Source organism: Nocardia brevicatena NBRC 12119, assembly GCF_000308495.1.
GTDB lineage: Bacteria > Actinomycetota > Actinomycetes > Mycobacteriales > Mycobacteriaceae > Nocardia > Nocardia brevicatena.
The window spans coordinates 1-57671 of the sequence record NZ_BAFU01000091.1 but is presented as its reverse complement, the minus strand read 5'-3'; the positions used below and the strand labels follow the sequence as shown (position 1 = coordinate 57671).

The following is a 57671-nucleotide window of genomic DNA, read 5'->3' as shown; positions in this document are numbered from 1 at the left end:
CAGGCCGGCGCGGGATTGGGGGCTGTTGACGGTGGGGGTTTTGCCGTCGGAGCCGACGAAGGTGCCGCCGAAGGCGTTGATCACCTCGGCGGTATTCACCGTCAGCCCTTCGTAGGGCGCGAACTGGCCCGCGTAACAGCCGATACCGCTGCGCTGGGCGAGCGGACAGTGCGACAGCATCTCGCCCCAGGTGCGCGGGGCGTTCGGGACCAGATCCTTGCGGTAGAACAGCAGGCCGCCGTTGGTGTTGCGCGGTGCCGCGTAGAGAGTGTTGTTGTAGGTGGCGCTGGCGACCGTCGGTGACAGCAGCGGAGAGGTGTCGATGGCGAAATCGCCCTCGAGCGGCTGGATCCATCCCTTCGCCGCGAATTCGGCGGTCCACGGTACATCCAGGGCGACCACGTCGTAGTCGGCGGATTTCGAACGCATGTGCTCGACCAGATCGTCGTACTGGGCGGACGCGTCGTTGGACTGTTCCTTGTAGGTCACCTGCTCGTTCGGGTGGGTGGCGTTCCAGCGTTCGATGAGCTGTTTCACCGCGCCCGTCTTGGTGGTGTCCTTGCCCTCGACGTAGGTGATGGGGCCGCGGCCGGTCAGGTTCTCACCGGTCGGCTCGGTGCTGGTGTTCGTGCCGCATGCGCCGACGAAGGTGGCGGTCAGCAGCGCGGCCGCAACCGGTGCGAGCGCGGCGCGGAGAGACGGCACCTTCTTCAAAACCATCGCGGAACTCCATGGTCGACACGTGAGCGGCGGCACACCGGGGTCGGTGCACAAGGCAAGATACCTGCTGTCCATCCGCCGTGCCGGGCGGATGCGGGGACGGGCCGGCTACGCTGGCCGGTGATGACGTCTGCACATGCGGTAACCAACCGGTTGCTCACCCGGATCGGCGGTCTGTTGCGCAAGGCCGAGTCCACCGACAACGAGCACGAGGCGGAGGCGTTTCTGGCGGCCGCGCAGCGGCTGGCCACCCGGTCCTCGATCGACCTGGCGGTGGCGCGTGCCCATGTGAGCGGGCGGGAACGTCCCGCGACACCGATCCAGCGGGTCATTCCCATCGGGGAACCCGGACGTAAGGGACTGCGCACCTATGTCCAGTTGTTCGTGGCGATCGCCGACGCCAATGATGTACGCTGCGATGTCGCTCGCACCTCGACCCAGGTGTACGCCTACGGATTCGCCGCCGACATCGCGACCTGCGAGGCGCTGTACACGAGTGTGCTGGTGCAGATGGTGCGGGCGTCGGACCACTACATCAAATCGGGTGCGTATCGCAGCGCGACGATGGAGAAGGTGGTCACCGAGGTGCGCGGCGGACGTCGGATGCGGCGGCGCGTGGTGGTCCCCGTCGCGGCGGTGACGGCCCGGCTGAACTTCCAGATGGCGTTCGCGGCGCGGATCGGAGCGCGACTGGCCGAGGAGAAGGCGGAGGTCGAGCGGGCGGCGACGGCGCCGACCGGCGATTCGGCGGCGCGGGCGGCGGCAGCCGGTACCGCGTTGGCGCTGCGCGGCAAGGAGCTGGAGCTGGCCGATTTCTACACTCGGACCTCCGAGGCGCGCGGCACCTGGCGGGGACCGCAGGCGTCCACGGGTTACGCCCCCGACGCCCGGCGCGCCGGTGATCGGGCGGGCCGAGCCGCCCGGTTGGGCACCGCCGCCGAGCTCGCTGCCCCTCGGGGCCGACTGACATCCGGCGGGCGGGAGTAGCCGGACGAAATTCCTGTCCTCAGGTGGTGATACGTCAAGTGACAGTGAGAGATACGCAGCGGGCCAAGGTATATGACGCCGAACAACTGGTTCGCGGTATGTTCGACCGAGCCGACGAATTCGGACACCGAACCGTCGAGATGCACGGTTCCCGGCTGACCCTTCCGGTCGAGCGCAAATTCGCCTCGGTGGAATCGGTGCAACGCTACTGCGATCGGGTCCTGGCGCTCGGTTGGGTCCGCACGAACTGGCCGCGGGCGTCGGTTCCGATCCGGGTGCGCGCCCGCGCCGGAACAACCGCCGCGCATTACGAGACGGAGGGCGCGGTACTGGCCGTGCCACTGCATTTCCGGGGAGCCGCCTGGGCACTCAGGGAATTGGTCGTACTACACGAACTGGCCCACCATCTGGCCCCACGGTCGTGCGACCTCGCGCCCCACGGCCCGGAGTTCTGCACCCGATACCTGGAGCTCGTCGAGGGGGTCGTCGGTCCGGAGGCCGCGTTCGTGCTGCGTATCGGCATGCTCGGCTGTGGTGTTCGCCCGGGCTGAGCGGAAGCGCGCCTTGGCGGTTCGCTCGCGCGGCAAAGGTGGTAACCGGCCACAGCCTCCCGGGACATCACACCTGGAGGCGGTCGAGTACGCGGTGGAAGCGTTCGAGCCACCAGGCCGTCCGTTCGGGGTCGGGGTGACGGTATCGCTCGAGCAGATGCGGCTCGGGGGCCGGCGCGGTCGTCAGGACGGGCAGATAGCCGTCGCGCGGCCGTAGGGGTTCGGCCACCACATCGCCCTCGAACAGGGCCATTGTGCCGAGCCCGCAGGCGAAATCGAGCTCGGGCAGCGTGGCGGCCAAGGCCAGCTGCGCGGCCAGCCCGACGCTGGTCTCCAACGCGGAGGACACCACACACGGCAGACCGGCCTGCTCGGCCACCCGCAGCGCGCGGCGAACCCCGCCCAGCGGAGTGCATTTGAGCACCGCGATATCGGCGGCGCCCGCCACCGCGACACGCAGCGGATCCTCGGCCCGGCGGATGGATTCGTCCGCGGCGATCCGGACATTCACCCGGCGCCGTACCGCGGCCAGTTCCTCGACGGTGCGGCACGGTTGTTCCACATATTCCAGCCCACCCGCGACGCGGTCGATTTCGCGGATATGCCGGACCGCGGTATCCACATCCCAGACGGCGTTGGCGTCCACCCGCACCGCGCCGGCCGGTCCCAGGGCCGAACGTACCGCCTCCACCCGGGCGAGGTCTTCCGGCAGCGCGTCGGGGTGGTCGGCCACCTTTACTTTCGCGGTCCGACAACCGGACGCGGCGACGATCTCGTACGCGCGTTCCGGTTCGACCGCGGGAACCGTGCAGTTGACCGGTATTCGGTCCCGCACCGGAGCCGGCCATCCCGCACACGCCTGTTCGACGGTGGTCGCCAGCCAGTTCGCCGCCTCCCGGTCGTCGTACTCGGCGAACGGGCAGAACTCGGCCCACCCCACCGGACCGCGCACCAGCACACCCTCGCGTACCGTGATGCCGCGGAACCTGGACCGCAAGGGAATCGCATAGACGTGGACGGAGTCGATGGCCGGTAGGTCGCTCACCGGCACTACAGTATGCGCCGATCGCGCGTCGGTGGTCCGCCTCCCGCGAATCCGGTGATCGGCTGGAGCGCCTATCCGTCCGAGCCCGCGCGTAAGACCGCCGTGACCGGCGGGTTCAGTTCAGTCGGCGACCATTGTCCACGGCGAAGAAGTAGATGTGCTCGGGGTCGGGGGTCAGGTGCACCCGGCTGCCCTTGGGGGGCGGGTTCCGCCAGTCGGCCCGGGCGACGACGGCCTCCGCACCGGGTTTGTCGTCGGTGACGGCACGGCCGTGGATGTAGGCGTCGGAGCCGAGTTCCTCGACCACATCCACCTCCATTTCGATGCCCGAGCTCCCGAGTTCGAGGTGTTCCGGACGGAGACCGAACGTCACCGACGTGCACGCCACATCCGCCACATCCCGGGGCAACGGTACGGTGTGCCCGCCGAGTCGCACCGCACCGTCGATGACCGGCAGGGTGAACAGATTCATCGCCGGCGAGCCCATGAATCCGGCGACGAACACATTCGCCGGATCACGGTACAGGTCGCGCGGGGAAGCGCACTGCTGCAGCAGCCCGTCCTTCAATACCGCCACCCGGTCGCCCATGGTCATGGCCTCGACCTGGTCGTGGGTGACATACACCGTGGTGGTGCCCAGCCTGCGCTGAAGCTGGGCGATCTGGGTGCGGGTCTGTACCCGGAGTTTGGCATCCAGATTGGACAGCGGCTCGTCCATGAGGAATACCTGCGGGTTCCGCACGATGGCCCGTCCCATGGCCACCCGCTGCCGCTGGCCGCCGGACAGTGCCTTCGGCAGTCGGTCCAGGAAGGGTTCCAGACCCAGCAGTTCGGCCGCCTCCAGCACTCGCCGCTGTTTCTCCGCCTTGGCGACCTTGGCCATCTTGAGCGCGAAACCCATGTTCTCGGCGACCGTCATATGCGGGTACAGCGCATAGTTCTGGAACACCATCGCGATATCGCGGTCCTTGGGTTCGGCGTGGGTGACATCTCGATCACCGATCAGGATTCGGCCACCGTTGACTTCTTCCAGACCCGCGAGCATGCGCAGCGAGGTGGATTTCCCACATCCGGACGGCCCTACCAGAACGAGGAATTCCCCGTCGGCGATATCGAGTTGCAACTGGTCGACGGCGGGAGTGCTCACTCCCGGAAACCGTCGGGTGGCGTGATCGAAGGTCACCGTGGCCACGGCTGTTCACTTCCCTTCACCGGCAGGAACGTGCCGGACGATCCGAGTAGGGTTGCCGGGATACTACGTGGCTCGGTGGCGGTTCATCCGGGTGGCCGCCTGTTTCCGTTACGGGCGCGGGGACCGCGTTCTGTCGGCGGGGCCCGAGGAACGCGGTCCGCCATCACGGCCCTCAGCGCTCGAGGAATTCCAGCAGGTCGGTGTTGAATCGTTCCTTGTCCCCGGGGACGAGCGCGATACCGTGCGATCCGCCTTCGTACACCTTCAATATCGCATCCCGCACGACCTGGGCGGACTTGCGGCCGGTGGCGTCGAGGGGAACCACCTGGTCGTCGTCGCCGTGCACGATCAGGGTGGGGATGTCGAACTTCCTCAGGTCTTCGGTGAAGTCGGTGTGGGCGAAGGCGTCGACGCATTTCACGCCGGCCTCGATGCTTTCGTGCATGGCCATGAACCAGAAGGCGTCGCGGTTTCCCTGGGTGGCCTTGGTCTCCGGTCGGTTCGCGCTGAAGAACCCCTCGGACGTGTCACGCCAGAATTGCGAACGTTCGGTGAGGATTCCGTTCTTGATCTGGTCGAAGACCTTTTCCGGGACCCCTTCGGGATTGTTCTCGTTCTTGCCCATCAGGGGCGTGATCGCCGAGAGCAGCACCACCGAGCGCACTCGTTCGGCTCCGTGCCTGCCGATGTAGCGGGCGAGCTCGCCGCCGCCCATACTGTGCGCCACGAGCGTCGCGTCGCGGATATCGAGCGTCGTGAGCAGGTCGTTCAGGTCGTCGGCGAAGGTATCGAAGTCGTATCCGTCCCATGGCTGGGTGGAGCGTCCGTGTCCGCGCCGATCATGGGCGATCCCTCGGTACCCGCGGTCGGCGACGCATTTCATCTGGTCGTCCCACGCGTCGGCGTTCAACGGCCAGCCGTGGATGAACACGACGGGGCGTCCGCGGCCCCAGTCCTTATAGTAGATGTCGACATTGTCGCGAGTCGTGCACACAGGCATGGACGAACCCCTCCTTCTGTGCGTGATCGCCGGCCCTCCGAAAGGCCGGGACAACGAGACGCAGCCGCCACGCTACCCGCGGAAGCATCCGGCGGAAGTTGTGTGTTCACCTGTTACCCAATCCCTATTCAACGGTGTGTGCGGAGAGATTTCGCCGCTACCGCGGGAACGCGGCGGCCGGTTCCGCCGCACCCGCGCGGCCACGGGCCGTTGCCGTGCCCGGGCCGGCGGCCGCCGGTAGCCTCGGACCGGGAGATCACCCGACACAGCGGTCGAGCGTCGGCGCCGGAGGAGGTAGCGGAGCGTGACCACGCAGGCGCAGCTCGGCCGCTCATCGAACACAGAGGAGCCATGCTGATGAGCCGACCGGTTCGTATAGGTGTCCAACTGCAACCACAGCACGCCCCCGACTATGGACTCATCCGCGATGCGGTGTTGCGGTGTGAGGACGCGGGGGTGGACATCGTGTTCAACTGGGATCATTTCTATCCGCTGTACGGTGATCCGGACGGCGCGCATTTCGAATGCTGGACCATGCTGGGCGCGTTCGCCGAGCAGACCGAACGGGTCGAGATCGGCGCCCTGGTCACCGGCGGTGGCTACCGCAATCCGGATCTGTTGGCCGATATGGCCCGCACCGTCGACCACATCAGTGGGGGCCGGCTCATTCTCGGTATCGGCTCGGGTTGGTTCCAGCGCGATTACGACGAGTACGGCTACGAGTTCGGTACCGCGGGCGGCCGGCTGGACCTGCTGAAGGAGTACCTGCCCCGGATCACCGCCCGGCTGGAGAAGCTGAACCCGGCACCGACCCGTCATATCCCCATCCTGATCGGCGGCGGGGGAGAGAAGAAGACACTGCGGCTGGTGGCCGAATACGCCGATATCTGGCACAGCTTCGGCGAGCTCGATGTGTTCACCCACAAGAGCAATGTGCTCGCCGAACACTGCGCCGCGGTGGGTACACCGGCGGACAAGATCGAGCGTTCGGTGGCCTGGCCGGGTGCCGAGGTCGCGCCCGGTTATCTCGCAGCCGGCGCCACCCTGTTCACGGTGGGTATCAACGGCCCGGACTACGATCTGACCGAGGTGCGTGCGGCGCTCGCCTGGCGCGATGAAGTCAACCCGGAACCGGTCAGCGGTATCGCCTGACGCCCACATCCGCATGCCGGTCCGGCGCACGACCACAGCGAACGCGGTGGTACGCGCGGGGCCACGGCGGCGACGGGCCGGACCTATCGGTGCATTGATGCGCAATTGGTAATGTGATCTGTGTGTGATTCCACCTGACCGATCCGAGGAAAGAAGGAACGCCATGACGTCGGCACACGCTCAACACACCGATCACGATCATGTGCACGGTCCGGACTGCGGGCATGTGGCCGTGCCGCACGGCGATCACGTGGACTATGTCCACGAGGGGCACTTGCATCGTGCTCACGAAGGCCATTTCGACGAGTGCGAGCCCGCCGGGCACACCGAACACAGCGGAACGCACGAGCACGTCCACGGTGAGGGCTGCGGTCATGTCGCGGTCCCGCACGGTGATCATGTCGACTACATCCACGACGGTCACCGGCACGCTCCCCACGACGGACACTACGACGAGCACTGACCGGACTCGGGTGTCGGTCCGATGCGACAGCGGCCGAGCGTCGGCGCCGGAGGAGGTAGCGGAGCGTGACCACGCAGGCGCAGCTCGGCCGCTCGAACAGCACAGCGGCCGAGCGTCGGCGCCGGAGGAGGTAGCGGAGCGTGACCACGCAGGCGCAGCCCGGCCGCTCGGACCGTCCAGAGCTATCGGGCCGGGACCCGGCGGGCCGATGTTGGCCGGCAATTCAACTATGTGACTCCTCGGTATCTCCTGGCTGGGCTACCGTGCGGTGTTCAGCCCGGAACAGGAGTCGTCGTGAACTCGAAACCTCTCCCTCTCTTCGTGAAACACGAAACCGGTACCTCCCGTGCCGGTATAACGTGTGCCTACAAATGCGGTAATGCCTGCTTCCACGAGGTGTCCAACACCTCGTCGGGCGCCTACTTCGGCGATATCGTCGCCTCGTTGACGAGGCGGCGGGTGCTGAAGGGCGGCGCTGCCGCGGTACTCGCGATCGGTGCTGCAAGCGCACTGGCCGCCTGCGGCGACGGCGCCGATGGCGGTTCGGCGTCTTCGGCCCCTGTACCCGGTACCGATTTCACCCCGGTGGCCCCCAACACCGAGGACGCCGTCGTCGTACCGGACGGCTACGAACAGGGTGTCGTGATCCGCTGGGGAGACCCGCTGTTCGAGGGCGTCCCGGAGTTCGACTTCTACCGACAGACCCCGGCGGCGCAGGCGCGGCAGTTCGGCTACAACTGCGATTTCGCCGCCCTGCTCCCCATCGAGGGGAAGGTCAATCGGTATCTGCTGGTAGTGAACCACGAGTACACCACCGAACCGCTCATGTTCCCGGGCTTCCGCCCGGAGACCATGAGCCGCGAACAGTTCGAGATCGCCGTCGCCGCACACGGGCTGTCCGTGGTCGAGGTCGAGGGTCATGCCGGTTCCGGCGGACTCACCCCGGTATTCGGCAAGTACAACCGACGTATCACCGCGTCGAGCGAATTCCGTCTCACCGGTCCCGCGGCCGGCAGCGATGCGGTGAAGACCTCCGCCGACCCGACCGGAACCACGGTGCTGGGCACCATGGCCAACTGCTCCGGCGGTGTGACGCCGTGGGGGACCGTGCTCTCCGGCGAGGAGAACTTCCACACCTACTTCACGGGTGAGGCGGCCGACCCGGTCGTGGCGCAGCGGTTGGACCGTTACGGTGTCGGCGAGGCCGATGCCCCGCACCTCTGGGGGCGTTTCGACAAGCGGTTCGACCTCGCCGCCGAGCCCAACGAGGCCAACCGTTTCGGCTGGATTGTCGAGGTCGATCCATGGGATCCGGAATCCGTCCCGGTCAAACACACCGCGATGGGCCGTTTCAAACACGAATCGGCCAATATCCATATCACCGACGACGGGACCGTGGTCGCCTACAGCGGCGACGACGAGCGGTTCGAGTACCTGTACAAGTTCGTTTCGTCGCGCAAGGTCCAGCCCGGTACGGGCGCCGCCGGTCGCCGGCACAACCTGACCATCCTGGACGCGGGCACCCTCTATGTCGCGAAACTGACCGGCGATCACCCCGACCGGATCGACGGCTCCGGTGCCGTGCCCTCCGACCAGGGATTCACCGGTAAGGGCGAGTGGATTCCGATCCTGCGCACCGGCGAAGACGGTAGGGCCGAATCGCTGGTGGAGGGGATGAGTGCCGTGGAGGTCGCCGCCCTCACCCGCCTGGCCGGCGACAAGGTGGGCGCCACCAAGATGGACCGGCCCGAGGACTTCGAGGCCAACCCGAAGACCGGCAAGGTGTATGTGGCGCTGACCAACAACACCAAGCGCGGCACCGAGGGCAAGGCCGCTGTCGACGAGGCCAACCCACGCAACGAGAACAAGAACGGCCAGGTCCTCGAACTGGTCGACGACCACGCCGGCACCGAATTCACCTGGTCGCTGCTGCTGGTGTGCGGCGATCCGGCCGCGGCCGACACCTACTACGGCGGATTCGACAAGGCGAAGGTCAGCCCCATCTCCTGCCCGGACAACCTGGCGTTCGACCCCTACGGCAACCTGTGGATCAGCACCGACGGCAATGCGCTGGACTCCAATGACGGCCTCTTCGCGGTGATCCTCGACGGCGACCGGCGCGGGGAGACCAAACAGTTCCTGACGGTTCCGGCGGGCGGCGAAACCTGCGGTCCGGTGATCACCGAGGACCGGGTGCTGGTCTGTGTACAGCACCCGGGCGAAACCGACGGGGCCACCGTCGACGAACCCGCCTCGCACTGGCCCGACGGGGGCACCGCCCAGCCTCGGCCGTCGGTGGTGGCGGTGTGGAAGAGCGGTAGCGGCCGGATCGGCGTATAGATCCGTCCGTGGACTGCCCTGATGCCGGTACCGTCACGTGTCGGTACCGGCATCGCGCTATCCGCTTCCGGTGACTCCCGACATCTGGGCGAACCGGTTGAAATCGCCCTGCGCCCCGCTGTAGACGTTCAGATCGACGGGTCCGTGGACACCGGGGATGGTGCCCGAGTCCGTGGTCTGCCAGAACGTCCACGTCGGCCAGCCGCCGGGGACCTCGGGGGCGGGATTGCCGCGATAGTCGGCGATCCACAGCGGATAGCGGTGGAACTGGTTGCTGTCGGCCATGGCGGTGCGCCAGAAGGTCGGATAGGTGTAGATGATCGGCACCCGACCGGTCAGTTTCTCGACCGTGCGTAGATAGCGTTGGGTCCAATCGATCAGCGCCGCGGGCGACAGCCCGCCCGAATGCTCCAGGTCGAGGACCGGTGGCAGATCGAGCGGCCCGTTCTGGCCGAGCACCACCGTCGCGTACAGCGCGGCCTGTGGTTCGGGCGGCAGCTGCGGACGCGCGTAGTGATAGGTGCCGCGGGCGACACCGGCGGCCCGGATCAGCAGACTGTCCGGAACGAAGTACGGGTTGATGTAGTCGAGGCCCTCGGTGGCCTTCACCATGGCGAAGCGGTGACCGGCGGCCCGCACCGCGAACCAGTCGATCAGCCGGCCGTCGATATGCTGCCAGGACGAGACATCGGGGCCGGCCGGCTGGGCGGCCGCCGGTACGGGGAAGGCGAGTAGCGCGCCGGCCAATGCCAGTGCCGACACCATCGTCGATCTCGATCTCCAACGGGCGGTATTCATGGCCATCGACGATAGCCATTTGTAATGATTTGACCCGGAAAGACACAGCGGAGAAATATCAGGTTTCGCCCGGGCCGTTTCTGCGACGGTGTCCGATCCCTCCGCGGCGGACGATATCGGCTCAGCCCAGCCAATCCAATACCGCGGCCGCCGTCCAGGATTGCTGCATACTGCCCAGCGGTTCCCCGGTGAACGGCTCGTAGTACTCGGCGAAACTGCCATCGCCGGCCTGTCGCAGCGCCTCCGCCCGCAGCAGAAACGACCGCTCGGCCCAGCCGCGGTGTGCGAAAACCCAGGAGAACAGCCAGCTCATCACCGGCCATATCGGACCGCGCCAGTATTCCCGCGGCCGGAAATCCTTCGACACCGGCGAGGTCGACGGCGGTAGCGCGTAGCGCAGATCGGGATGACCGCAGAAACGCGGCCCCTCGAACAGCCGCAGCAGATTGCGTTCGACGCCACGGCTCAACCCGCCGCACAGCAGCGGCGCGAACATGGCCAGTGTCTCGGTGGCGATCCAGCGGTTCAGTCGGGTGTCGTAGTCGCGTGCCGCGCCCGTACGGGGATCGGTGGTGGCGATGACACCGGCGCGGAAACGGTCCGCCCAGCCGAACAACTCCCGGATATCGGATTTGGGCTGGTGGCAGTCCTCGCCGATCTGGGCCAGCACCTCGCAGGCGAGCGCGAAGACGGCGGTGACGAAGACGTCTTCCACGGCGAAGCTCATGGTGGACGCCAGTTGGCCGTCGTCATAGGACGCTCGGCGCATCTGCTCCACCAGCCACAGGTAGCGGTCGTATTCGCGGTCGGTGGGCCGTTGGGAGGGGTCGGCGACCACGAGTATGTCCTCACGCCGATACGCGGGCAGGTCCGCACCGGGTATCACATGCTCGTAGGCGCGGTCCCAACGCGGCGAATTGTCCATACCCGATTCCCACCCGTGATACAGGGTGATCCGGCCGTTCTCCTTGGGGTCGCGCGCGTGCGCGAGCCAGCGGTGCCAGCGCACCAGATCCGCCCAGCGTCGGTTCAGGAATTCCTCGGCCACCGCGCGGGTGCTGCGGCCGTGTCGGCGGGAATGGTCGAGAATGCGTTGGACGGCGATCGCGTGCACCGGCGGTTGGGTGATCCCGGAAGTGTCGGGGCCGTCCGGGGCGTTGGCGGCCAGTCTGCGGCACTCCCACCGGGCCGGGCCGGGAAAATACCCGTCCACACCGTTGGCGAACACGATGTGCGGGATCATCCCGTTCTTCCACTGCGCGGACAACAGGGTGTCGAGTTCGACCACCGCCCGCTCCACGCTCAACGGGGCCAGCCCTACCGCCACGAACGCCGCGTCCCAGCTCCACATATGCGGATACAGGCGGGGCGCCGCGCTGGTCATGGTGCCCAGGTCGTTACCCCGCAGGAGATAGGCCGCGCGGGCGGCGAGCTGGGTGGGGGTGAAACCGGGGTGTGCCATCTCTACATTCTGCGGGTCGACCGGTCGGGGCCTCCGCCGTGATGTCGACTTCTACCAGGGCGCTGTTTCCCGCTGGTTGCGCCGTATTGCGAGTGGACTACGGAGGTCGGCTACCGTCCCTCGTATGGTGCAGGGAACTTCGGACGGTACGACACGGCGGCCATTGGCGCTGATCACGGGGGCGAGTCGGGGCCTCGGTGCCGCCGTCGCCCGGCAACTCGCACCCGACCACACCCTGCTGCTGGGCGCCCGGACGGCCGAGGCGCTGACCGCGATCCTCGACGAACTGCCCGAAGCCACCGGGTGGCCGGTGAACCTGACCGACTACGCGGCCGTCGCCGAGGCGGTGGTGCCGATCGAGCGACTGGACGTGCTGGTTCACAACGCGGGTATCGCCGACCTGGGCACCGTCGCCGAGTCCTCGGCGCGGCAATGGCGCGACACCCTGGAAGCCAATCTCGTCGCGGTGGCCGAGCTGACCCGATTGCTGCTGCCCGCGCTGCGCGCCACGGGCGGACACGTGGTGCTGGTGAACTCCGGGGCCGGATTGCGTGCGAACGCGGGTTGGGCCTCCTACGCGGCCAGCAAATTCGGGTTGCGCGCGTTCGGCGACGCCCTGCGGCTGGAAGAGCGCGCCCTGCGGGTGACCTCCATCCACCCCGGCCGGATCGACACCGATATGCAGCGCGCGATCGTGTCCGGTGAAGGACGGGAGTACCGCCCCGAGGAGTTCCTGACCACGGAGACCGTCGCCCGCGCCATCCGCAATGCCATCGACACCCCGCGGGACGGGCATCCGACCGAGATCGTCCTCCGGCCCTACTGACCCGGTCATCGCCGGCGGCGGGCGCCGGGGACGATCCGCTCAGGCGACGATATTGACCAACCGGCCCGGCACCACGATCAGTTTGCGCGGGGTGGCGCCGTCGAGCAGCGCGACGATCTTCTCATCGGCCAGCGCGGCGGCTTCGATGGCGGCCTTGTCGGCATCGGGATGCACCTGGATCCGGCTGCGGACCTTGCCGTTCACCTGGATCGGATACTCCACCGTCTCCTCCACCAGCAGCGCCGGATCGGCCACCGGGAACGGACCGTGTGCCAGCGACGCGGTGTGCCCCAACCGCGCCCACAGTTCTTCGGCAATATGCGGGGCCAGCGGGGCCAGCATCAGGATCACCGGTTCCACGGCCGAGCGCGGCGCGCCGTCCGGGTAGGTCTTGGTCAGGTGGTTGGTGAGCTCGATCAGTTTGGCGCCCGCGGTATTGTCGCGCATGGCCGCCAGGTCCTCGTCGACCCCGGCGATGGCCTTGTGCAGCAGCCGCAGTGTCCCCTCGCCGGGAGCGTCCTCGGTGACCCGCACCGCGCCGGTCTCCTCGTCCACCGCCAGTCGCCACACCCGCTGCAGGAAGCGGTGCGCGCCGACGACGTCCTTGGTGGACCACGCGCGGGAGGTGTCCAGCGGACCCATCGACATCTCGTAGAAGCGGAAGGTGTCGGCGCCGTACTGGTCGTAGATCTCGTCGGGGGAGATGGCGTTCTTCAGCGATTTGCCGATCTTGCCGTACTCCTGGTCCACCTCGGTCTCGGTGCCGTACGGATCGGTCCAATAGAACTTGCCGTCCCGCTCGGTCACCTCGGCGGCCGGTACATACGCCCCGCGCGCGTCGGTGTAGGCGTAGGCCTGGATATAGCCCTGGTTGAACAGTCGCCGGTACGGTTCGCTGCTGCTCACATCGCCCAGGTCGTAGAGCACCTTCTGCCAGAACCGGGCGTACAGCAGATGCAGTACGGCGTGTTCGACACCGCCGACGTACAGGTCCACACCGCCCGGATCGTCGGCACCGTGTTCGGCCGGGCGCGGGCCCAACCAGTAACTCTCGTTCTCCTTCGCGCAGAACGTGTCGGGGTTGGTGGGGTCGGCGTAGCGCAGCTGATACCAGGAGCTGCCCGCCCACTGGGGCATGACATTGGTATCGCGGCGGTAGGTCTTCGGCCCGTCACCCAGATCCAGTTCCACCTCCACCCAGTCGGTGGCCTTGGCCAGCGGCGGCGACGGTTCGGAGTCGGCATCGTCCGGGTCGAAGGTCACCGGGGCGAAATCGTCCATCTCCGGCAGTTCCACCGGCAGCATCGACTCGGGCAGGGCGTGCGGCGCGCCGTCGGAGTCGTAGACGATCGGGAACGGTTCACCCCAGTACCGCTGCCGGGCGAACAGCCAGTCGCGCAGTTTGTACTGGACCGTGCCCTCGCCGTGCCCGTCGGCTTCCAGGCGGGCGATCACCGTCGCCTTGGCCTCGTCGACGGACATATCGTCGAGGTAGTCGGAATTGATGGCCGGGCCGTCACCCGTATAGGCCTCTCCGTCGAAACCCTCGCTCGGCTGCACCGTGCGGATGATCGGCAGTCCGAAGGCGGTCGCGAAATCCCAGTCCCGCTGATCCTGTCCCGGAACCGCCATGATCGCACCGGTGCCATAGCCGATGAGCACATAGTCGGCGATGAAGATCGGGATCCGGGCGCCGTTCACCGGGTTGGTGGCATAGCCGCCCAGGAAGACGCCGGTCTTCTCCTTGTTCTCCTGGCGCTCCAGATCCGATTTGGCGGCGATGGACCTGCGGTACGCCGCCACGGCTTCGGCGGGGGTGGGAGCGGTGCCGGTCCACCGGGCGTCGACCCCGTCCGGCCAGGCGGAGGCGGTCAGCCGGTCGACCAGTTCGTGTTCCGGGGCCAGCACCATGTAGGTAGCGCCGAAGAGGGTGTCCGGTCGGGTGGTGAACACCTCCACGTCCCCGGCATCGGTGGCGAACCGCACCCGGGCACCGCGCGAGCGCCCGATCCAGTTGCGCTGCATGGTTTTGACGTTCTCCGGCCAGTCCACCCGGTCGAGATCGTCGATCAGGCGGTCGGCGTAGGCGGTGATGCGCATCATCCACTGGTGTAGGCGCTTGCGGAACACCGGGAAGTTGCCGCGTTCACTGCGCCCGTCGGCGGTGACCTCCTCGTTGGACAGCACCGTACCCAGTCCGGGACACCAGTTGACCATCGAATCGGCCTGGTAAACCAGGCGATAGGAGTCGATCAGCGCGCCGCGTTCGGCGGCCGACATACTCGCCCAGTCCTTGCCGTCCGGCGCGGGCCGGGCACCGGAGGCGAATTGCTCTTCCAGTTCGGAGATGGGGCGGGCCCGGTCGGCCTCCCGGTCGTACCAGGCGTTGTAGATGCGCAGGAAGATCCACTGCGTCCACTTGAAGTACTCGGGATCGGTGGTCGAGAACGAGCGGCGCGGATCGTGGCCCAGGCCCAGCCGGTCCAGCTGCCGCTGCATGGTGGCGATATTGGTCGCGGTGGTATCGCGCGGGTGCGCCCCCGTCTGTACCGCGTACTGCTCGGCGGGCAGGCCGAAGGCGTCATAGCCCAGGGCGTGCAGCACATTGCGCCCGTGCATACGGTGGTAGCGGGCGTAGACATCGGTGGCTATATAGCCCAGCGGATGCCCGACGTGCAGTCCGGCGCCGGACGGGTAGGGGAACATGTCCTGCACGAACAGTTTGTCCCGCGGGGTCTGCCCGGCCAGCGGACCGACGGGGTTCGGTGCGTGGAAGGTTCCGTGTTCGTTCCAGCGCTGCTGCCATTTGCGCTCGATCCGACCGGCGAGTTCGGCGGTGTACCGGTGCGCGGGTGCCTCGACGGCATGGTCGTCACTGCTCACCGAGCCCTGCCCGGCGGTCTCGGATGCACGGGTGTCCTGCACGGTCCTGCCTTCTCTGCTGCCGATCCGGAGATATCACGTCGTCGAACAGCGTAAGACGTGGGCCTTGACAAGCCCAAAAAGGGTGACACCGCCGTTGCGCCGGTCCCCGCCGCGGGCCGCGTTCCGGCCCTTCGGGCCGTGTGACCCCCGTCTCCGGCGGTGGCCCCCGGCCGGGCCGGCAGCGTGGCCGCGAAATACCTGCGATAGGCTCACCCGGTGTTCGTCGTCGCCCTCGTCCTCTTCGTCTTGGCCATATCGGCCCTGGTGACGGGTGTCCTCGGGCTGACCGGCCGGCTGCGGCCGAACCGTTTCTTCGGTGTGCGCACCGAGGCCGCCCTCCGCGACGAGGCCGCCTTCCGGGCCGCGAATCGTATCGCCGCCCCCACCACGATCGGCGCCGCGACGCTGCTGGGTGCGGGTGCGCTGGTGGTGAACGCGGTGGATGGTCTCGTCGGGCTGCCGATCGCCCTCGGTGTCGGGGTGGTCGCGCTGTACGCCCTGGGTATCGGTGCCGACGCGGGTGCCCGGGCAGCCGAGGCGGTTGCGCCGCCCGCTCCGGTCGGTGGCTGTGGACAGTCCTGTGGGGCGTGCTCGCTGCGCGATACCTGCCGGCCCGCTTTCTGAACGGAGCGGCGAGGTCGCGTAGCCCTCAGGTCTGCTCCGCCGTCCCGTTCGGGGGATCGATACTGCGTGAGAGCGGGCTGCCCGCAGGGTTGAGATAGCACACCAGCAAACCCACGGTCTCGGCACCGCGGTTGCGGGCGATATGCGGGTACTTCGGCCCGCTGGGCTCGCGGAAGACGCGTCCTCGCCGATAGACCGGATGCGCGTGTTTCCCTGGATGGTCCAGTGTTCCCTTCGTCACCAGCACGAACAGCGTGCCGTCGTGGTAGTGCCAACCACTGCTGCCGCCGGGGCGGATGCGGGTCTGCCGGAGCACGATCTCATGCCGGCGGAGGGCGAACCGCAACAGTTCACGGCTCGCCGTACCGCGGGCGGGTGCCGGATTGGCCTGGAAGGGCTTCATCTCCCCCAGGATGCCATGTGTCGGTTACGGCCCGGTCATCGAAACACCATGGCGCGCTCGGGGATCCGGCCCGATACTGAAGGGATCACTGGTGCGCGGGCCGGGAGGCGGGATGGACAGTATCGACCGTGTGGTTGTATACCCCCAGGTGTACGCGGCAGGCGAAACCTGGGGAATCTCCGGTTCGGCGTTTCTCTGGGTATATGTGCCGATAGCGCTGCTGGCCGTCGCCGTCGGATTCCGATTGCGTTGGAAGGCGACGGGGGCGCCGGTCGAGCCGCCTGCCGAACAGTTGACCGCCCCCGAGACGGGCATGCTGTTCAGCGATGAACGCGCGGTGATGGCGGCGGTCGCACTGCTGCGCAGCCACGATCTCGTCGATTCCACCGGCGCCGCGGTGCGCCGGTCCGATACCCGCCACCGGGCCGGGCTCGATTCGTTCACGCTGACCGTGCACGAACGGCTCGACCGATCCGAACAGTCGATCGCCACCACCACCCGGCTGGTGCACGGTCCGCTGGAGACGCTGCGCGCCGAGCTCGTCCGGCGCGGTTACCTGGCCGGGGACGATCTCCGGCGCACCCTGCGCGACGCCGGTATGCCGGTCGCGATCATCGGCCTGTTGGGCGGGGTGCGGTTCGTCGCCGGCCTGATCAACGGCAACCCGGTGGTGATCCTCGGAATCATCCTGGTGCTGATGGGCCTCGCCTGGTGGCGGATAGTGACCCCGGTGCGGCTCACCCCGATGGGCCGGGTCGCCAGGGAGCGCGCGACCATGGGCAACCGGCATCTGCGTCCGTCCAATTCTCCCTCCTACACCACATATGGCCCGGATGCCGCCGCGGCGGCGGTCGCGGTGTACGGTGCCGCCGCGCTGATGGTGCTCGACCCGGGTCTGTCGGAGTCGATATCGGCTCAGCAGGTCGACGGGGGCGGCGGTGGCGGAGACGCCGGTGGCGACGGTGGCGGTGGCGACGGGGGTGGCGGGTGCGGCGGCGGCGGGTGCGGTGGCTGCGGTGGCTGCGGCGGGTGAGCGGTGTCCGGACCACTTCCCGAGGCCACGCTCGGTATCGGCTGGCGGCCGCAGATCTGCGGGCTGATCGCCCGGTTGGACGGGCTCGACTTCTGCGAGGTCATCGCGGAATCGCTACCGGTGGTCGGACGGGCCGCCGCGGTGCTGGTTCCGGACGAACTCGAGAGCCTGCGCCGTAGCGGGACGATCGTTGTCCCGCACGGTGTCTCGCTGTCGCTCGGTGGCGCCGAACCCGTGGACGAACGACGGGTCGCGCACCTGGCGGCCTGCGCGGACACCCTCGGCGCTCCGCTGGTCAGCGAACATGTGGCCTTCGTCCGGGCGAGCGGTATCGAAGCCGGGCATCTGCTGCCGGTTCCGCGTACCGATGCGGCGCTGGACGCGTTGACCGCGAATATCACCCGCACCCAGGAGGCGCTCGGGGTACCGCTGGCGGTGGAGAACATCGCGGCGTTGTTCGACTGGCCCGACGACCGGTATACCGAGGCGGAATTCCTCGCCGAACTGGTCGACCGCACGGGTGTGTACCTGCTCGTCGATATCGCCAATGTCTACGCCAATGCCCGCAACCGGCGCCGGGACCCGTTGGCCGAGCTGTCGCGCCTACCGGCCGACCGGGTCGCCTACTGCCATATCGCGGGCGGCGAGGAGGTCGGCGGCCGCTATCACGACACCCACCGGCATCCGATCCCGGCCGAGGTGCTGGCTCTCGTCGCCGAGTACGTCACCGACCATCCGGTGCCGCTGATGCTCGAACGCGACGGCGACTATCCTCCCGCTGCCGAGTTACTGGACGAGCTGGACGCCATCGCCGATGCCGCGGCCCGCGCCCCGATCACCACCCATGCCCGGGCCGGGGTGCGATGAACGATTCGGAGCTGCCGCGGTTGCGGGAACAGCAGGCGGCGCTGGTGCGCGCGTTGGTCTCGGGCGACCCGGTTCCGCCGGGCTTCGACCGGGCGGCCGTCGCCGCCGCCGCGGAGGCGCTGCTGCGTAAGCGGGGCCGCGAAATCGCCGAGCACTATCCCGCGCTCGCGTACGCGGCGGGGCCGGATTTCCTGGACCGTTTCGTCGAGTGGGCGCGCCACCGGCCCAAAACCGGCACCGCGGCCGATGCCGCCCGTTTCGCCCGTGACGCCGCCGTCCCGTGGTCGCCGTCCAAGCCGTCGCCGCGTAGGCGAATACGAATTCTGCTGCGCTCGTTCCGTTCCGGCTGAACCGGTTCCGATTCGCCCGGTCGGCCTCGGCCTTCCGGAGGAAGAACGGTGGAAACCCACCGGAGATCCCTGCCGCCGAGTGGACGGGGATTTCCGCGTGTTCTCGGATGGTTCAGTTGCGTTCCAGCTCGATGGGGTGAGTCGCCAGCAGCGACAGCGGCAGCGGTTGGCGGCGCAGCACATCGGCCCACATATCACCGCGCCGACTGGTGATCGGATCGCTGGGCAGTGCCGACACCACGACCCAGTCGTCGTTGTCCAGTTCGCCTTCCAGCTGTCCGAAGGTCCATCCGGCATATCCCGCGAAGATGCGGATACCCTCGACCAGTGCGCCGATCCGGTCGGGATCGGCGTCGAGATCGACCAGTACCACCCGTCCGTCCACCCGCCGCAGTCCCGACACTCCGGTGAGGGACGCGCCCACCCGAACCGTGCCCAGGCACAGCGCGGCGTCGCGTTTGACCGGTCCACCGATGAACAGCGTGCGTGGGGCCGCACAGACCTGCGACCACTGCGGCAGCACGTCGTGTACCGCGGTATCGCTCGGACGGTTCAGGACCACCCCCAGTGTTCCGGCGTCGTTGTGTTCGATGATGTACACGACGGTGCGGCGGAAGGTGGGTTCGGCCAGATCGGTCGACGACACCAGCAGCGTTCCCGCGCGTACTACCTGCTCGCCCTGTCGGAAGCCGCGGCGGCCGGGTTCGGGATTCTGTCCGCCACCGCGACCGCCGCTGGTCTTGCGATCATCGGGGTCATCTGCGCGTGCCACTCAGCCATCATCGCAGCTATTCCGCTGTTGCGCCGCCCCGACGTATGGTTTGTGTTGGGAACCGGACATCCTCGCCGCGCGGATTGGAGCGGGCGGCCGATGCCCATCCGACGTAGAGTCTGCGGAATGGAACCGCCTGTGGTGCTGCTCGACAACAGCGATACCGTCTACGACTTCTATCGCGTCCATCGACAGAACCGGCTCCAGGCGAAGGGAGCATATGCCCTGCTCGGACGCCGTTATCGCCCGCGGATCGGTTATGCGGAGGGGGCTCGTTCCGCTATCCGCGACCTGGTCGCCCGAGGTGTGCCACTGCTCATCGCGATCAACCACCTGTCCCAGTCGGACCCCTACACCGTCGCCGCGGCGGCCTGGCGCAGTGAACTGCGGCCGATCATCGGCCGGACCCGCGTGCTGGCCAAGGACGAGCTGTTCGAAGAACCGAAGCGGCGGCGCCGGATCGATATGATGGGCGGGATCCCGGTGTTTCGCGGTAAGGACCACGGGGTGCGGGCGGTGAACGCGGCGGGGCAGCGCATGATGGACATCTGCGCCGAACGGCTCGCCGCCGATGACTGCCTGGCGATTTTCCCGGAGGGTACCTGCAACGATGTCGATTCCACCCGGGTGCAGTCGGTGGGTAGCGGGATCGGGCATATCGCGTTCCGGGCCGCCAAACTCGGTGCCCGGCCGGCGCTGGTGAGCTTGGGCCTGAGCTACGGTCCGCGCCCGGATCCCACGGTCGAGCCGACGAGGAATGAGGTCGTATCGGCGAGTTTCCACTTCGGTATGCCGGTCATCGAGCTGCCGGCGCGCCCCGCCGAGGTCGCTCGTCTGGTGCGCGTCGATCTCCAGAAGGCGCTGGACGCGGCGGTGGCGGCCTACTGAGGTCCGCCGCGACCGTTACCGCGACAGCCCGAAACGATCCCGGGCCCAGTGCGGGACCATCGGCAGGAACTCCGGCCGGGTTTCGAAGAAGTCGCGCACCAGTGGACACATCGGCAGCGCCCCCAGCCCGTCGCGGTAGGTGGTCTCCAGCGCTGTCGCAATGAGGACACGCGCATAGTCCGAACCGGGGAAGCGGGGATCGATCTCGGTGTGCACGAAGGCCCGTTCGGACACGGTGTCCTGGTACTCGGCATAGCCCGCGATGGTGCCGTCGACCTGGATCTCGAAGCGCTCCAGCGCGATATTGTTGCGGACCTCGGTGGCCATGGCTCGACGTTACTCGGTCGCCGGCCGATTCGCCCCTCGACAGGGGTCGCGGGCATGCTCCGACTTGTGCCCCTCCGTACCGGTGCGCAGAATGCAGGATGGCCGGACGCTGCCACGACCGGCGGGAGGTACCGATATGAAGAGCCCACTGCGGCTTTCGCGCGTTGCGGGGATATTCGCCGCGGTGGGTGTGGTCCTCGGTTCGTTTGCCGCGCCGCCCGCGCGGGCCGCCGTCCTGTTCGGGCCCTGCCCGGAGGGTTCGGTGACCCCGGATACGGGTGTGCGGTGTGCCGTGCTCACCGTTCCGATGAATCACGCGGACCCGGACGGCCCGCGGATCGAGGTTACCGTCAGCAGGATCGCGGCGACCGGTGAGCGCCGCGGCGCCATCTTCGGCAACCCCGGGGGGCCGGGCGCGGACACCCTCGACTTCTGGGCGAGTCGCGGACGGTCCCTGCCCGCCGAATTGGCCGCCCACTACGACCGGTTCGCGGTACAACCGCGCGGGCTGCGCTGGTCCACCCCTCTCACCTGTGGAATGTCCGCCGCAGATTCCGACGGCGACAGCGTCTCCCTGTGGGAGGCGTGCGAATCCGCGCATCCGGGCTATCCGGCCACCGTCACCACCGAGCAGACCGTCCGGGATATGGACGCGGTGCGGGCCGCGCTCGGTCTGGACCGCATCGACTATCTGGGGATCTCCTACGGCACCTATCTCGGCGCGGTGTACGCGACGCTGTTCCCGGAACGCGTGGACCGGATGATCCTGGACTCCAATGTGCACCCGGACTGGGTGTGGACCGAGGAGTTCGCCCGGCAGCAGACCGCGGGAAAACAGCGGATGGACGACCTGTTCGCCTGGATCGCCGAACACGACAACGTCTTTCACCTGGGCGCAACGCCGTTGCAGGTGTATCGCACCTGGGTGGGCCTGGTGGAGAAACAGGGCGGCGGCTGGTACGCCAACCTGACCCCACCTCCCGCCGGCCCCGGTGACCTGCCCGGAAACCTGCCCGCGCCTTTGGTCGAACTGGTTCGCAAGGGAGTCGACGGGGGTGTCGAGCAGCTCGGAAAACTACAGAACATGATGCGGGTGCTGGTCGGCGGTGGCCGTTCCGAGAATGTCCCGCTGGTGGGCGCCACCACGGTGGCGACCCACACCCGCGCCTATTGGCCGGCCTTCGCCACCGCCATGGCCGAAGCGCACGCCGACCCGGCCGATATCTCCCGACTGCTTGCCATCGGAGGCATCACCGGCTCCGATCCCAGTGGGCGCGCGGTGTTCTCCGCCATCACCTGCAACGAAAACGCCGTACCGGCCCGCCCGGAGAGATTGCTGTCGGCCGTCGCGGCGCTCGGCTCCGGCGGCGATGTGATGGACGCTCGCGCCGATCTGGTGCGCGCCGGAATCGCCTGCACCGGATGGGAGCCGCAGACCCGTCCGGTGCCGATCGGCGGCGCCGGGTTGCGCACCCCGCCGCTGCTCCTGCACAGCCGCCACGACCCGCTCACCGACTACGAGGCTGGCCCGGCCATGGCGCGGGCCCTCGGCGGTTCGCTCATCACTGTGCAGGGTGGTGACCACGGCACCTTCGGGTGGGGCAATGCGGCGGTGGACGAACCGGTGATGACCTATCTGGAGACCGGGCGGGTCACCACGCATACCGCGCAAGAGGCTCCGATACCGCGGCGGTGAGGGTATCCGGCCCGGTGCGGACACTTGTTCGCCTGTCGCGGGTCCGTCGGTTCCGGTCCGCGGATGACCGGTAGCCGTGTGCGGCGGACCGGTTTCGGTCGGCCCGTGGAGAGGGGGGGCCGACGCTCGGTGGACGGCGTCCCTCCGAGATCCGCAGCCGGCGGATACCGTGGCGACTCCGGTGGGATGCGGTCTTCCCGGCCACGTCCGACAATCGGAGGGTGAACGCGGCACCTGTGGTCGTCCTGGCCCCGGACAAATTCAAAGGCTCCCTGCCTGCGCCCGGGGTGGCGGCGGCGCTGGCGGCCGGTATCGGACGGGTCCGGCCGGACGCCCGGACCGAAATCGTTCCGGTCGCCGACGGCGGTGACGGGACCGTCGCCGCCTTTCTGTCGGCCGGGTGGAGCCCGGTGCCGATCACCGCGCCCGGCCCGACGGGACGGCCCGTGGCGGCGGTGTACGCGATGCGGGACACCACCGCGGTGCTCGAACTGGCGGATGTCGCCGGGTTGGCCCGGCTGCCGGATGGTAGGCCGGATCCTTTGGGAGCGAGCACTTTCGGGCTGGGTGTGCTGATCGCGGACGCGCTGGACCGGGGCGTGTCCCGAATTGTGCTGGGTCTCGGGGGCAGCGCGTCCAGCGACGGTGGCGCCGGTCTGCTCACCGCCCTGGGCGCCCGAGTGCTCGACGCCTCGGGACAGTCGGTGGGGCGCGGGGGCGCCGCCCTGCGGGACGCCGTGCGGCTGGATCTGTCCGGCCTGCCTTCCCGTGTCGCCGCAACGGAATTCGTATTGGCCTGCGATGTGGACAACCCGCTGCTCGGACCCACCGGTGCCGTGGCGGTCTACGGACCGCAGAAGGGAGCCGGACAGCGTGACCAGGAGATTCTCGAAGCGGCGCTGTCGAATTGGGCCCGGCTGGCCGGGACCGGCCACGCGGACCTACCCGGTGCCGGTGCGGCGGGCGGTACCGGGTTCGGCGCGCTGGCGGTGCTCGGGGCGCGGGTGCGCAGCGGTATCGAGGAAGTGCTCGAGCTGCTGGACTTCCGCACCCGGCTGGCCCGGGCGACGCTGGTGGTCACCGGCGAGGGGGCGATGGACGAGCAGACCCTGCACGGGAAGGCGCCGATGGGGGTGTGCGAAGCCGCCGCTCGCGCGGATGTCCCGGTGGTCGCGGTCGCGGGCCGCCTGGCGCTGTCGGCGGACCGACTGCGGGCGGCCGGATTCCGCGCCGCCTACGCGCTCACCGATCTCGAGCCGGATCCGGACCGCTGTATGGCCGAGGCCGCGCCGCTGTTGGAGCGCGTGGGCGCGCGAATCGCCACCGATCTGCCGGGAACGGCACCGGGCCCACGGTAGGTCGCCGCGGACAGCCGGCTCGTCAGGCGGAGGCCATGAGGTTGTTACGCAGCCGATCACGGTGTCGGTCGCCCCATTCCTCCAGCGGGCGCAGGGCCGCGCGGAGCTCCTCGCCCAGCGGGGTGAGCGAATACTCCACGCGCGGAGGGACCTCCGGATAGACCGTGCGGGAGATGATGCCGGAGGACTCCAGATGGCGCAGATTCTCGGTGAGCACCTTCTCGCTCACACCGTCGAGGACGCGGCGGATCCGGCCGAAACGCTGCGGTCCCTCACCGAGCACCCACATCAGGTGAAGTTTCCACTTGCCGCCCACCACGTCGATCGCCAGCGACATACCGCAGACATCGTGATCCGTATCACTTTCGACGCTCACCGAATCCTCCTGACCTCATTACGGACCTCGGGGTAAGCAACCGCCCCTACAGGTGCGCTCTTGTCGACTCTACCTGCGCGGACGAGCATCGATACCGGCGCCGAGAAACATTCGAACCGACTACCGAAGGGCATTTTCGATGTCGCAGCATCCCCGTTCCGTCAGTGTCATCGGCCTGGGACCGATGGGACAGGCCATGGTCAGGGAGTTCCTCGCCGCCGGAACCGAGGTCACCGTCTGGAACCGCACGGCGGCCAAGGCCGAGGCGATGATCGAACTCGGTGCGCGCCGGGCGGCGACCGTGGCCGAGGCGCTCGACGCCAACGAGGTGATCGTCGTCGGCCTCACCCACTACGCCGCCATGTACGACGTGCTGGGGCAGGCCACCGACCGCCTGCCCGGCAAGGTGATCGCCAACCTGTCCTCCGATTCACCCGAGAACACCCGCAAGGGAGCAGAGTGGGTCCGCTCGCACGGAGCGGAATTCCTCTCGGGCGGTTTCATGTCGGCGGGCGACAACATCACCCATCCCGCCTCGTACATCTTCTACAGCGGGCCGCGCGCGGTCTTCGACGCGCATGCCGAGCTGCTACGCCCGCTGAGCCCGCAGGAGTATCTGGGCGACGACGACGGTCTCGCGCAGGTCTTCTACCAGGCTCTGTTGATCACATTCCACCCCTGGATGCTGTCTTACAACCAGGCGCTCGCGGTCATCGACCGGTCCGGGTCCGAGATCGACCGCTTCCTGCCGTACGCGAAGCGTTTCAGCGAGGCCATCCCGTTCTTCATGGAGCAGTACGCCGAGGACGCCAAGAACGGTGGTTGGGGCGATACCGCCTCGTTCCGGATGATGGATGCCGGCGCGCAGCACATCATCGACGCGAGCGAGGAACTCGGCGTGGACGCCACCCTCTCGCGTACCGCACAGGGGTTGTGGCGCAAGGCCCTGGAAGCGAGCGAACAGCAGGGGCGGCCGGTGCCGGTCTTCGAGCTGATGCGGTCCACCGGTTCGTGATCGGCGCTCGAACGGCTACGACGAGGCTCGCATCTCGACGATGGCCCGGCCGACTATTTCGCCCCGGGCCAGCGCCCGATAGGCCTCGTCGGCCCGGTCGAGGGGATATCGGCGGGTGATGACCTCCTCGGGCCGGACGATGCCTGCGGCCACCATTCGCAGTAGTGCGGGCATATCGGTGCGGGCCTTGGCGCCGTAGGAGCCTCGGATCTGGAGTTTGCGTCGCACCAGCCGGGCCAGGTCGATCGAACCGGTGGACCCGGCGGGTGCGATGCCGACGACCACCGCGCGACCGCCGTCGTCGAGGATGTCGAGCGCGGTCGCGAAGGTCGCCGCGCCGCCGAGCGCTTCGAAGGCGATATCCACGCCGTGGCCGTCGGTGAGTTCGCGTACCCGGGCCTCGACATCCTCGGTACGGGAGTTGATCGTATGGGTGGCGCCGAGTCCGGTCACCGCGGCGAGTTTCTCGTCACCGATATCGATGGCGATGATCTGGGCGGCACCCGCCGCGGTGGCGAACTGCACGATCGACGATCCGACACCGCCCGCGGCGATCACCGCGATCCGGTCGCCCATCGATAGCTCGGCGGTGGTGACCGCGCCGAGTGCCGTGAACGAACTGCAGCCCAGAATCGATACCGCTTCCAGCCCGATCTCCGGCGGTACGACGAACACATCCGAGGCGGGTACCACGCAGTATTCGGCCAGCCCGCCCATCGAGTACATGGCCAGCGGTGTTCCGTCGGCCCGGGCCAGTCGGCTCGTACCGTCGTAGAGGGTGCCGCTCAGGCGGTTGTAGGCGAAGAACTTCTCGCACAGGTCCTCCATACCGCGCACGCAGTGTCGACAGTCCCCGCACGGCATGATGAAGCTGCACACGACCTCGTCGCCCACCGCGACATTGCGTACGCCCTCGCCGATCTGTTCGACGACCCCGGAGACCTCGTGGCCGAGAACCGCCGGTGTCGGGAACGCGACCTCCGACGCGAGCACATGCAGGTCGGTATGGCAGACACCACAGGCCGAGACCCGCAACAGTACCTCTCCCCGCCGCGGAATCGGTACCGGAATGTCCTCGATCACCAGGCGGGGTCGATCTCCCTCGAATACTGCGGCCTTCACGCGACACTCCTCTGCGATCTCGCCTGAATCCCTCGTGGCCACCGCCGTCCGCGGATCTGTCGGTCCGCGGACGGCGTGGTGCCCTGAGCTCACCGTTCCAGAAAATCGCCGCGCCGGCGCGGTCTTTGCCGTATCGACGTCCTCCCGGCCCCGAAGGGCCGGGCTTGCGCGCTACGTTTCCTGGTCAGGCCGCCAGTCCCAGTCCCGCGGCGATTATCACGGGTGTCAGGTACAGCAGCGGGTACGGGATATGCGAGTACGCGCGGGCCCGTGCGACGGTGAGCACCGCGCCGGTGAAGTACAGCACCAGCCCGATGACCGCGAGTGCCCCGATGAGGGGGACGTACAGTCCGACGACCAGTCCCACCGCGCCGAGCGCCTTGGTGGTGCCCAGCCACGGCCACCACGACTCCGGGACTCCGTAGTCGCGCAGGGCGTCCACTACCCAACCGGCATGGGCGAGGACCGCTCCGGCCGAAAAACCCACCCAGGCCGCTGCGAGCACCGTCATCACCGAATATGCGATCGACATCGCCAACTCCTCGAAACGAAATGGTTCGGATGTACCGGATAGACGGAGCGGTGCCCGCCGGTGTGACATGCGAACAGAAAACGAGAGCGCTGCTCTTGACAAGACGGTGAATGAGTGAGATCGTCGTTCACAACAGAGAGCAGCGCTCGCAAAGGAGAGGGAAATGACCGCCGAAACCCGCTACATCGCCCCGAACCGTATGGACCCGATCATGAATCGCCTGGTCAACTCGCTGTCGAAACTGGGAATCAGCGTGGCGGGATCGCGCCTGCTGGCCGTTCGTGGCCGCACCACCGGGCAGTGGCGGACGACCACGGTGAATGTGCTGACCGCCGAGGACGGGCGGCGTTACCTGGTGGCGCCCCGGGGTCATACCCAGTGGGTGCGGAACCTGCGAGTGGCCGGTACGGGCGAATTGCGCCTGGGTCGCAAGGCCGAGGTTTTCACCGCGGCGGAGGTGCCGGATGTCGACAAGGTGCCGCTGCTGCGCCTCTATCTGCGGCGATGGGGTTGGGAAGGGGGCGGTTCTTCGAGGGTGTCACCGTGGACGCCACCGACGACCAACTCGCCGCGATCGCCCCGGGTTTCCCGGTCTTCCGTATCGGTTGACCGGCGGAGTGTGCCGTCGAGCGCCGGCTCCCGGTACGCCGGAGGCTTGCGATCAGATGGTCGACAGACGACCTGCCAGGAACTCGATAGCGGCGGCATACCCGTAGATGCCCATACCGGCGACGACGGCCGCCGCGATCGGCGAGATATAGGAGTGGTGTCGGAACCCCTCGCGCGCATGCACATTGCTGATGTGCACCTCCACGATCGGCACCTCGGGGATCACCAGGGCATCCCGGAGCGCCACCGAGGTGTGGGTGAGCCCGCCGGGATTGATCACGATGGCCGATTCCGCGCCGCGGGCGCGATGTATTCGATCGATCAGCTCGCCCTCGGAGTTCGACTGGAAGTCGGTGATCTCGCGACCGTGTGCGGCGGCGGTCCGACGACACAATTCGATTACATCGTTCAAGGTTTCCGAGCCGTACACCTGTGGCTGGCGAGTACCGAGCATATTGAGATTGGGTCCGTTCAGCACCAGGATCGGGCCGCTCATGGTTTGCCGGCCGTCGTTTTCGGACATGCCGGCAACCCTACCGACAACGGTGCGTCGTTCGAAGGGTTCCCTACCTGCACGGCGGGGTATCCCGAAAACGGAACCGACGACCGGGGTAACGACAGACGGGTTCGGGCCGACCGGTAGCGTAGCCTCGCCGAGCGTCGACGGGCGGCCGAGTAAATGATCATGGTCCGTGTCGGCAGCGGTCTGCGTTGGGGCACAATTGGGAAGGTTGCGTGGCGCTATGAGTTCGGGTTAGCGAGGCGTCGCAAACAGGCATTTTTCAGGTAACGTGGTCTTGTTACTGGAGTGACAAGAGTGAAGAGTGGGCGACATGGATTTGTGGGGATCCCGCCGCTTTCACTTCCGGGGCGCACTGGCACTCGCGGGGGTGGCGGCTCTGGCAATTGCTATGGGGTCGTGCGGGGCCGGTTCGGAGGAGACCGGTCCCCGAGCCGTCGTCGAACGCTTCACCGAATTGCTCGACGAGCATGATCACGCCGCTGCCGCCGAGTTGACATCCTATCCCTCGGCGGCCTCGGCAACCCTCGAGCAAATGTTCGACGGTCTCGAATCGGGCGAGGTCGACTACGAGATGTCGCAATTCATCGAACTCGGGTCCGATTCAGGGCTGTTCACCTTGAACGCCAACTGGAATTTCGGCGAGCACAAGGACTGGGCCTACAGCCTCGAAGGAACCATCCGGAAACTCGCCATCGGTTGGCGTATCTCCTGGGACCCGGGCATTGTCATGCCGAAACTCGAACACGACCGCACCGTCGAACTGGTGCGCACCACTCCCGATCCGCCGCCCCGGGTGGTGGACAGCGTCGGTCAGCCCTTGATGACCAGGCAGGTCATCAATGTCGTCAAACTCGATCCGGCGCGGATGCCCGACCCGGTGGCCTCGACGAACGCGCTGGCCGACGCCATCGAACCGGTCGCCCCGCTGATCACCGGCGAGACGCTTCGGGAAAAACTGGCGGGATCGGGCGGTAAGCCGATCACCGCGGTGAGCCTGCGCGAAGGCGATTTCGCGATTCTGGAACCGCGTATGGCGCCCATCCCCGGTGTGGTGATGGAGAAGGAGCCACGGCTCGTCGTCTCCGACCGGCGGATCTCCTCACCGCTGCTGGACGCCCTGCATAAGGCCTGGGAGGAAAGCCAGGAACAACATTCCGGTTGGGGTGTTCAGCTGTTCGAGAACGGGAAGTTCATCACCCAACTCGCGGGTGAACAGGGCCCGGCCGGCCCCGATATCGCGGGCACCATGGACCAGAAGCTGCAGCGTGCCGCCGAGGACGCAGTGGTCAGCGTGGGGACACCGGCCTCCATCGTGGCCATCCAGCCGTCCACCGGCGCAGTGGTGGCGACGGCGCAGAACAACTACTCCAGTGCGCAGGGACCGGTGGCCTTCACCGGTCTCTACCCGGTGGGCGGCGGTATCGAACTGTTCCGCGCCGCCGCAGCGGCCGCCAACGGCAAAGACCCCAAAGATATTTCGGTGCAGGAGGTAGCGGAGGCCGCGACCATGCTCGGGGTCGGCGTCGATTTCCGGATACCCGGACTCGAAGAGGTCACCGGTCAGTCGGCGATCGCGGGCCGCAGCGCCGAACCGGTACGCCAGGGCAGCGGCCCCGACGCGGTGCTGGCCAGTCCGTTCGGAATGGCCATCGCGGCCGCCGCCATCGCCCGCGGCCAAGCGCTGCCGCCGATGATCGAACGCGGTCGCCCCGCAGCCACGGACGCGCAACTGGAGCCGCTGCCCGCCCCGGTCACCGACCGGCTGCGTACCATGCTGCGGGATACGATGAAGGCCCCCCATTTCGCACGCCTGCGCGCCTACCGGGACGTCAGCGGGTTCTCGGCCAAGGCCGGTGACGACGGATGGCTGATCGCCAACATGGGCGATCTGGCCTTCGCGATCCATATCGAGGACGTCGACAGCGACGATATGGTAGTGCGGATGGCGGCGAAGATGCTGCAGGCACTGACCGATCCGGAGATCTGAGGTCCGTCGGCCGAAACGGTTCCGGCCGACGGTTCGTCAGATGTCGATCGCTCGGATGGCGCCGCGCCACCCGAGCAGGAACAGGGCCAGCACCGAGCCCGCCACCAGGATGAAGCTCGGCGCGGTGCCCTGGCCGCTCGCGGCTCGCAGCAGCATCCCGATCACCAGCGTGGCTCCCCACACCGCGATACCCGTGGGCCACAGCATGGTTCCGTCGAAGGGCTCGTCATCGGCCCGTCGCCGACTCGCCACCGCGGCCAGCACCCAGCCCACCGCGAGCCCGATACCGAACGGCCAGACGGTGTGCAGCAACCCGCCCAATATCGCCTCGTCGTGACTGCGTCGGCCGATCACACAGAACAGCACCACCAACAGCACGTCCACGGCGATCGGCCCGAACTTCTTCACGGCTAGCAGCCTAGTACCCGTGGGGGAGGCGTCCGGTTCACGCAACGCGCCCGAACCGCGGCTCAGGGCCCGGCACATATTCGACCCGACCTGTTCGGCTCAGTCCGCCCCCTCGTGCGCGGTGTCCCCCTGGTCGTTCGCGGCGCGCCCCGCCTCTCCGGACACCGTTCCGCCCCGGCGCAGGCGCGGCTCGCGCGATGCGGAGATATCCGATCCCAGGGGTCGACGGACACGCCGCGCCGCCAGCCGCGGCAATTCGGGTATCGCGACCTCTTTTTCGTACTCGGCGTCGTCGGCGTGCGGGGTGCGGAACTGAAAGAGGAACACGATCCAGCCGATGATCGCGATCAGCACGAAGCTGACCATCCGGTAGACGAACGCCGCCGCGACGGCCTGTGCGGCGGACAGTCCGGCGGCGGCGGTCAGGCCGTAGATCAGCGTCGCGTCGACGTACACGATGCCGCCGGGGGCGAATGGAATGGAACCGACGGCCTTACCCGCCGCGAACGCGATCAACAGACCCGCCCACCGGGGATCGCCGCCGATGGCATAGCAGGCGGCGCCCAGGCAGGCCACATCGGCCATCCGGTGCACCACCGCCCACCAGCCCACCCAGATACCGTCCCGCGTACCCAGTTCCACCGATTCCAGCTGGTCCAGCAGTTCGGCGACCTTGTTCATTCCCTGACCGGCCGACCGTCTGCGCACCCGGTTGACCAGGGCGAGCAGCCGGCGCAGCAGGGATTCCAGCGTTCCCGGATGTTTCGACGCGTAGTTGCCCGCCCAGACCAGGGCCACCATGGCGGCCACCGACAGGATCAATTCGACAGGGCCGACCCGCCCGCCGGCCAGCAGCGTGCCGCCGACACCGAGGAGCGCCAGGCCGACGGCCGCGACCACACCCGAGAACATCAGCTGCCACGAGGCCACCACCGGGCTCGCACCCCACCGTCGGGTCTGCCGGTAGGTGAACGCGGTGGAGAACACCTGTCCGGCCGGCAGGGTGACCGACATGGCCGTGGCACCATAGACCACCGCGACGGATTCGAGCCGGCTCACCGCCACCCCGCCCGCGTGCAACAGCTGTTTCTGGACCTGGCCGAAACCGCTCATCGACAGCATTTGCAATGCGATACACGCGGCCACCCAACCCCAATGGATTTCGGTGAGCTTGCGCCACGATTCATGGAGCCGCGGCCACAGATAGACGCCCTCTCCCACCAACAACGCCAGCAGGATCACACCGGCGATCCATTTGATCCACCGGAACTTCCGTCGTCGCGGTTCGGCCGGGGCGGGGGGCATAGTAGGCTCCCCCGCCGGAATACCGTCGGCCGTCATCAGCTCAGCCTAACGAATGGTCTGCGGGCCATCGGTACCATCGCCCTCGGTAACCGTCTCGCGTGGCCGGGCCAATCTGGTTTTCCGGGGGCGACCGCGTAACTGCACCTCTTCACCGAACATCCAGCACTTCTGTTCGCTTTCTTCGGCGAAATACAGCGCCGAGCCCGAGGCGAGTACTCGACCCGGCTCCTCCTTGGCGAGTTCGGTCAGTCTCGACGCCTCGTTCACCGGATCGCCGATAACGGTGTATTCGAAGCGATTGGCCGCGCCGATATTGCCCGCGACGGCCAGCCCCGCGGATACCCCGATGCCGATATCGAGGCCGGGCACTTCTCGCAGCGCCTCGCGTAGATCCCGGGCCGCGGCCAGAGCGGCGGTCGGTGCGTCGGGCCGGTCCAGCGGTGCGCCGAAAATCGCGAGGGCGGCATCCCCGACGAACTTGTTCACGAATCCGTGGTGCCGGTCGAGCACATCGACCACCACTCGGAAGAACTCGTTGAGCAGGCTGACCACCTCGGTGGGCGGACGTTCCGCCGCGGTAGCGGTCGAGCCGACCATATCCACGAACAGCACCGCCACGAACCGCGTCTCGCCGCCCAGCTCGGTGCCGTAGTCGAGGGCCCGCTGGGCGACCTCGGCGCCGACATGCTGACCGAAGAGTTCCTGCAGCCGTTGGCGGGTGACGGCCTCCTCCATCATCCGGTTGAAGCCCACCTGCAACAGCCCGATCTCACTCCCGTCGAACACCTCGACCTGGACATCGCGCTCCCCGGCCTGCACCTGGTCGATCGCCTGGCTGAGCTGGCGCACCGGGTCGGAGATACTGGACGCGGTGAGCATGGACAACGCCAGCGCCTGCATGATCACCACCCCGCACAGCAGCAGAATGGACACGGCCAGCGACTGCGCCGAGAACTTCACATCCGACGAGACCTGGGTGACGCACAGCAGCACGATGGCGATGGTCGGGGCGAAGGTGCCCATTCCCCAGGTCATGGCCATTCGGGTGCCGACACCCGGGGTGAGGGTGTGGTCGAAGGTGCCCTCGGTCAGCGCCTCGGCGGCGACCGGCCGCAGAATGCGTTCGCCGAGCATATAGGTGAAGCCGAAGACGAGGGTCGCGGCCATACACAGGGTGATGATCACCGTCCCGGCGAGCGCGGGCGTCCGCACGATCATCGCCGACGCCAGGACCGCACCGCCGACAAGCCACAGGCCCAGATGCAGGATGGCCTGGCGCAGCGGGGTGTGCAGCGCTGCCATCTGTTCCTGGCGGCTCGGCGGTCCGCCGCGCATCTGCCAACGCATCACCGGTCGCAGCATCAACGACGAGGCCAGCACGCTGAGCACGCCGCCGATGACGAATACCAGGCCGGGAATCAGTAGGCCGATCTGTAGGGTGCCGGGCGCCTCGCCCTCGGGTACGGGCAGGCCGTATTGGATATACGCCCACACCAGTACCGCCCCGAAGGCGTTCGCCAACAGCATGGACGTCAGATACAGCGGCCAGCGCGTGTGCATGGTCTGTTTGACCGCTTCCAGAGGCACTGACACGATCACCAATCTAGCGTTCGGTGTTTATGCACTGTCCAACCCCTGATCCGGTGGCCGTGAAACAGCGACCGAGCTGCGCTTATGTGACTACACTTCGCTATCTGGGTAGACGCTCGAGCTCGGCCGCTGTATTGTCGCGAGCCGCGAAGCAGCGATTACCCGGATACCCGGCTCAGGGAACGCCCTGATGCAGGAAATATGGCGGTCTGGGTAATCTCGGACGCATGGGCGGCCCCGATTCGGTTTTCGACAATTGGGGTCCCGGTGGACCAGTGGGCGACCGGGACCTGCGGGTTTCCGATGCCGAACGCGAACATGTCGGACAGCTGCTCCAACGCGCGGTGGGTTTGGGCATGCTGTCGTTGGGTGAGTTCACCGAGCGGATGGACACCGCCTTGGCCGCCAAGACCCGGGGTGAACTGAATTCCGTGCTGGTGGACCTGCCGGGGGTGCGGCTCATCGGCGAACCACCGGCCGCCCGTATCGGTTACGGCAGCGGGATGGGCCGGCTGCCCGAACCGACCGAAATCGCCACCGCGGCAATGGCGGCCCCCGGCCCCACCGCGATAATTCGCGGCCGGATGTCGGGTGTCACCCGGCGCGGTCCGTGGCAGGTCGCGCCGATACTGCACCTCAACAGCTGGCTTTCCGGGGTAACCCTGGATTTCACCGAGGCCGTCATGACCACCCAGGTGGTCGAATTGCAGGTCGACGACTACGGCAGTTCGCTCACCCTCATCGTGCCGGCGGAGGCGACCGTCGACCTCAACGGTCTGGACCTACTCGGCGCCGGCGTCAACAACAAGGTCCGCACCGGTCCGCCCATGGGGCCGCTGCACCTGGTCGTCCACGGACGGATCCGGTTCGGTTCCGTCACCGCCAAGCATCCGTTCATGACCCACTGGCGCCGCCTGCTCGGCCACTGAACCGGGCGGCTCGTCGAGCCCCGGTTGATGTCGGCTACTCCTGCTCGCGGCGGCGCAACAGCTCGTTGACGCTGACCGTGCGGCCGTCGCCGGAATGGTGGCGGCCTTCGTCGTCGTCGACCGGCGGGTAGAGGCGCCGACGTGAGGAACGCAGTTCGGCCATCCAGTCCTCGATACTGTTCCGGTTGTTCTCGTCCGGGCCCGGCTCCGGAGCGTGCCGGCCCGTCGGCTCGGGCGGTTCCGGGTCCTGATAGATCGGTTCGCTTGCCCATTCCGGACGGACCGGCCGCGGTGTCGGGCGTTCGACCGGCCGGGTCGCGGTATCCGGGGCGGGGAACCGCGGTCGCTGCGCCGAACCACCGGCGCCGAGCGGTCCGGGGCTTGCTTCCGAGGCAGGCCGCGCCGGGCCGGCGGGCGGTTCCGAGGGCGGTATCGGCGTGGTGGACGCGGTATTCGAGCCGGCGGTCCGGGGCAGCAGCGTCCGTGGTGCCGCCGGGTTCCGCCGCGGTGACACCGGAACCGGGCCGGCATCGGGGGTCGGCTCGGGTCGATATTCCGGCGGGGGCGACATCCGTGGGGGTGCCGGAGCGGCACCGGGCGCGGATGCCTCCCGGTCGGCGCCGGGCGCTCGCGTAGGCGTCGGTCCGAGCATCGGACCGGGCAGCGGACCCGCTCCGGGGGCGCGGTCGTCGGCGCCCGGGGCCCGCGCAGGAGCAGGACCGGCACCCGGCACGCCGGGCCGGCGCTCGTCCGACAGCGGCGCGCGCGGCGGCATCGGCGGCCGCGCGGAAGCCGGTCGCGGACCCGGTATTTGGGCGGGCGGCTGGTCGGCGGGACCGGCCGGCCGGGGACGCATCGGTAGACGGGGCCCCCTCGAGCCGGAATCCGGTCCGGGGGTCCGGTCGGGCTGCTCGGGGTCGGTCATCCGGGGTGTGGCAGGTGCGGCGCCGGCACCCGGTTCCGCGAGCGGGTTCGGGCGCGGCCGGGTGGGATCCGGCGCGATCGGCATCGGTTTGGGCGGGTTCGCCGTGGGCGGCCGCTGTCCGGTCGGGGTGCCCGGCCCGGTCGAGGTGCCCGGCGCGGGTGGGCCGGGCGGTGTCGGCTCCGATAGCCGCAGCGAGCTCTGCGGAGCCGCCGGCGGTTCCTTGGGGAGGGCGCTCATATGCGCGGTCGGCGCCTCGGCCTCGATCTCCTCGCGGCTGCGTTTGCGGTGCGGGGTCTTGCGCTGTTTGTCCGCCGGCAGGGTGGGCAGCAGCGTTGTCACCGGATCGGTGACCGGAGTGGTCTTGACCAGGTCCACGACCGGTCCGCGCTGCGGGCGTTCGTCGTCGAGGATGGGTTCGCCGAGGCCGACCTTCCGCTGGATCCGCTTCATCCAGGCCGGTGCCCACCAGCAGTCGTCGCCGAGCAGTTTCATGGTCGCCGGCACCAGCAGCATGCGCAGGATGGTGGCGTCGATGAACAGCGCGGCGATCATACCGTAGGCGATGTACTGCATCATCACCAGATCGGAGAACGCGAACGCGCCGGTCACCACCAGCAGGATCAGCGCCGCCGCCGTGATGATGCGACCGGTGTGCGCGGTGCCCATACGCACCGATTCCGTAGTCGAGGCACCCATGGTGCGGGCCTCGACCATCCGGGACAGCAGGAACACCTCGTAATCGGTGGACAGGCCGTAGATGATCGAGATGATCAGCACCAGCACCGGCGACATGATCGGCTGTGGAGTGAAGTTGAGAATTCCCGCGCCGTTGCCGTCGACGAAGATCCAGGTGAGGATTCCGAGCGTGGAGCCGAGACCGAGCGCGCTCATCAGCGCCGCCTTGATCGGCAGCACCAGCGACCCGAAGGTCAGGAACATCAGCAGCGTGGTGACGAACAGCACCAGCGCGATCATCAACGGCATCCGGTTCAACAGCGCATCGATGCTGTCCTTCTGAATCGCCGGTTGCCCGCCGACCAGCATCCGCACATCGTCGGGGAGGTCCATGGAGCGCAGGTAGTCGATGGTCGGCTCGTAGTCCTCCGAATCCGCCAGAGTGGCGCTGGTACGGAAGACATCACGCCGCTCAGTGGACGCCGAGGGCACGGCGAAATCGCCTTGCAGACCCGGTGCCTTGTTGGCCTCGCGCCATACCTTGCCGATGGACGAGGTGTTGTCGGAGATGAAGACCAGCTGGATCGGGTCGGATTTGCGCAGCGGGAAGATATCATCGAAGTCCTCCTGCGCGAGCCGGGTCGTATTGTCCGGCGGCAGATAGCGTTCGTTGATACCGCCGAAGGCCAGATTCTTGACCGGGATGATCAACAGCAGCAGCAGGATGCAGATCGGAATGGCGATCTTGAGCGGATGCTGCATCACCCACTTGGTGGTCCGGCCCCAGATACTGTTCTCGACCTCTTCGGCGCTCTTGGTCTGGCGGAACCGCTTGAGACCGAGCATATCCACGCGCCGACCGAGAATGCCGAGGATGGCGGGCAACACGGTGATCGAGGCCAGCGCCGCCAGCGAGACGGTCGCGATGGTTCCGTAGGCGACCGATTTCAGGAAGCCCTGCGGGAACAACAGCATGCCGCCGAGGCTGGCGATGATCATGGTCGCGGAGAACACGACCGTGCGTCCGGCGGTCATCACCGAGCGCCGCACTGCCGCGGGGGTGTCGTAGCCCTCGGCCAATTCCTCACGGAAACGGCTGACGATGAACAATCCGTAATCGATGGCCAGGCCGAGGCCGATCATCGACACCACACCGGAGACGAACGAGTTCACCTCGGTGAAATTGGTCAGGAACCGGATGATGCCCCACGCGCCGACCACGGTGAGGCCGCCGACGATCAACGGCAGCGCGGCCGCGACGATCCCGCCGAAGATGAAGAACAGGAGCACACCCACCGCCGGAATGGCCAGGATCTCCATGCGCTTCTGGTCGTCGGCCATGGTGTCGTTCAGCGTGCCCGCAACCGCCTGTAGGCCTGCGACCTGCACATCGACGCCGTCGATATAGAAGACATCCTTGACCGTACGGAAATTACGCACCATCTCGGTGTCGTTCTCACCGACGATGGCGATCGAGGCGAAGGCGTGTTTCTTGTCCGGAGAACCGAACAGGCTCGGCTGTACCGCGCCGGTCTCGGTGGGCCAGTAGGCGCCATTGATCGTCGCGATCTGGTCCGGGTGTTCGCGCGGCAGGCTGTTCAGGTTGTCGACGATCTTGCGGCCGAACTCCGGATCGTTGATCGTCGTGCCCTCAGGGGCGGTGTACAACACGATCACGTCACTGGTGTGATCGCGGCCGAACGCCTCGTCGGCGATCCGGGCAGCCTGGGCCGACTCGGACCCCGGATCGTCCCACCCGCTGGAGCTGAGGTGGTCGCCCAGGCCCAGGCCGTATCCGCCGAGGCCGAGTAGCGCCGCGACAATCACGCCGATAACGGCGTAGCGCAGGCGGTAGACCAAATCGCCCCAGCGGGTGAACACTAAGCGACTCCTTGGGCAGGGCGAGAGGTGAGCAGTGCCGACAGCGGCCGGAACGGCTGCAGCCAGGCACCCTCGTCGGGCAACGAGTCGAGGCTCACCCTGGGCAGCGGTTCGCGGAACACGCCGGGGATGTCCTCGAGATCGACGAACTCGAGACTATCGGATGTGACCGCCCAACTCGCATGCTCGCGGAAGCCGAGTACCTGAACGGGGACCCCGTCGGCCGCCAGCTGTTCGAGTGGTTCCCGGAACGCCTGCCCATCCGCGGAGGCGACCATGATGCCCGCCAGTCCCGTGCCGCGTCTGCGTAGGGTGATATGGGCGAGCATATCGGCGTCCACATCGGAGTCCTCATCGACCTTGGGCTTGGCGAAAACGGCGTACCCGACATTTCGGAGGGCTTCCACCCAGGGCCGCACCACGTCCGCGGTGCCGGGGGCGATATTGGTGAACACCGTCGCCTCGGGCTCGATGCGCTGCTTCTCGCCCACCGAGAGCTCGGCCGTGCGGGCCAGCAGCCAGCGGCCCAGCGCATCGAACCGAGGACGGTAGGCCGCGGTGGGCCGCCCGCCGAGAATCGCGCCGAGGCCCATATCCAGATTCGGGGCGTCCCAGACCAGCAGTACCCGCCGCGATTCGGCGGAACCTCCGCCGACATCCCCGCTTCCGGGTACGGGCAGCCCACCGGCAACCACGTCGGTGGCCGCGGTCATCTCGCTGACGCTCATCATTCGATCTTGCCCCATACGAACTCGTTGATAGCGCTACCGGCGCGATGCGCCTTGTCCTCGAACTTGGTCACGGGGCGCTCGAAACCTATCGGGGCGGTGTCGCGATAGCGGTCACTGTTTCCGCCGGCTGTCTCGTTGAGGCCGATGAGCAGGGGCTCTGCCGCGCCGACCTCGGCGATGTGCTCCGCGTAACCGGCATGGTCGGTGGCGACGTGTAAAACCCCGCCCGGCCGCAGTCGGTCCGCGATCAACGCGACGGTCTCCGCTTGCAGCAGCCGGCGCTTGTGGTGCCGGGCCTTGGGCCAGGGGTCGGGAAAGAAGACCCGGACTCCGGTCAGCGATCCGGGAGCAATCATGTTCTCCAGCACATCGACGGCATCTCCGCGCAGCAGGCGAACGTTACCGATCTGCTCGCGCTCGATCCGCTGCACCAATTGGGCGAGGCCGGGCTGGTACACCTCGATGCCGAGGAGATTCAGATGCGGTTCGGCCTGGGCCATGGCGGCGGTCGCGGTTCCGGTACCGCAGCCGATCTCGATGACCAGCGGGGCCTCGCGGCCGAACCAGGCCGCCGCGTCGAGTGGTTCGTCGGCCACCTCGCGGCCGACCGACGGCCAGGTACGGTCCCAGGATTTCTGCTGGTTGGGGGTGAGTGCGCCGCGCCGGGAACGGAAGCTGGTGACCCGGGGGTAGAGGCGGGAGCCGGCGCGCTGCCGCCGTGCGCCGTGGCCGTTGGACGCCCCGCCGTGCTGCACGGGCGGGGTGCCGCCCGCCTCACCCGCCGAGACAGACCGGATATCGGTGCCGGTTGTCGTGGTACCGCCCTGCGCTGACGCGGTGAATGGCGATACCGGACGTGACTCGGAGGTGGGGTTCACGGCGGCGTTCACGTCTCCATTGTCCAGCATTGCCGACATCACACCGCACGGGACCGGCGCCGACGATCGGTGTTTGCCGTCAAGGGGCGATGCGGTGGGGTCGGGTGTCGCTCGTGGTCGACTCGGCTCGCGGTGCGCGAAAGATCGAGCCGCGTACCGGTACAGGTGGCCGACCGGGAGTCAGGGTATAGGGGCGGGTCGATACTTGCGAATCCCTGTAGCGGCTCATATCCCCGGACCGTCCGCCGGGTGTGGGTGACACCGCCGGCGTCGCCTCGCCCGCCATGGCCGGTGCCCGGCCGTCGCGGAAAATGAGGGTGTACGTGGTCGTGGCGGAGGGCTACGTGTACGGACGGGGCCCGCGCAGGGCCGGAGCGAGACCGGGAGGTACGCCTAGACTTCCCATATGGGAAGGCCGACGGTGTTCATCACGGGCGCGGCGTCCGGTATCGGCCGAGCCACAGCGCTGCTCTTCGCCGCACAGGGCTATGCCGTCGGCGCATACGATATCGACGAGGTGGGGCTGACCAGGCTCGCCGCCGATATCACCCAGCGCGACGGCGACGTGCGCACCGGCGTGCTCGATGTGAGCGACGCCACCCGCTGGGCCGAACGGTTGGCCGAGTTCCATACCGACAACGGTCGGCTCGACATTCTGGTGAACAATGCCGGGATCCTGCGTGCGGGCCCGTTCGAGTCCCTCGACCTCGACACGCACCGGGCGGTGATCGACATCAACCTGGGCGGCGTCGTCACCGGCAGCCACGCCGCGTTCCCCTATCTGCGCGATACGCCCGGCGCCCAACTGGTGAATCTGTGTTCGGCCTCGGCGATCTACGGTCAGCCCGAGCTCGCTGTCTACGCCGCTACCAAATCGGCGGTCAAAAGCCTCACCGAGGCATTGGACCTGGAATGGCGGCGCCATGACATCCGGGTGATCGCCATCTGGCCGCTGTTCGTCGCCACGGCGATGGTGCGGGGTCTGGACACGGGGTCGACCCGTTCCCTGGGGGTGCGGCTGACCGCCGAGGACGTGGCGTCCGGGATCTGGCAGGCGACCCGCAAACCGGGGCGGTTGTCCAAGGTGCACTACGAGATCGGCGCGCAGGCCAAACTGCTGGCCACGGTGGCGAAGTATGCGCCGAATCGGGCTGTTCGCACGGTCAACAAATACATCAGTGGGGCGTGAACCGCGACCACGCCTCGAGTAGGTGGTCGAGTTACGTCCGCGTGGTCACGCCGCACTGTCCTTTCCGGGGTCGCCGTTCGACCGTCGCCGCCCTTCCCGGGTGTCTTCTGCCAAAATGCGTATCGGAAGCAGGGGGTGAGTACTCATGGCGACAGTCAGTGGATCGGATGTGAACATGCTCGACCGGCAGGTCCCCGATCAGGGCCGTGACCAACTGGAAGAGCTGGTAAGGGTGCTGAGCCGGGGCGAGGGGACCGATCCGGCGATCGGCCGGCAGGTCGCCGAGGCCGTTCGGCGCCTGCGTACGCCGCCGCGGATCCAGGTGGCGGGCCGCGCCCGATCCGGTCGGACCATGGTGCGCCAGGCGCTGACGCTGCTGTCGGCGGTGGAGACCGATCCTGTCGACGAGCCCGGAACGCCCGATCCCCGACTCGACGGGGATATCGTCGTCTACGTCCTGGCCGGTGCGCCGGTCGCGGCGGATCGGCGGGCGCTCGAGTCACTGCCGCCGGAGCGTGCGATCGTCGTGCTGAACAAGGCCGACGCCTTCGGCGCCGGTTGGGCCGACGCGGTCGCCGCGGCCGAACGCTACGGTCGTGAGCTACGCATGCCGGTGCTGCCGCTGGTGGCGTCGCTGGCGGTGCGCACCAAAGCGGGCACGGTGACCGACGCCGATCTGGCTGTCCTGCGCCGCCACGTCGGCGCCGGTCCGGGGCTGACCATCTCGCCCGAGCTGTTCACCGCCGCATCGGCGGGGTCGGATACCGACGAGCGGGAAGAACTGCTGCACAGGTGGGATCTGTACGGGGTGAACTGCGCGCTCGCCGCCCTGCGCCACCGGCCGGATCTCTCCGGCCGGGCGCTGCTGCAGATCCTGCACGCGGCCAGTGCGGTCGACCCGCTGAACCGACTGCTGCACACACGCTATGAACAGCTGTCGTCGCGGCATGCCGGTGAACTGCTCGACGAGTTGGCACGGTTGGCCGCGCGGGCCGTTCCCGGTGCCGGCGGCCGGGCCCGGGAGGTGTTGAGCGGCTACCTGGCCGGAGACGAGGCACATTGGCTGGGCCTGTGTGCCGGGCTGGTCCATCCCGAGGTCGCCCATCTGGCCGCCGGTTACCCCGCCCCCGCCCCCGAGGACGTGGACGAGGCCCTGGCACGGGCCGCTCGCTGGCGCGCCGTCGCCGCGGGCGATATGTCGCCCGCGGCCCGTCGCGCCGCGCTGCGGGTGCACAACGGATATGTGCGGATGTGGGAGCGGATGAGCAGTGTCGGACTCTGATCCGGCGGACCGCGCGCCGGATACCGCCGGTGCCACCGCGGCGCGGTTGCCGGAGGCGGTGGCGGCTGTGGTGCAGCGCTGGAATCCACAGGGGATGGCACTGTTACGGGCTTTGGACGGTCCGGGTGTCGCCTCGGCGGTGCGGGTGATCGGACCGGATGATGCGAATACCGCCCTGTTGCGCACCGAATTGGCGCGGTTCGAGCCGCGTATCGAACTGAGTGCGGCGGTGATCGAACCGGGCACCGTGGAGCCGACCGCTTCCGTCGGGGGCGGCGGGACGGTCGCATTGGTGCTGCTCGACGCCGGAACCGTGCTGGGTGGGGGCGAATTGGCCACGTTGCGGCGGTTGCGTGCCGACGGTGTCCGAGTGCTGGTGGCCATGAACGGCGTGCACGCCCACCAGGATTGGCGGGCGGTGCGGGACCGTGACCGGGCACTGCTCGCCGCCGACGGCTGCGACTACGAGATCATCCCGGTATCCGCCCGGTTGGCGGCGGCGGGCCGGACGACGGGTGATTCGGCCCTGCTCGACCGTTCCGGTCTCGGGCTGCTGCATGCCCGACTGGCGGCACTCACCGCCGAGACCCCGTCTCCCGACGAGGCGCGGGCGGCCGTGGTGGCCGCTCGGATCGTCGCGGACACCGGGCAGCGGATTCTGGAGCAGCAGGCCGAACTGGGCTCGGGCACCCAGATGAATCTTCTGCGCGAGGAGCGGGTGCGGCTGCTGGCCGAGCGCGATGGTGGTCGGGCAGCGGCCATGTCCACCCTGCGTGCCCGACTGCACCTGGCCCGCGTGGATCTGATGACCGGAGTCGGTGCCCGGGTCCGTGCGCTGCATACGGCGGCTCGGGCAGAACTCGACCGGTTGGGCCCCAGCGAACAGCGCGGCTATCCGATGTGGCTGCAGCAGGCGGTCAACGAACTGACCGTGGCCGTCGACGACGATATCGAACAGCGGCTGGCCGAACTGGCCATCCGGGTGGATGCGGCGCCGGAGAACATCGTCGGCGCGCGTCGGGACCCGGCCCCGGCCGTCGGTCCGGACCCGGAACCGCGCCGGCGGGGTGTCGAAGATCACCTGGTGATCGCTCTCGGCGCCTCGGCGGGCGTGGGCCTGGGCCGGCTGGTGGTGTCACCGTTCGCGCTGGTGCCTGCCCTGGATGTGGCGAGCGTGCCGGTCGCGCTGCTGCTGGGGGCGGGTGCGGCGGCCTGGGTGGTCCGGGCGCGCGGCCATCTCGCCGACCGCAATCATCTGCGGCAATGGGTAACCGACGCCGTTGCCAATATCAAGGCCCAGTTCGAGCAGCGGGCAGCGACGGCACTCGTGGAGGCGGAGACGGTCTTGGCCGACCGGGTGGTGCGCAGTGCCGCCGAGCGGATGGTCGATGTCGACCGGCGGGTGGTCGAACTGGAAACCCGGTTGCGCCGGCTGACGGCCGACCAGCCGGGACAGCTGGCGTCCTGTGCTCGCGACCTCGCGACTCTCGACCGGTGGTCGGCACAGCGGCCGAGCGTCGGTGCCGGGGGAGGTAGCGGGGCGTGACCACGTAGGCGCTGCTCGGGCGCTCGAACGACACAGGGCCGAGTGTCGGCGTCGGAGGAGTTAGTGGAGCGTGACCATGTAGGCGTACCTCGGGCGCTCGAACGACACAGCGGCCGAGTGTCGGCGCCGGGGGAGGTAGCGGAACGTGACCACGCAGGCGCTGCTCGGGCACTCGTCGGGCACAGCCGGGTCCGAAATTGTCCACCCCTATTGATTGGCCTGTTACCGCTATTGATGAGGATTGATAAGGAACCCGACTCCATACGGGCTGTCATATCGCGTTAACCTCTAGACAGGAACCTGGGCGTCCGCTTCGCCCTCGGTACGTCGCCTCTACCGTGGGACGTCCCGACGGACCGTGGTGGGTGCCTTACCGCCAACGGTGGCGCTCGGTGCGTTCGCGCTGGTCATGGGCCCATGGGCCAGGGCGGAGGCACCGCAGAACCGCCCGTCTCAGGAGAGTTTTCATGACCTCAGCCACCATTCCCGGTCTTCGTGGATCCGACGGCAGCGCGCCGACCGAACACAGTGAACTGCTCGCCTGGGTACAGCAGGTCGCCGAACTCGCCCAGCCTGATCGGGTGGTCTGGGCGGATGGTTCCGACGAGGAGTGGAACCGGCTGACCGATCGGCTGGTGGCGGCGGGCACCTTCAAGAGGCTCGACGAGAAGAAGAAACCGAACTCTTTCCTCGCATTGTCCGACCCCTCCGATGTGGCTCGGGTGGAGTCACGCACCTTCATCTGTTCCAAGACGCCCGACGACGCCGGCCCCACCAACAACTGGGTCGACCCCACCGAGATGCGCGCCACCATGACCGAGCTGTACCGCGGCTCGATGAAGGGACGCACCATGTATGTGGTGCCGTTCTGCATGGGCCCGCTGGGCGCCGTGGATCCCAAGCTCGGCGTGGAGATCACCGACTCCGAATACGTCGTGGTCTCCATGCGGGTGATGACCCGCATGGGCAAGGCCGCACTGGAGAAGCTGGGTTCGGACAAGCCGTTCGTGAAGGCGCTGCATTCGGTGGGCGCGCCGTTGGCCGAGGGCCAGGCCGATGTCCCGTGGCCGTGCAACGACACCAAGTACATCACCCATTTTCCCGAGGATCGCGAGATCTGGAGCTACGGCTCCGGCTACGGCGGTAACGCCCTGCTCGGCAAGAAGTGTTACTCGCTGCGGATCGCCTCGGCCATGGCCCGTGACGAGGGCTGGCTGGCCGAGCACATGCTCATCCTCAAGCTGATCTCGCCGGAGAACAAGGCGTACTACATCGCGGCGGCCTTCCCGAGCGCCTGCGGTAAGACCAACCTCGCCATGATCCAGCCGACGATCCCGGGTTGGCGCGCGGAAACCCTCGGCGACGATATCGCCTGGATGCGGTTCGGTGCGGACGGCCGGCTCTACGCCGTGAACCCGGAATACGGTTTCTTCGGTGTCGCGCCGGGCACCAACCACTCGTCCAACCCCAACGCCATGGCCACCATGGACGCGGGCAACACCGTCTACACCAATGTCGCGCTCACCGACGACAACGACGTCTGGTGGGAGGGCTTGGAGGGCGAACCCGACCACCTGACCGACTGGAAGGGCAACGACTGGTATCTGCGGGAGACCGAAACGCTGGCCGCCCACCCGAATTCGCGTTACTGCACCCCGATGGCGCAGTGCCCGATCCTGGCTCCCGAGTGGGACGACCCCCAGGGTGTGCCGATTTCGGCGATCCTGTTCGGTGGTCGGCGCAAGACCACGGTTCCGCTGGTCACCGAGTCATTCGACTGGCAGCATGGGGTGTTCATGGGCGCCACGCTGTCGTCGGAGCAGACGGCCGCGGCCGAAGGCAAGGTGGGTACGGTGCGCCGCGACCCGATGGCCATGCTGCCGTTCATGGGCTACCACGTGGGTGACTACCTCGGCCACTGGATCAATATCGGCAAGAACGCCGACGCGGCCAAGCTGCCGAAGATCTTCTACGTGAACTGGTTCCGTCGCGGTACGGACGGTCGGTTCCTGTGGCCGGGCTTCGGCGAGAACTCCCGTGTGCTGGAGTGGATCATCGGTCGGATCGAGGGTTCGGCCGAGGCCGAGCGCACCCCGATCGGAAATGTTCCCACCTCCGCCCAGCTGGACCTGAAGGGCCTGGATGTCGACCCTGCCGATGTCGACGAGGCGCTGAAGGTCGATGCGGAGGACTGGCGCGCGGAGATTCCGCTGATCGAGGAGTGGTTCGAGTTCGTCGGTGACAAGCTGCCCTCCGGGGTACGCGACGAGTTCGAGTCCCTCAGGCAGCGGCTGGCCTGATATCCATCGCCGGTAGGCCCGCATCGGACCGGTGCGCGCCTACCGGCTTGGCTCCGGTCGGAAGCGGGTTTGAAGTGAAACACCACCGGGTAGTCTTTGCGCAGCGGTGGTCGAGGCCAGGGTGATCGTATGCTGTATCCGTCCTGCTGCGCTCGACCGTGGGATCCATTACCACCGACTGACCTGTTTCCCTGATTCGTCTCGGGGGCAGAGCGACCCGCCGAGCTGATCGCCACACGAGAGGTGGTTGGAACATGGCCGATGGGTACACCCGGGCGAAGCGGGATACGGTGCCGCCGGTGATGGCGGCCGGCGAGGACCTGCCGGTGAGCTCACCACTGCATCGTGCGGCCGGACGGTTGCAGATGGCGCTGCCGCCCGGATGGTCTGTACGGGTGGTGGATGCGCCGGATTCGGGTAGTGAGTCCCGCTCGATTCTGCGCGTGATGGCTCCTGCCGAATAGCCCGGGCGGGAGGATTCGGGCAGAGCGGACGAGTAGTGCACTGCTTCGGTGTGAGATCGCCCGGCCGGGTGGCCGGTTTCGCCTCCGTGGTCCCGGCCGTCTGTTTCATGCCGTTCGGATCGCCTCTCCCGCCCGTCCCCTTCGGCAGACGGGTGGTAATCCGGCCTCGGTAGACGTGGGGTGCCGCCAAGGACTGCGGTGTCCTTCCCGCGAGCTCATCTGTTTGCCGGCATTGACGTATACCCGTGCCTACCGCCGAATTTCCCATATGCGCCAAGGGCTTCCCGGGCGTCCCCGCGGCTCGCGAGTCATGGCTCGAAGCGGACGGAATGGACCGAAACCTTTTGGGGTCATAGGTATTTGCGCATCCGGCAACCCCGGAGGGTTTGCCAGGAGGCCGTCCGCCGGGGCCGAAATCCAACCTCTCGGTTCGCTTTTCGCGGAACGCACTATTGCGTTTTGTTGCTGAACAGAGGATGCTGTTAGCCACACATCAGCTCGCTCGATCCACCGAACCGGTTTTCGCGTTGGGAGAGGCGTTCATGGCGGTGCAAGTAATCGACCGGTCGTTGATGACCAGCGACCAGACCGAGCATCAGGCGAAAAGCGTTGGCAGCGGTGGCTGGGTCGTGTCCTTCCTGCCCGGTCGAACCCTGACCACGGAACAGGCCATGGCCGCTATACAGGCCGCCGAGGCGATCGCGGTAGTCGGAAACCTGGCGGATCTGGTGGGGCTGACCACCCTCGAGACGGTCGGTCTCGCTATCCAGGAATCACCGTGGACCCGCCCGGACGGTGTCGTTCGGGGCGGGTGGCGCGCCCGACTCGTCCGCTAATCGGAACGCGGTTCCGAAGTGGCCCGGCGGGGTTTGCCGGCGATTACTACGAGGTTGCTGACGAGTAGCTCGCGCAGTAGCGGAATGCGAACCAGCCACCACGCCCAGCACGGGTGATATCGAGGAAAGGCGAGGTGTATCCGGGCCGAGCTGCGTTCGGCCCAGCGCAGGCCGTCCGCGGCGCGCACCGCGAACATGGAGACACCGAAGCGGTTCTTGGGCTCGTGCCCGTGCTTGCGTCGATACCGCCGCGCCGCGTATTCCCCGCCGAAGTAGTGCCACGGACCGGTTTCGTGGCCCCCGAAGGGGCCCAGCCACACCGTGTAGGACAGCACGATCAGCCCGCCGGGACGCGTCACCCGGACCATCTCGTCGGCCATCAGCCAGGGGTCCGGGACATGCTCGGCCACATTCGACGAGAAGCAGATGTCCACCGCATCGTCGCGGAACGGCAGCGCCATACCGGAGCCGCGGACCGCGCCGGGTACCGACAGGCCCGCGGCGTGCATTTCGGACGGGTCCGGTTCGACCGGGACATAGCGGGCGCCGGCCCGGGTGAACTCATCGGCGAAGTAGCCGGGTCCGCCGCCGACGTCGACAACCGTCGCCCCCGCCAGGTCGCGGCCGGTGATATCGGCATAGAAATCGCCGATCATGGCCGCGCTGTCCTCGGCGATTCCGCCGTAGAACTTCGCGGGGACGGTCTGTTCGAAACGGAAGCTGTTCAACAGCCGCAGCGAGCGGCCCAGGGTGGCGCGGTGGGCGAACCGGAAGCGTTTCGCGGGGCCGGGGGCTCGGCTGCCCGTTCGCTCGGACGGTACCGGTCGCACTGCTGATTCGTCGGCTCTGAGCACGGCGCAGAGTCTCGCACACCCGCCGTCCCGTCGGCGGACGCGTGGGCTCTATCGCGCCGGCGACCATCGATTGGACAAGCGTGCGGGTTACTGTGTATCGCGATGTCCATGTCCCCAAGCGGACCCGAAACCGACCGGAGAAGCCCCACCGTGCGCGAAGTCCTACTGCTCTGCTGGCGCGATACCGGGCACCCGCAGGGCGGCGGCAGCGAACGGTACCTGGAACAGGTCGGTGCCCAGTTGGCGGCGCGCGGTGTGAAGGTGACCCTCCGGACCGCGCGCTATCCCGGCGCGGCCAAACACGAGCGTGTCGACGGGATCGATATCAGCAGGGGCGGTGGCCGCTTCTCGGTCTATCCGCGGGCCTTGGCGGCATTGGCATTGGGCAGGCTCGGCATCGGTCCACTGCGCGGTATCCGCCCGGACGCGGTGATCGACACCCAGAACGGAATACCGTTCTTCGCGCGGATCGCGACCGCCGCACCATCGGTGGTGCTGGTGCACCACGGCCATCGCGAGCAGTGGCCGGTGGCGGGCCGACTGATCGGCCGCATCGGCTGGTGGATCGAATCGCGGCTGTCGCCCCGGGTGCACCGGGACAACCAGTACCTGACAGTGTCCCTGCCCTCCGCGGAAGAACTGGCGACACTGGGGGTGGACCGTTCTCGGATCGCCGTGGTCCGCAACGGCGCCGAACCGATACCGGCGGACGCACCCAGCGGCACGGTCGAGACCAGAACCGCCGAGCCCACCGTCGTGGTGCTGTCCCGACTGGTTCCACACAAGCAGATCGAGGACGCACTGACCGCCGTGGCCCGGCTGCGCGCCCGAATCCCCGGTGTGCGGCTGGACGTGATCGGCGACGGATGGTGGGCCGACAACCTGAAAGCCGAGGCCGCCGCCCTCGGCATCGCCGACGCGGTGACCTTCCACGGACATGTCGACGAGCGGCGCAAGCACGAACTGCTCGCCCGATCGTGGGTGCATGTCATGCCCTCCCGCAAGGAAGGGTGGGGACTGGCGGTTATCGAGGCCGCCCAGCACGGGGTGCCGACCGTCGGCTACCGGTCCTCACGGGGGCTCACCGACTCCGTCGTCGACGGCGCCACCGGCATCCTGGTGGACGATGCCGAGCAGCTCGCCGCCGCGGTAGGCGACCTGCTCGAGGATTCGGCCGGTCGGGTGATCATGGGCGAGAAGGCGCGGTCGCGAGCGCGGGAATTCTCCTGGGAGCACACCACCACCGGTGTGCACCGGGTGCTCTCCGCCGCTGTGGCGGGGCGGTATGTCAGCGGCCTGATCGCGCCGACGCAGTAGCGGTCGGCCGATCCGGGGCGCGGGCCGTGGCTCACCGTTCCCGCGCGGGTGTGCGGACCCGGCGGCGCAGGGCGAGCAGCGGGACGAACAACAGCACCGCCCACACGATATGAGCGGCCACGACAAGGCCGCGGTGTGCGGCCGGGGCACCCGCCCGGACGCCGGGTACCCGATAGAGGTCCAGGTCGGTGGTGGTGTAGACCGGTTCCAGCGCGGCGAGAGTGGTGCGGGAATCACCGAGCGGTCCCGGGCTGGTGTTCTCCACCAGGACCCAGCCGACACCGAGCCGGGCCAGTTCCTCGGGGGAACCGCCGCGCAGCAACAGATCCTCCACCGTCCGCGCGCGGGTACTTTCTCCGGCGACCGTACGCCCCCGGACCGGCAGTTCCCCGGTCTGCAGGACATCGTGCGGAAGCATTCTGGGCGCCGGATCCAGCACCGGGGCGGAACCGGAATACGGGAACCGGCGAAACATTCCGCCGGGCAGCACCGCGATATCACCGGGACCGTCCACCCGCTCGGCGACCTCCTGCCACGCGTTCGGATACCGCACCGCCTCTACCCGGCCGCCCACTCCCCAGCCGAGGTCCGCCAGGGGAAGTACCAGGAGCGCGATGAACACCACCGCTGTCGCGCGGACGACAGCGGTGCCGGTGGCGGAGTCGATTCGGGGTAAGCGGGCGGCCGGTATCCGGCAGGCCGCCGCCGCGCACAGCGCATAAGCGGGCACGGCGAGAGCGGCGTACTTCTGGGTATCGCGGAGCAGGCCCGCGCCGGGGATCTGTCCGACGAGCCATTCCAGGGCGGATATACCGGGGGCCGTGGCGGTCAGTGCCGGGAGGATGATCGCGGCGGCGGCCAGAGCCAGCAGGGTACGGCGGGCCCGGGTGCGGACGGGGTCGCCGTCGTCGGCGGCCACCGCGCGTGCGCCGAGCGCCACGACGAGCAGCAGCAGCGCGGTCCCCACCGCCGCGAGCGGAGTGGTCCGGGAGTTCGGGACCGCTTCCGCGTTCCACATACCTGCGAGCCCGGCCAGGCTACCGAGCGTGCCCAGGCCGGGTTCGGCACGCGCGGCGAACGCCGCCACACCCGCGGGATCGGACGGTTCGGCGGCCACCCCCGAGATCGCGGCCGCCACCAGCCAGGGCGCGCATATCGCCGCGATCACCGACAACACCGCGAGGACCCGTCGCCGGCCGACCAGGCTCAGGGCGAGCACACCCGCCAACAGCCCACCTGTGGGGGTGAGGCCCGCCGCCGCGAGACAGCCGGTCACCGCCGCCCAGGAACCGGGCCGCCCGGCCCGCAGCCGGATGGCCGCCAGGGCGGTCCACGGCAGCGCCGCGTACCCGGCGAGCAGACTCCAGTGTCCCTGCAGCAGCCGTTCGGCGATGTATGGATTCCAGACGGCCAGCGTGGTCGCCACCAGTTGGGCGGCAACCGGGGCGCGGACCAGTTCGCGGGACAACACCGCCGCACCGAACCCCGCCGCCCAGAGAGCGACGACCAGGATCACCTCGACCACCAGCCCGCCGTCGACGAACGAGGACAGCGCGGCGAGCATGGCGTCCTGCGGAACGGCGCGCGGAGCCGCATCGCTCAGACCGAGGGCGGAGTCGGTGAGATAGGAGCGCGGCGTGCTCACCGCGTCACGAAGCAGCAGATACCCGGGCCCCAGCAGCGGAGCGGTGATGAACAGCGCGAGCAGCGCGCTGTAGCCGGCGGGAATACACCGCGTCCACCGGCGGTCCGCGCCCCTGTCATTCACGCCTGTGCACCTTATAAGGACACCACCGGGCGTGGTCCGGCGGCGGTCCAGGTCGGCACCGGACGGTTCGTGCCGGCCGGGCCGGACGAGCCCGGGGCGGTCATGGTGGACGCCGAGGTGGAACACTTGCGGGCGTGCCTGTTGTTCGCCGTATCCCCGCCGTGGCGGACATGACCCTGGTGACCGTGGGGGCGATGACCGCGAATGTCGCGGGCTATCTGCTGCAGTTGCTGGCCGGGCGTTGGCTCGGAGTCGACGGTTACAGCGAGTTCGCCAGTCTGCTCGCCGTCCAGTTGTTGTGCGCGGTGCCCGCGCTCGCCCTGCAGAATGTCGTGGCCCGGGAGTTGGTGCGTGGTGCCGACGCGGCGGCACTGCGCGCCCTGGGACTGCGCTGTGCCGTGCTCGTGGCCGGTGCGGCGGTTGTGCTGGTGCCGGTGGTGACCGTGGTGCTGGATGTCGGCGCCGCGGCCTGCGCCGCCGCGCTCGGTGCCGCGCCCGCGCTCGTGGTGCTGTCCGGAGAACAAGGTGTGCTGCAGGGACTGCGGCGGTTCCGCGGTCTGGCCGTGGTTCTCGGGTTCGCCGGTATCGCGCGGGTGGTGCCCGCGCTGGCCGTCCTCGCGTTCGGCGGCGCGACGCCCGCCCTGTGGGCCGCCGCGTGCGGTATCGCCTGTGCGGCCCTGGCCGCCCGACTGCTTGTCGCATCGCCCCGTTTCGCCGCGCGCGTTTCGCCGCCGGTCGACGTCGACGGTACGGCGGGGGGACCCGGTGCCGTGGTCGTCGAACCGATCGGTGTCCACTCGGTGGGCGCCGGGTTCACCGGGGTGCTCGCGGTTCTGTCGGCCGCCCAGGTGCAGGCGGCGTTGATGGCGCTGTCCTCGGCGGATCTGATCGTCGTCCGGATCGTCCTGGACGAATCCGACGCGGGCCGTTACGCATTGGGGACCATCGCGACGAAGATCGCGTTCTGGCTGCCGCAGGCGGTGGGGGTAGTGCTGTACCCGCGGATGGCGCAGCCCGCATCGTCGGCCGGGGCGGTGCGCGCCGCGCTGGCGGTGCTGTCCGGCATCGGGGTGGTGGCAGTGGCCGGGGCCGTGGTCGCCGCGCCGCTCGCCCCGCTGCTCGCCGGCCGGGATTACGCGCCGATCCAGGGCCTGCTGTGGTTGTTCGCGCTGCACGGCGCCGTGCTGGCGATTCTCCAGGGTGCGCTGTTGTCGGCGATCGCGGTGGACCGCACCGCGTTGGCCGGGTTGGCCTGGACCGGCCTGACGGTCGAGGTGGTGCTCATGCTCACGGTCGCGGGCAGTGTGGTGGGGCTGATCGGCACCGCCGTGTCGGTGGCGGTGACGACCACCGTCATAGTGTCCGCGATCGTTATCCGGACCGCTGTGCGGCGGCCCGAGGCCACCGATACCCGTGCCCGAGGTGTGACAACCTGACACCCCCGTGCCCCACGTGGCAGTGCCGGTCCGACACGCCTTGGCAACATCCCTGGTCGGCGCAGCCGGCCGGCAATACGATTTATGGGGTGCTGCCCGTCCGAGGGAGGCGATCACTATGGCCAATTCGGTCATGGACGACTTTGTCAGTCAGCTGCGCGTAGCGTTTCATCGGCTCCAGGACTGGCCCTACCCGGACCAGATCGATCACGCGCTCTTCCAGGCCCTCATGAAGACGCCGCACGACGTCGGCGGCGAACCCGATGCCGCGGCCACCTTCGAAGAGAAAGAGGAAGAGGCGTGGGAGCTCAACACGTTCATCACCTGTGAGGTCCTCGGCTGGAGAGGGATCTGGACATCCGAGGAGCGCAGGAGACTCGGGAACGTCGATGTCGGGAGGATGCGGTATCTCGGCTTTCCCTACTACGGCCGCTGGGTGTTGGCCGTTGCCCGCTGCCTTGTCGACAAGCACCACATCACGCTCCGTGAACTGATCGAGCGGGCCGACGAGGTACGGGAGCGTTGTGCCGGTGACAGCGGTCCACCGGAAGCCACGCCCCGCACCACCGGGGACGGAAAGGCAGTTGCCAGGAATCGACATCATACGGAAGCGGTCGGCAAGGGAGATCCCCAGTGTTTCGCCGGCCAGGCGGGCGCTCCCCGCTTCGCGGTGGGCGACCGGGTGCGGGTGCGCGACCTTCCGACGCTCTTCTACACCCGCACCCAGGAATACCTGCGCGGCAAGCCCGCGACGGTCGTCAAAGTGTCCTACGAAAGTCTGATCCCGGAGGACGAGGCATTCGACCGTGAGGACCAAAAACCGGAATGGTTCTATATCGTGCGCTTCGAGATGAACGACCTGTGGGAGCCGTACACGGGCTGCCCCAATGACACTCTCCAGGCGGAAATCTCCGAATCCTGGCTTCAAGCGGTCTCCTGAACCGAGGTGCGTCCTCGACGAGAGGAGCAAGATGAGCGAGACGGCAAACGAAGGCGAGGACGTCACGGCCGACGGCGGCACGGCTCCTCGGCACGCGGCGCCAATGGTCGAGGAGGTCACCGACTTCGAGGTGCTCGAGATCGCGTTGCGCGAGCTCGCGATCGAGAAGGGATTGTTCACCGCCGAGGATCACCGTCGCTACACGGAATACTTCGAGCAACTCGGACCGGCGCCCGGTGCCCGGCTCGTCGCAAAGGCCTGGTCCGATCCCGATTTCGAACAGTTGGTGCTCGAGGATGCCATCGCTGCCTGCCGGGAGGTCGGAATCGACTGGCTGAAGCCGACCGGCTTCGGTACTCCCAGCGACTTCACAGCGCTACACGTACTCGAGGACACGCCGACGCTGCATCATGTGATCTGTTGCAGCCTGTGCTCCTGCTACCCGCGTCCGCTTCTCGGAAACTCGCCCGAGTGGTACCGGACGCCGAACTACCGACGGCGCATCGTGCGTTGGCCACGCCAGGTCCTCGCCGAATTCGGTCTCTACCTTTCCGAAGACGTGGAGATTCGCGTCGAGGACTCCAATTCGAAGCACAGGTTCATGGTGCTCCCGGTCCGGCCGGACGGGACGCAGGGATGGAGTGAGGAGCAATTGGCGCAGATCGTGACACGCGACTGCCTGATCGGTGTCGCCCTTCCCAAGCCCGGGGTGACATCGAATGCGGACCGGCCGGTGCACCCCGCGGTCCGCCCGGCGGAAAACCACTAGCCCTCCGAGGAGCCACGGATGTCACCCGCCCGGGACGTTACAAGTGTCAGAGTGCGGATGTTGGAGCAGATGGTCACCCGCGGACAGGTGTGGCCGCGAATGGCGGACAAGTACGGTGTCGGCAACCCGGTGCCGCCCTGGAAGTCGAGCCTCGACGGGATGTGCGACGCATTCGACAGGGAGGGAACGGTGCTGCCTCTCCTCACGCGCCGCCACGAGGAGGACTGTCTCTCCGATGAGGTGTACGCCACGCTGCCGTTTCCGGAGAATCAGCTGGTCGCGTTGGCGCACTCCTTGATCGCCAGGAATGTCATAGACGAGGCCGAGTTGGCCGACCGCATCGAAGCGGTCCGCGCGCGGCTCGAAGCCGGCGAGCCGTGATTCGGTGAACGTACTCCGGCTCCACCGACTCGCCGTGGGTCTCAACTCAGCGGCGTCGCGGTAGTGCCGCGATTCCCACCGCTATCACGGCAATGAGGGCCGGGGCCTGCACCCACAGCGAGTCACCCATATAGCCGCCCCCCGCCCGCCATGGGCCGGTGGCCAGGGCCACCGCGGACAGCACGGTGCCGAACCCGGCGACGACAACCGGTGTGATCGGCGGTATACGGGGAACGAAACGGGCGATGGCCACCCCGGCCACGGTGAGTCCCGCACCGACCGGCCCTGTGATCAGGCCGGCGGTGCCCACGAGGCCGACGGCGCCGAGCCATCGTCGGCCCCAGGTTCTCGGTGCCGGTCCCGGTGCGGCGGTGGCCGGGCCGCGCGGTATCGCGAGCACGATGAGCGGAAACATCAGCAGCAGGCCCCCGAAGATGGCCAAGCGGTACCAGCGGTCCACCGGGAAGGAGACGGTGACCGGCCCGGCGCTGTCGGCCGGCAGCAGCCAGCCCTGCTGCCACCCGTCGACCACGACGGGATCCAGGGCCTGCCCGTCCGCGGACCGCGCGGTCCATCCGATATTGGTGCTGAGCGGCAATACGAGCAGGCGGGTCCCGGTCTCCCGGTCGTCCGCGGCGGGCAGGGCCGGGTACGCGGTGTTCTGCAACCGCAGCCGGTCCACGGTGAACAGCTGGGTCGGCGCCACCAGCACATCGACCTGCCCGGGCGGCAACTGGATCGGCGCGGCGATATCCGGGGCGGTGATCTCGGGTGTTTCGACGTCCCCGCAGACCCGGGCGGGAACCGGCGCTCCGGTGCGCAGCTCCTCGGCGGTGGTGGTGATACTCGTGCGCACCATCCGACCGCCCACCGCGATCGTGGGCCCGCTGTCACAGCCCACGGTGATGAGCCGGTCGGCCGAGGCGGGTGGGGGTTGGTTCGGTCCCAGGACAACCACCTCGGCGAGGCCGGGGGGCTGGGGTTGGGAATAGCCGAGGGCGGTACGGTCCAGCACCGTGGTCCAGCTCTGGATACCGAGCTCGATCCGGTCGGTCACCGTGGGATGCAGTTCGATGCGGGAGACCTTGTCCGGCTCGTCGAGTTCGCGCACCTGGGGACCATTGCCCAGATTCACCGCCACCGAGGTCGGGGCGGCCGGCAGCAGGCCCGGTGACGGGGTCAGCTCCAGTCCGGTGACCAGCGTCGGCTCGGGCAGCTCGATGGTGAGCGTCGGTTTGGCACCGGTGGTTTTGCGGACCGAGTCCTCGGGGGCGGTCCAACTGGTACGCCGATCACCGTCGGTGGCGGCGAAGGCCGAGCCGCGCAGGTCGCCGACATCGGATTCGCCGCGCGCCACCGGCCGGAGCGGGTCGGTGAGCAACGCCTCCAGCGCCGGACCCGGTCGGGCGCGCACGGTCAGCTCCGGTGTCACCGCGACGGGCTCGGGCACCGACAGGGTCCGTTGGAAGGCCCCCTGCTCTTCCGGCGCCAGTGCCAGCCCCTTACCGCAACGCACCCGATCGGGTGCGTCATAGCAGGCGCCGCGGCCGGGAAATTCCTGGCCGAGATCCCAGGCGCGCACCGGTACGCCGGGCGGGGTCTCGGGCAGGACGGTGCGGTGTCGGATATCGACGGGGACGGGGGCGTCGCGGACAGTGTAATCCTCGAGGCTCAGTTCGCTGATCCCGAACTGGCCGCCGCCGCTACCGCCTTCGGTGCGGATGGCGGTGACGGTGATCCAATCGGTGGAGCCCGCGGGCAGCGATACCGCCACCGGTTCCCCCGGTTTGGTGATCCGTGCGGAGACGCTGCCCCGGGACGTACGCACCTCCACCCATTTCACCGGGTCGCCGATGGCGGCGGGGCTGGTGATCAGCCGCAGCAGCCCGGAGCCCAGCGGACGGTCCAGATCCAGGCGCAGCCACTGGCCGAGCGCGGGTTGGCCGCCATTGCTGATCCAGGCGGTCGCCGGATCGCCGTCCACCGCCGCGACGGTGGAGTTGCCGGGGGCGGTGCCGCCGATCTGGGTGGCGTCGGCGGCGGAGCTGGACGCGGTGACGGTGGCTCCGGTCCAGTCGCCGCGTACCGGCTCGGCACCGGGGACGGCGTAATCGGCCACCAGGTTGTAGGTGCGGCGGGCGTCGTCCGGGGCACGCAGCGCGGAGTTGTGGTTGTCCACCTCGCCGAAATCGGTTTCCCGGTCCATTGGGGTGTCCGTGACGGTCAGCGGACCGATCGGCAGCCCCGCATGGGCGGCGTCGGGGGCCAACAGCGTGGGTTCGCGCGAGGTCTGCGGGGTGCGGTGCAGTCGTTCCAGGACCTCCGGGCCCCCCTGCACCACGGGCACCGAGCCCAGATCGACGGTGTAGGCCCCAGGGAACTTCGCGGGCGCGCCGGGGCCGCCGAGCACCTGCGCCGGCTCCCCGGGCGCGGGTGCTTCGAGCCGGTAGATCTCGACCGCCGAATAGGCCGGCCGCAGATCACCGTCGGCCACCAGCCCCTCGCCGATGATCCCTGGCTCGACCGGGTCCCCGAATTCGGCGACCTTGTGGATTCCGGGTGAGCCCTCCAGTGCCTGGTGCGCCAATATCGGTCGGGTCGAGCGCGAGGTGTCCGGGTCCAGGTCGTTGCGCAGGATCAGCACTCCGATGCCCTGTCCGACCAGGGTCTGCGCCAGTCCGGTCGAGGGCCGGCCGTCGGCGATCAGCCGCTGTACCGAGTCCATGGCCCGGATGGTGCCCGGCGGATTCAGCGGTACCGCGTCGCGCACCGCCCAGGGGGTATCGGCCAGTGCCTGGAGCGGTTCGTCACGGGTCAGGCCCCATACCTGGCTGCCGAACGGGGCTCCTGGTACCACCAGGGCACGGGTATCGGCGGCGTTCTCACGCAACCAGTCGGCGGTCTGCTCCCAATAGGCGGGTACTCGATCGTAGGCGCCACGCGGGGCGAGTTTGCCCGTCCAGGCGAGGGAGCCGGCCAGCGCGAGCGCGGCGAGCACCAGTGCCGCGACGGCGACCCGGCGATCCCGGTCCGGATGCGCGAACGCGCTACGCCACACCGGAAACGGCACCGAGGCGGGCAGCGGCACCCGGGAGAACAACTGCGCCAGCCCGAGCACCAGCGGCAGCCGGATAAGTGGTTCCAATTTGTGCACATTGCGCAGCGGTGCGCCACCGGAGTCCAAGAAGACCCGGATGGACTCGGCGAACGGTCCGCCCAGCTGCCCGACATGGCCCGCGCAGATGCCGACCAGTCCGGTGCACAGGATCAGCACCAGCCGGCCCCGGCCCGGCATCGACCGCATGGCCAGCCCGGCCATACCTG

Annotated in this window: 50 protein-coding genes and 1 pseudogene (1 of these 51 running past the window's edge); 28 read left to right on the top strand and 23 right to left on the bottom strand. The window is 68.3% G+C overall.

What is annotated here, in order from left to right; translation table 11 throughout:
- Positions 1-720, bottom strand: partial view of an ABC transporter substrate-binding protein gene (locus ON20_RS24875; protein ID WP_040839160.1) — the 5' portion only. Its footprint begins 564 nt before the window's first position; 720 of the gene's 1284 nt are visible here — the first part of the coding sequence; it begins with the start codon at positions 718-720; its stop codon lies beyond the left edge, outside the window.
- Positions 721-843: 123 nt separating this feature from the next.
- Between ON20_RS24875 and ON20_RS24870 the strand changes: the two genes are divergently transcribed.
- Both ON20_RS24870 and ON20_RS24865 read left to right on the top strand, forming a co-directional pair.
- Positions 844-1707, top strand: a complete 864-nt coding sequence (locus tag ON20_RS24870; RefSeq protein WP_051163254.1) for a DUF2786 domain-containing protein — start codon at positions 844-846, stop codon at positions 1705-1707.
- Between the two features lie 38 nt (positions 1708-1745).
- Positions 1746-2258: a TIGR04338 family metallohydrolase gene (locus tag ON20_RS24865; protein ID WP_040839159.1), complete on the top strand. Its 513-nt coding sequence runs from the start codon at positions 1746-1748 to the stop codon at positions 2256-2258.
- A 67-nt stretch (positions 2259-2325) separates the two neighbouring features.
- Here the strand turns inward: ON20_RS24865 and ON20_RS24860 are convergent, their stop codons facing one another.
- From ON20_RS24860 to ON20_RS24850, 3 genes are all read right to left on the bottom strand, one after another.
- Entirely contained in the window at positions 2326-3303 is a 978-nt protein-coding gene (locus ON20_RS24860) for an o-succinylbenzoate synthase (protein ID WP_040839323.1), read from the bottom strand.
- A gap of 115 nt (positions 3304-3418) precedes the next feature.
- On the bottom strand, positions 3419-4495 hold the full coding sequence (locus ON20_RS24855) for an ABC transporter ATP-binding protein (RefSeq protein WP_040839156.1): 1077 nt from the start codon (positions 4493-4495) through the stop codon (positions 3419-3421).
- A 172-nt stretch (positions 4496-4667) separates the two neighbouring features.
- Positions 4668-5495: an alpha/beta fold hydrolase gene (locus tag ON20_RS24850; RefSeq protein ID WP_040839153.1), complete on the bottom strand. Its 828-nt coding sequence runs from the start codon at positions 5493-5495 to the stop codon at positions 4668-4670.
- A gap of 357 nt (positions 5496-5852) precedes the next feature.
- Between ON20_RS24850 and ON20_RS24845 the strand changes: the two genes are divergently transcribed.
- The 3 genes from ON20_RS24845 (at position 5853) to ON20_RS24835 (ending at position 9450) form a co-directional block, all read left to right on the top strand.
- Positions 5853-6647 (top strand): LLM class F420-dependent oxidoreductase, encoded by a 795-nt coding sequence (locus ON20_RS24845; protein WP_040839321.1) that lies wholly within the window; start codon positions 5853-5855, stop codon positions 6645-6647.
- A 163-nt stretch (positions 6648-6810) separates the two neighbouring features.
- Complete coding sequence (locus tag ON20_RS24840) at positions 6811-7110, top strand: hypothetical protein (protein ID WP_040839151.1); 300 nt, start codon at positions 6811-6813, stop codon at positions 7108-7110.
- Positions 7111-7404: 294 nt separating this feature from the next.
- Entirely contained in the window at positions 7405-9450 is a 2046-nt protein-coding gene (locus ON20_RS24835) for a PhoX family protein (protein WP_040839149.1), read from the top strand.
- 57 nt (positions 9451-9507) lie between these two features.
- Here ON20_RS24835 and ON20_RS24830 read toward each other — a convergent pair whose 3' ends face one another.
- Complete coding sequence (locus tag ON20_RS24830) at positions 9508-10248, bottom strand: glycoside hydrolase family 25 protein (protein WP_086009065.1); 741 nt, start codon at positions 10246-10248, stop codon at positions 9508-9510.
- 121 nt (positions 10249-10369) lie between these two features.
- Entirely contained in the window at positions 10370-11710 is a 1341-nt protein-coding gene (gene ggh, locus ON20_RS24825; RefSeq protein WP_040839145.1) for a glucosylglycerate hydrolase, read from the bottom strand.
- 124 nt (positions 11711-11834) lie between these two features.
- Between ggh and ON20_RS24820 the strand changes: the two genes are divergently transcribed.
- Positions 11835-12536 (top strand): SDR family oxidoreductase, encoded by a 702-nt coding sequence (locus ON20_RS24820; RefSeq protein WP_040839144.1) that lies wholly within the window; start codon positions 11835-11837, stop codon positions 12534-12536.
- A 39-nt stretch (positions 12537-12575) separates the two neighbouring features.
- On the opposite strand, the gene leuS is transcribed toward ON20_RS24820, so the two are convergent.
- Positions 12576-15419, bottom strand: a complete 2844-nt coding sequence (gene leuS / locus ON20_RS24815) for a leucine--tRNA ligase (protein WP_040839319.1) — start codon at positions 15417-15419, stop codon at positions 12576-12578.
- A 258-nt stretch (positions 15420-15677) separates the two neighbouring features.
- Here leuS and ON20_RS24810 point away from each other — a divergent pair, with 258 nt between their 5' ends.
- Positions 15678-16085, top strand: coding sequence for an SdpI family protein (locus ON20_RS24810; protein ID WP_040839142.1), 408 nt, complete (start codon positions 15678-15680; stop codon positions 16083-16085).
- A gap of 25 nt (positions 16086-16110) precedes the next feature.
- Here ON20_RS24810 and ON20_RS24805 read toward each other — a convergent pair whose 3' ends face one another.
- Positions 16111-16488 (bottom strand): cupin domain-containing protein, encoded by a 378-nt coding sequence (locus tag ON20_RS24805; RefSeq protein WP_040839140.1) that lies wholly within the window; start codon positions 16486-16488, stop codon positions 16111-16113.
- Between the two features lie 130 nt (positions 16489-16618).
- Between ON20_RS24805 and ON20_RS24800 the strand changes: the two genes are divergently transcribed.
- The 3 genes from ON20_RS24800 to ON20_RS24790 are packed head-to-tail and all read left to right on the top strand — an operon-like array spanning position 16619 to position 18738.
- A complete protein-coding gene (locus ON20_RS24800; protein WP_245547464.1) occupies positions 16619-17521 on the top strand; it encodes a TIGR04222 domain-containing membrane protein in 903 nt (300 codons plus the stop codon).
- 3 nt (positions 17522-17524) lie between these two features.
- The gene (locus ON20_RS24795; protein ID WP_040839136.1) at positions 17525-18388 is read left to right on the top strand and encodes an MbnB/TglH/ChrH family RiPP precursor modification enzyme; all 864 of its coding nucleotides are present in this window, start codon (positions 17525-17527) and stop codon (positions 18386-18388) included.
- Positions 18385-18738, top strand: a complete 354-nt coding sequence (locus ON20_RS24790; RefSeq protein ID WP_051163252.1) for an SCO6045 C-terminal-like domain-containing protein — start codon at positions 18385-18387, stop codon at positions 18736-18738. Before ON20_RS24795 ends, ON20_RS24790 begins: the two co-directional genes overlap by 4 nt.
- A 112-nt stretch (positions 18739-18850) precedes the next feature.
- Here ON20_RS24790 and ON20_RS24785 read toward each other — a convergent pair whose 3' ends face one another.
- Positions 18851-19510, bottom strand: a complete 660-nt coding sequence (locus ON20_RS24785) for a YqgE/AlgH family protein (protein WP_040839134.1) — start codon at positions 19508-19510, stop codon at positions 18851-18853.
- A gap of 126 nt (positions 19511-19636) precedes the next feature.
- Between ON20_RS24785 and ON20_RS24780 the strand changes: the two genes are divergently transcribed.
- Positions 19637-20398 carry a lysophospholipid acyltransferase family protein gene (locus ON20_RS24780; RefSeq protein ID WP_040839132.1) on the top strand — a complete coding sequence of 254 codons (762 nt, stop codon included), beginning with the start codon at positions 19637-19639 and terminating at the stop codon, positions 20396-20398.
- Between the two features lie 15 nt (positions 20399-20413).
- Here the strand turns inward: ON20_RS24780 and ON20_RS24775 are convergent, their stop codons facing one another.
- Complete coding sequence (locus ON20_RS24775) at positions 20414-20725, bottom strand: GNAT family N-acetyltransferase (RefSeq protein ID WP_040839130.1); 312 nt, start codon at positions 20723-20725, stop codon at positions 20414-20416.
- A 136-nt stretch (positions 20726-20861) separates the two neighbouring features.
- Here ON20_RS24775 and ON20_RS24770 point away from each other — a divergent pair, with 136 nt between their 5' ends.
- Both ON20_RS24770 and ON20_RS24765 read left to right on the top strand, forming a co-directional pair.
- Complete coding sequence (locus ON20_RS24770; RefSeq protein ID WP_051163294.1) at positions 20862-22421, top strand: alpha/beta hydrolase; 1560 nt, start codon at positions 20862-20864, stop codon at positions 22419-22421.
- Positions 22422-22642: 221 nt separating this feature from the next.
- The gene (locus ON20_RS24765; protein ID WP_040839127.1) at positions 22643-23779 is read left to right on the top strand and encodes a glycerate kinase; all 1137 of its coding nucleotides are present in this window, start codon (positions 22643-22645) and stop codon (positions 23777-23779) included.
- Between the two features lie 22 nt (positions 23780-23801).
- Here the strand turns inward: ON20_RS24765 and ON20_RS24760 are convergent, their stop codons facing one another.
- On the bottom strand, positions 23802-24116 hold the full coding sequence (locus ON20_RS24760; RefSeq protein ID WP_438803438.1) for a winged helix-turn-helix transcriptional regulator: 315 nt from the start codon (positions 24114-24116) through the stop codon (positions 23802-23804).
- A gap of 178 nt (positions 24117-24294) precedes the next feature.
- On the opposite strand from ON20_RS24760, the gene ON20_RS24755 reads away from it, so the two are divergent.
- Entirely contained in the window at positions 24295-25170 is an 876-nt protein-coding gene (locus ON20_RS24755; protein ID WP_040839124.1) for an NAD(P)-dependent oxidoreductase, read from the top strand.
- A 15-nt stretch (positions 25171-25185) separates the two neighbouring features.
- On the opposite strand, the gene ON20_RS24750 is transcribed toward ON20_RS24755, so the two are convergent.
- Together ON20_RS24750 and ON20_RS24745 are read right to left on the bottom strand one after the other, a co-directional pair.
- Positions 25186-26292 carry a zinc-binding dehydrogenase gene (locus ON20_RS24750; protein ID WP_040839121.1) on the bottom strand — a complete coding sequence of 369 codons (1107 nt, stop codon included), beginning with the start codon at positions 26290-26292 and terminating at the stop codon, positions 25186-25188.
- A 184-nt stretch (positions 26293-26476) separates the two neighbouring features.
- A complete protein-coding gene (locus ON20_RS24745) occupies positions 26477-26824 on the bottom strand; it encodes a DoxX family protein (RefSeq protein ID WP_040839119.1) in 348 nt (115 codons plus the stop codon).
- Between the two features lie 163 nt (positions 26825-26987).
- Between ON20_RS24745 and ON20_RS40325 the strand changes: the two are divergent.
- Positions 26988-27257 (top strand): annotated as a pseudogene (locus ON20_RS40325) (nitroreductase/quinone reductase family protein); the annotation flags it as partial.
- 228 nt (positions 27258-27485) lie between these two features.
- Here the strand turns inward: ON20_RS40325 and aroQ are convergent.
- Complete coding sequence (gene aroQ, locus ON20_RS24735) at positions 27486-27956, bottom strand: type II 3-dehydroquinate dehydratase (RefSeq protein WP_040839118.1); 471 nt, start codon at positions 27954-27956, stop codon at positions 27486-27488.
- 310 nt (positions 27957-28266) lie between these two features.
- Here aroQ and ON20_RS24730 point away from each other — a divergent pair, with 310 nt between their 5' ends.
- Positions 28267-29943 (top strand): NTF2-like N-terminal transpeptidase domain-containing protein, encoded by a 1677-nt coding sequence (locus ON20_RS24730; protein WP_051163292.1) that lies wholly within the window; start codon positions 28267-28269, stop codon positions 29941-29943.
- A gap of 36 nt (positions 29944-29979) precedes the next feature.
- Here the strand turns inward: ON20_RS24730 and ON20_RS24725 are convergent, their stop codons facing one another.
- From ON20_RS24725 to ON20_RS24715, 3 genes are all read right to left on the bottom strand, one after another.
- Positions 29980-30351, bottom strand: coding sequence for a DUF3054 domain-containing protein (locus tag ON20_RS24725; RefSeq protein WP_040839116.1), 372 nt, complete (start codon positions 30349-30351; stop codon positions 29980-29982).
- A gap of 99 nt (positions 30352-30450) precedes the next feature.
- Complete coding sequence (locus tag ON20_RS24720; protein WP_083865203.1) at positions 30451-31692, bottom strand: lysylphosphatidylglycerol synthase transmembrane domain-containing protein; 1242 nt, start codon at positions 31690-31692, stop codon at positions 30451-30453.
- A 9-nt stretch (positions 31693-31701) separates the two neighbouring features.
- Positions 31702-33216, bottom strand: a complete 1515-nt coding sequence (locus ON20_RS24715) for an adenylate/guanylate cyclase domain-containing protein (protein ID WP_174361934.1) — start codon at positions 33214-33216, stop codon at positions 31702-31704.
- A 305-nt stretch (positions 33217-33521) separates the two neighbouring features.
- On the opposite strand from ON20_RS24715, the gene ON20_RS24710 reads away from it, so the two are divergent.
- Complete coding sequence (locus tag ON20_RS24710) at positions 33522-34175, top strand: DUF1707 SHOCT-like domain-containing protein (RefSeq protein ID WP_040839114.1); 654 nt, start codon at positions 33522-33524, stop codon at positions 34173-34175.
- A 34-nt stretch (positions 34176-34209) separates the two neighbouring features.
- Here ON20_RS24710 and ON20_RS24705 read toward each other — a convergent pair whose 3' ends face one another.
- Genes ON20_RS24705 through trmB form a run of 3 tightly spaced genes read right to left on the bottom strand, consistent with a single transcriptional unit; the run spans position 34210 to position 39295 of the window.
- Entirely contained in the window at positions 34210-37656 is a 3447-nt protein-coding gene (locus tag ON20_RS24705; protein WP_040839113.1) for an MMPL family transporter, read from the bottom strand.
- Positions 37656-38384 carry an NYN domain-containing protein gene (locus ON20_RS24700; RefSeq protein ID WP_040839109.1) on the bottom strand — a complete coding sequence of 243 codons (729 nt, stop codon included), beginning with the start codon at positions 38382-38384 and terminating at the stop codon, positions 37656-37658. The genes ON20_RS24705 and ON20_RS24700 overlap by 1 nt, the downstream gene beginning before the upstream one ends.
- Complete coding sequence (trmB, locus tag ON20_RS24695) at positions 38384-39295, bottom strand: tRNA (guanosine(46)-N7)-methyltransferase TrmB (RefSeq protein ID WP_040839308.1); 912 nt, start codon at positions 39293-39295, stop codon at positions 38384-38386. Before trmB ends, ON20_RS24700 begins: the two co-directional genes overlap by 1 nt.
- A 376-nt stretch (positions 39296-39671) precedes the next feature.
- Between trmB and ON20_RS24690 the strand changes: the two genes are divergently transcribed.
- The 6 genes from ON20_RS24690 (at position 39672) to ON20_RS24665 (ending at position 46882) form a co-directional block, all read left to right on the top strand.
- Positions 39672-40454 (top strand): SDR family oxidoreductase, encoded by a 783-nt coding sequence (locus ON20_RS24690; RefSeq protein WP_040839107.1) that lies wholly within the window; start codon positions 39672-39674, stop codon positions 40452-40454.
- A 145-nt stretch (positions 40455-40599) separates the two neighbouring features.
- Positions 40600-41736, top strand: coding sequence for a hypothetical protein (locus ON20_RS24685; RefSeq protein WP_245547461.1), 1137 nt, complete (start codon positions 40600-40602; stop codon positions 41734-41736).
- A complete protein-coding gene (locus tag ON20_RS24680; protein WP_086009063.1) occupies positions 41723-43282 on the top strand; it encodes a hypothetical protein in 1560 nt (519 codons plus the stop codon). The genes ON20_RS24685 and ON20_RS24680 overlap by 14 nt, the downstream gene beginning before the upstream one ends.
- A gap of 467 nt (positions 43283-43749) precedes the next feature.
- Complete coding sequence (locus ON20_RS24675) at positions 43750-45582, top strand: phosphoenolpyruvate carboxykinase (GTP) (protein ID WP_040839106.1); 1833 nt, start codon at positions 43750-43752, stop codon at positions 45580-45582.
- A gap of 254 nt (positions 45583-45836) precedes the next feature.
- Positions 45837-46046: a hypothetical protein gene (locus ON20_RS24670; protein WP_040839104.1), complete on the top strand. Its 210-nt coding sequence runs from the start codon at positions 45837-45839 to the stop codon at positions 46044-46046.
- A gap of 476 nt (positions 46047-46522) precedes the next feature.
- Positions 46523-46882, top strand: a complete 360-nt coding sequence (locus tag ON20_RS24665; RefSeq protein WP_245547460.1) for a hypothetical protein — start codon at positions 46523-46525, stop codon at positions 46880-46882.
- Here ON20_RS24665 and ON20_RS24660 read toward each other — a convergent pair.
- Complete coding sequence (locus ON20_RS24660) at positions 46879-47631, bottom strand: class I SAM-dependent methyltransferase (protein ID WP_051163286.1); 753 nt, start codon at positions 47629-47631, stop codon at positions 46879-46881. The two genes, ON20_RS24665 and ON20_RS24660, sit on opposite strands and share 4 nt — an antisense overlap.
- Positions 47632-47886: 255 nt before the next feature.
- Here ON20_RS24660 and ON20_RS24655 point away from each other — a divergent pair, with 255 nt between their 5' ends.
- Positions 47887-49053 (top strand): glycosyltransferase family 4 protein, encoded by a 1167-nt coding sequence (locus ON20_RS24655; protein ID WP_040839103.1) that lies wholly within the window; start codon positions 47887-47889, stop codon positions 49051-49053.
- 31 nt (positions 49054-49084) lie between these two features.
- Here ON20_RS24655 and ON20_RS24650 read toward each other — a convergent pair whose 3' ends face one another.
- On the bottom strand, positions 49085-50821 hold the full coding sequence (locus tag ON20_RS24650) for an MmpA family trehalose lipid delivery protein (protein ID WP_245547459.1): 1737 nt from the start codon (positions 50819-50821) through the stop codon (positions 49085-49087).
- 194 nt (positions 50822-51015) lie between these two features.
- On the opposite strand from ON20_RS24650, the gene ON20_RS24645 reads away from it, so the two are divergent.
- The 4 genes from ON20_RS24645 to ON20_RS24630 all read left to right on the top strand — a co-directional run bounded on the left by ON20_RS24645 (position 51016) and on the right by ON20_RS24630 (position 54347).
- Positions 51016-52257, top strand: a complete 1242-nt coding sequence (locus ON20_RS24645) for a polysaccharide biosynthesis protein (RefSeq protein ID WP_245547479.1) — start codon at positions 51016-51018, stop codon at positions 52255-52257.
- Positions 52258-52375: 118 nt separating this feature from the next.
- The gene (locus ON20_RS24640) at positions 52376-53197 is read left to right on the top strand and encodes an SH3-like domain-containing protein (RefSeq protein WP_040839100.1); all 822 of its coding nucleotides are present in this window, start codon (positions 52376-52378) and stop codon (positions 53195-53197) included.
- Between the two features lie 31 nt (positions 53198-53228).
- Entirely contained in the window at positions 53229-53966 is a 738-nt protein-coding gene (gene scnC / locus ON20_RS24635) for a thiocyanate hydrolase subunit gamma (protein ID WP_083865201.1), read from the top strand.
- A 57-nt stretch (positions 53967-54023) separates the two neighbouring features.
- Positions 54024-54347: a hypothetical protein gene (locus tag ON20_RS24630; protein WP_040839291.1), complete on the top strand. Its 324-nt coding sequence runs from the start codon at positions 54024-54026 to the stop codon at positions 54345-54347.
- Between the two features lie 46 nt (positions 54348-54393).
- On the opposite strand, the gene ON20_RS24625 is transcribed toward ON20_RS24630, so the two are convergent.
- Positions 54394-57671 (bottom strand): alpha-(1->3)-arabinofuranosyltransferase domain-containing protein (locus ON20_RS24625; protein ID WP_040839097.1); only part of this gene is annotated, 3278 nt, incomplete at its 5' end.

What these genes read in the sequence shown, in the direction of transcription:
- ON20_RS24715 (WP_174361934.1), bottom strand. Translation starts at nt 33,216, where the DNA reads ATGCACACGCGCTGGCCGCTGTATCTGACGTCCATGCTGTTGGCGAAC.
- aroQ (WP_040839118.1), bottom strand. Translation starts at nt 27,956, where the DNA reads ATGTCCGAAAACGACGGCCGGCAAACCATGAGCGGCCCGATCCTGGTG.
- ON20_RS24780 (WP_040839132.1), top strand. Translation starts at nt 19,637, where the DNA reads ATGGAACCGCCTGTGGTGCTGCTCGACAACAGCGATACCGTCTACGAC.
- ON20_RS24850 (WP_040839153.1), bottom strand. Translation starts at nt 5,495, where the DNA reads ATGCCTGTGTGCACGACTCGCGACAATGTCGACATCTACTATAAGGAC.
- ON20_RS24645 (WP_245547479.1), top strand. Translation starts at nt 51,016, where the DNA reads ATGACCGCGAATGTCGCGGGCTATCTGCTGCAGTTGCTGGCCGGGCGT.
- ON20_RS24845 (WP_040839321.1), top strand. Translation starts at nt 5,853, where the DNA reads ATGAGCCGACCGGTTCGTATAGGTGTCCAACTGCAACCACAGCACGCC.
- ON20_RS24730 (WP_051163292.1), top strand. Translation starts at nt 28,267, where the DNA reads ATGGATTTGTGGGGATCCCGCCGCTTTCACTTCCGGGGCGCACTGGCA.
- ON20_RS24630 (WP_040839291.1), top strand. Translation starts at nt 54,024, where the DNA reads ATGTTGGAGCAGATGGTCACCCGCGGACAGGTGTGGCCGCGAATGGCG.
- ON20_RS24820 (WP_040839144.1), top strand. Translation starts at nt 11,835, where the DNA reads ATGGTGCAGGGAACTTCGGACGGTACGACACGGCGGCCATTGGCGCTG.
- ON20_RS24840 (WP_040839151.1), top strand. Translation starts at nt 6,811, where the DNA reads ATGACGTCGGCACACGCTCAACACACCGATCACGATCATGTGCACGGT.
- ggh (WP_040839145.1), bottom strand. Translation starts at nt 11,710, where the DNA reads ATGGCACACCCCGGTTTCACCCCCACCCAGCTCGCCGCCCGCGCGGCC.
- ON20_RS24775 (WP_040839130.1), bottom strand. Translation starts at nt 20,725, where the DNA reads ATGGCCACCGAGGTCCGCAACAATATCGCGCTGGAGCGCTTCGAGATC.
- ON20_RS24790 (WP_051163252.1), top strand. Translation starts at nt 18,385, where the DNA reads ATGAACGATTCGGAGCTGCCGCGGTTGCGGGAACAGCAGGCGGCGCTG.
- ON20_RS24640 (WP_040839100.1), top strand. Translation starts at nt 52,376, where the DNA reads ATGGCCAATTCGGTCATGGACGACTTTGTCAGTCAGCTGCGCGTAGCG.
- ON20_RS24870 (WP_051163254.1), top strand. Translation starts at nt 844, where the DNA reads ATGACGTCTGCACATGCGGTAACCAACCGGTTGCTCACCCGGATCGGC.
- ON20_RS24685 (WP_245547461.1), top strand. Translation starts at nt 40,600, where the DNA reads ATGGCGACAGTCAGTGGATCGGATGTGAACATGCTCGACCGGCAGGTC.
- trmB (WP_040839308.1), bottom strand. Translation starts at nt 39,295, where the DNA reads ATGCTGGACAATGGAGACGTGAACGCCGCCGTGAACCCCACCTCCGAG.
- ON20_RS24670 (WP_040839104.1), top strand. Translation starts at nt 45,837, where the DNA reads ATGGCCGATGGGTACACCCGGGCGAAGCGGGATACGGTGCCGCCGGTG.
- ON20_RS24755 (WP_040839124.1), top strand. Translation starts at nt 24,295, where the DNA reads ATGTCGCAGCATCCCCGTTCCGTCAGTGTCATCGGCCTGGGACCGATG.
- ON20_RS24700 (WP_040839109.1), bottom strand. Translation starts at nt 38,384, where the DNA reads ATGAGCGTCAGCGAGATGACCGCGGCCACCGACGTGGTTGCCGGTGGG.
- ON20_RS24690 (WP_040839107.1), top strand. Translation starts at nt 39,672, where the DNA reads ATGGGAAGGCCGACGGTGTTCATCACGGGCGCGGCGTCCGGTATCGGC.
- ON20_RS24745 (WP_040839119.1), bottom strand. Translation starts at nt 26,824, where the DNA reads ATGTCGATCGCATATTCGGTGATGACGGTGCTCGCAGCGGCCTGGGTG.
- ON20_RS24770 (WP_051163294.1), top strand. Translation starts at nt 20,862, where the DNA reads ATGAAGAGCCCACTGCGGCTTTCGCGCGTTGCGGGGATATTCGCCGCG.
- scnC (WP_083865201.1), top strand. Translation starts at nt 53,229, where the DNA reads ATGAGCGAGACGGCAAACGAAGGCGAGGACGTCACGGCCGACGGCGGC.
- ON20_RS24675 (WP_040839106.1), top strand. Translation starts at nt 43,750, where the DNA reads ATGACCTCAGCCACCATTCCCGGTCTTCGTGGATCCGACGGCAGCGCG.
- ON20_RS24805 (WP_040839140.1), bottom strand. Translation starts at nt 16,488, where the DNA reads ATGAAGCCCTTCCAGGCCAATCCGGCACCCGCCCGCGGTACGGCGAGC.
- ON20_RS24665 (WP_245547460.1), top strand. Translation starts at nt 46,523, where the DNA reads ATGCTGTTAGCCACACATCAGCTCGCTCGATCCACCGAACCGGTTTTC.
- ON20_RS24760 (WP_438803438.1), bottom strand. Translation starts at nt 24,116, where the DNA reads ATGTCGCTGGCGATCGACGTGGTGGGCGGCAAGTGGAAACTTCACCTG.
- ON20_RS24720 (WP_083865203.1), bottom strand. Translation starts at nt 31,692, where the DNA reads ATGACGGCCGACGGTATTCCGGCGGGGGAGCCTACTATGCCCCCCGCC.
- ON20_RS24830 (WP_086009065.1), bottom strand. Translation starts at nt 10,248, where the DNA reads ATGAATACCGCCCGTTGGAGATCGAGATCGACGATGGTGTCGGCACTG.